Source organism: Exiguobacterium sp. ZOR0005 (genome assembly GCF_000798975.1).
GTDB lineage: Bacteria > Bacillota > Bacilli > Exiguobacteriales > Exiguobacteriaceae > Exiguobacterium > Exiguobacterium aurantiacum.
The window spans coordinates 1-41,972 of record NZ_JTLB01000016.1 but is presented as its reverse complement, the minus strand read 5'-3'; the positions used below and the strand labels follow the sequence as shown (position 1 = coordinate 41,972).

Genomic DNA, 41,972 nt, shown 5'->3' with positions numbered 1-41,972 from the left:
ACTATCAGAACGCCGACGGCGACATCGAGCTCACGGAAGGCGTGCGCTCGCTCGTCTCTGAGGCCGACCGCATCTATATCATCGCTTGCGGTACGAGTTACCACGCTGGTCTCGTCGGCAAACAGTTGATCGAGCGCGTCGCAGGTGTACCGACTGAAGTGCACGTCGCGTCAGAGTTCGGTTATAACATGCCACTTCTCACGGAGAAACCGTTGTTCCTCTTCATCTCACAATCAGGTGAGACAGCGGACAGCCGCGCCGTCCTCGTCGAAGTGAAGAAGCGCGGTTACAAAGCGCTCACACTCACGAACGTTGCCGGTTCGACGCTCTCGCGTGAGGCGAACGAGACGATGCTCCTTCACGCCGGCCCGGAGATCGCGGTCGCGTCGACGAAGGCGTACACGGCTCAAATCGCGGTGCTCGCGATTCTTGCCTACGACATCGCTCGTGCGAACGGGAAGAAAGTACCGTTTGACCTCATGACAGAACTCGCGCGCATCGCGACGATCATGGATTCGGTCATGGCACAAAAAGAAATCTTCGAGCAGTTGGCTGACAAGTTCTTGAAAGAATCACGCAACGCGTTCTTCCTCGGTCGCGGCATGGATTCATACGTCGGTCTTGAAGGGGCCCTCAAGCTCAAAGAGATCTCGTATATCCAAGCGGAAGGCTATCCAGGTGGAGAGCTCAAGCACGGACCGATCGCGTTGATTGAAGACGGCACACCGGTCATCACACTCGTCTCGCAACCGAACACGCACCTCAACATCCGCGGAAACATCAAGGAAGTTGTCGCTCGTGGCGCAGTTGCCTGCACGATTTCGATGGAAGGGATGGAACACGAGAGCGATTCATTCGTCTTGCCACGTGTCGAGCCACTCCTCACACCACTCGTGACGGTGTTACCGCTTCAACTCATCTCGTATTACGCGGCACTCGCGCGTGACTGTGATGTCGACAAGCCACGTAACTTGGCGAAATCAGTAACAGTTGAATAAATCATTGGACCAAGATCTTTCGGGATCTTGGTCTTTTTCATGGGATTGTTTCAAGAAACGTCTGATTCCGTTTCATGTAGGGTACAGTCTTATAAAGATAGAAAAGGAGCGATTTGATGAAACAAAAAAATGGGCGACGACACTTGGTGCCGTGCTACTTGCGACGTCACTTGCGGCATGCGGTGATACGGGTGATACGACAGAAGAAGACCAAACAATTGATGTGACCGAGGAACATAACGCAGAACAAGAAGATGCGCATGGCACGATGGACCACTCGGGTTCCGGTGAAGTGCCGGAAGATCTACAGGAAGCGTCGAACCCAACATACCCGGTCGATTCGACGGTCGTCATGACCGCTGACCATATGCTCGAGATGGAAGGTGCCGAGGCAAAAATCGTTGGCGCCTATGACACGACAGCGTATGCGGTGACGTACACCCCGACCGATGGCGGCGAACCGGTCGAGAATCACAAATGGGTGATTCATGAAGAACTCGACACGACCGAAGACGCGCCACTTGCCGATGGGACCGAAGTGACGCTTCGAGCCGACCATATGGAAGGCATGGACGGTGCGATCGCGACAATCGACTCGAGTGAAGAGACGACCGTCTATATGGTCAACTTCATGCTCCAGGACGGGGAAGAAGTGACGAACCATAAATGGGTGACGGAAAGTGAGTTGAAACCGAAGGAATGACCTTCTAGTGAAGGTCTTTTCTACTGAGACAGGGCGAGGGCCCTGTTTTTTGTTGAGTTTGAAACGTTTTACGTCCTGTAGCGTATAAGACGGGAAAGACGATCGAAATGGGGAAACGGGATGATCCAAACGTGGAATGAACGGGCGCACGCCGCATTGAAAGGAAAGACGGGAATGTTACTCGCTTGGTCATTTGCCTGTGCGCTCATAGTGGAAGTCGGGGCGGTCATAGATCCGACGCTTTACGGCACAGAAATGGGGACGAGCTTTGAGAAGGGGTTCGTGTTGCTCATTAGTGGCATTCTGTCATTCATGCTTTATCCAGTCATCATCGGATACTATTGGGTGCTTTTGGAGACGGTACGTGAGAAGGACATACAATTTACCGACCTCTTTTTGCCGATGCGCCGACGGTATGACAAACATGTAGCGGCCACAATCCTGTTGACGGTGTTGCAATTGCTGTGGACGCTTCTCTTCCTCGTTCCAGGTATCGTCAAATACTTCTCTTATGCGTTCACGTACTTTATCTTGCACGATGAGCCGGAGTTGTCTGTCCGAGCGGCCATCACGAAGTCGCGTGCTTTAACGCGCGGACTGAAATGGGACGCGTTCAAACTTATTTTACCGGTTGTGCCGGTATATTTGATTGGCTTGACCCTCTTCTTCCGCTTCGACTCCGTGCTGTTCGCTGCATTGTCCCTGTTAATTGCGACCGCACTCATCCGCCCGCTCGTCGTCAGCCGCTTCGCCGTCATGTATGAAGACGCGCGCCGCGAGTATGATGAGCAGTGGAAAAGCATACGTGAGCCCGACGTAGCTGCCGCTCACGTGATACAATCTTCGTGAAAGAGGGGGATGAACATGAAGATTGGGATTATCGGCGCCGGATTGAGCGGGATCGTCGCAGCTCGCGAACTCGCTTGCCACGGTCATACAGTGGAACTGATTGAGAAGGGCCGGAGCGTCGGGGGACGTTTGGCGACAAGACGAATCGGGGACGGGAAAGCCGATCACGGGGCGGTCTATTTCACCGTACGCGGGGAAGCGCTCAAACAAGATGTCGCCGACTGGCAGAGGAAAGGTTGGGTGAACGTCTGGTACGCCGACCCGTATCCACGCTACGTCGCCGCCGGTGGGATGAACGCGTTGGCTAAGCAGTTGGCCGAGGGGTTGACCGTCCATTTAAACGAGCGAGTCGAAGCAGTTGCGATGATGGACGAGGCAGTCATTGTACGGACAGATGTAACGATGCGGCAGTACGACCGTCTCCTCATCACGTCACCGCTCCCGCAGACGTTTGACGTGCTCGCGGATTTTCCGATTGACGCGGCGTTACGTGGATTGACTTACGCCCCGACGTTCGTCGGCTTGTTCGAATTCGGAAGCGAGGTCTCCATCGGTCCGGACGGGATTCTCGATACGGACTTGGCATCGGGTCTATTGAAAGTCATCAACAATCGCCAAAAAGGCATCTCGAAGTCGGAACTCGTCAGCGTCTATATGGATGAGGCATGGAGTGCGGCATGGTATGACCGTCCAGCTGAGGAGACGCTTCACGAAATCGAACGGCTGTTACAAACAGTGACCGAAGCGGCGGTGATTCAATCGAGACAATTGAAGCGATGGCGCTACGCGCAGGCGACCGACGTCTGGCATGAGCCGTTCTATAAACTTAAGCATTACCCGATCTATTTGGCCGGTGACGTCTTTTTAGAAGCGGACGACGCCTCGGGCCGGACACGGTTCGAGAGCGCGTACGTCTCTGGAATCCGCGTTGCGGAGGCGATGCGTTAAACCTTCTTCGGGAGGTTTTTTTCATGTCTATGCCGAATAGTCAGACATACGAATTGGAGAGGGGAATCAGACATGGGGATGGTTGGCGCATACATGCGTGTATCGGCCGAAGAGTTGACAGGGCTGCTTCACGAACCGGATGGCTTCGAGGAGCTCGTAGAGGACGAGGGACGGCAAACCGATATCGATAAGGCGTGGCACGGGCTTTATTTCTTGTTGACCGGGGAGACGGACTTGGACGACATTGACCGCCATTCGCTCGGGAAAGTGGTGTTTGGAGGCGACGTCTTGGACGAAGAGGCGGAAATCGCTTATTTGACGCCGGAAGAAGTGGCGGACTTGTCCGCACGGCTTCAGTACATCAAACTCGATGCGCTTGAAGCGCGCTATGCCGTCACGACGATGAACGAGCAGCAACTGTATCCGTTTGAGAGCGAATGGGGGCTGGAAGAGAAACAGTATTTATTCGAACAGTTCGATGAGTTGAAGCGTGTCTTCAAACAAGCGGCTGACGAGAACGGGGCGCTCGTCACATGGATCGGCTGAGCGTAAAGCCGTTATGCCGCCAGAACGAAGCCTGCTTGTACGCGTTCGAGTGTGAAAACCGTGCGTATTTTGAGCGTTCGGTCCCGAGCCGAGGCAACGCCTACTATGAGCCGGAGTCGTTTCGTCAGTCACTCGAGCGCCTTTTGGCCGAACAGGCGAACGGTGAGGGCTATTATTACTTGATTTGGAAGGATGACACAATCGTCGGACGCCTGAACGTTCATCACACTGATGCTGAGACCGGGGAAGTCGGCTATCGAATCGGGGCGGCTTATGTCGGACGCGGGTATGCCACGGAGGGTTTACGGCAATGGCTGACGTTTAAGTTACCACAGTTCAGGCGCTTCATTGCCGAGACGACGAACGACAATGTGGCCTCTCAGCACGTGTTAAGACGTGTCGGATTCATCCGTGAGGGCGCGGAAAAACAGATTGAATGGGCAGGACAACTGCTCACGTTCTATACATACGTATATACACTCGACCGATGAGCAACGACTGCATCGGTCGTTTTTATTGACTACTATTAGTTTAGGGCATAAACTAGATGAATATAGTTTAGGGGGTAAACCAACGATGAAAGAATTGATGCGGGAAGCCGTACAATTATTTGAAGAAGTCATGTTTCAAGGTGCCGAACACGTCATCGATGCTATGGAAGGCGACGTCTGGCGCGAGTACTCACGCGAACAGCTGCAGTTGTTGAAGTTGCTCGAACAGTTCGGGCCGATTCAAGCCGGACAGTTGGCAGAGAAGCAAGGGGTGCATAAAAGCGCCATTTCGAACCGCTTAAAAAAACTCGTCGACAAAGACCTTGTCGTCAGTCGACGCGGTCAAGACCAACGCGAGCGGTTGATTGAATTGACGGAGGCCGGTCGTCATATCGTCGAAGCGGCCGATGCCGCCGTGTACCGTTACGTCGAGTCGTTACTCGACGGAAACATCGACGAGGCAGAAATCGAACAGTTCGTCCGGACGTTCCGGAAAATCAAACAGCTGCTTCGGATTGGGGAGGAATAAGCATTGCGTATCATCATTCAATGGCGCTGGGGAATCTTGATTGGCCTCATCGTCTTAACGGCCGGCTTGTTCATCGCGGCACCGAACTTGACGAAACAGGCCGAACAGGCCGGAAGCTTCCAATTGTCAGAAGATATGGACTCGCAACGGGCCCAAGATATATTAAATGCAGCTGGGAAGAGCGACAAGACGATTTCACTCGTCTACGAGTTCGATTCGCTCGGAGAGGCCGAACGGACCGATATTTCCCGGGTCATCCGTGACATCGAAACGCGCGACGACGTCGTCAAGGACGTCCTCGACCCGTTCGAAAATGAAGAGACCGAAGCACAGCTCGTTTCAGAAGATGCGCGCATCGTGCTCGTCCCGATCACGGTCGAAGGGTCGAGCGAGGCCATCAACGCCTTCGCGGACGATGTACGGGCGAACGTCTTACCTGAAGACGAAACGGTGTACATCACTGGGGAAGAGATTATCAATAACGATGTGAACTTGAGTGCGCAGGAAGGGTTGAAGAAGACGGAAATCATCACTGTCGTCTTGATTTTCAGCTTGCTCCTACTCGTCTTCCGTTCGATTGTGACGCCGTTCATCCCGTTGATCGCGGTCGGCTTCACGTATCTTCTCAGCCAATCGTTCGTCGCCTTCTTCGTCGATTGGTTCGGCTTCCCCGTCTCGAATTACACGCAGATTTTCCTCGTGGCGATTCTGTTCGGAATCGGGACAGACTATTGTATCCTGCTCCTCAGTCGGTATAAAGAAGAGCTTGGGGCCGGTCACGCGATTGAAGACGCGATCGTCAACACGTATAAGACGGCCGGTCGAACGGTTCTCATCAGTGGGATCGCCGTGTTCGTCGGTTTCGCCTCGATCGGTTTTGCCGATTTCCCGATCTTTAAATCGGCCGTCGCCGTCGCCGTCGGGATTGCCGTCTTGCTCTTGATTTTGTTCACTGTCGTTCCGTTCTTTATGGCGACGCTCAAGCATCGTTTATTTTGGCCTTCAAAGAAAGCGGGCGAACATCACGACAGCCGCCTCTGGGCGGCGTTCAGCCGATTATCGGTCAATCGCCCGTTCGTCTCGATTCTCGTCGTCGCGGCAATCACCGTACCGGTATTGTTCACGTACGATGACGCCCGGTCGTTCAATACGGTCGATGAGATCGGAAATGACTATGACTCGGTCCGAGGGCTCAATTTGATCTCGGAAGGGTTCGGAAAAGGCGAGTCACTCCCGGTCCAAGTCATCTTGAAACGAGATGCGGCACTGACAGAAGACGACGTCGCCTACATCGAGAAGTTTTCAAATGAACTCGAGAACGTGGACGGTGTGAGCGGTGTCCGGTCGATCACGCGACCGACCGGTGACGTCATTGACGATTTTTATGTCGATACCCAACTCGCGGAAGTGAGCCGTGGGCTTGCTGAAGCCGAAAGCGGACTCGGGGACGTACAAGCAGGACTCGCCCAGGTCGAGTCAGGGCTTGACGCCGTCGTTGCTCAACTACCGACGGGATCCTCGAGCGCGGGGGCGCCACTCGCGGAAGCAGCGGCAGGACTTGGACAATTGAACGCCCAACTCGGTTTGATTGGACAAGGCTTGACGGCCACACAAAACATTCCAGCGACCGTAGCTGGTATCGGACAAGTGTCTGTCGGGCTCGGTCAAATCGAAGCAGGCATCAATGAAGCCGCTTCGGCTTTAACGGCACAAGGCGCGCAAATTGGGGAACTCGGAGCCGGACTGTCTCAGCTCGCCACCGGAGTTGGTGAAGCGAACGCTGGATTGTCACAGATTGAAGCCGGCTTAGGCGAGGCCGTGTCCTTCTTATCGGCACTTAGCGAAGCGGATGGTTTACGTGATACAGGCGTCTTTTTACCGGAAGGGACATTGACGTCGGACGCGTTCGCGCCAGCCGTTGACCGTTACGTGTTCGATGGCGGGACCGCCACGCAACTCGAGGTCGTCCTCGACATGGACCCGTACTCACCAGAAGCGATCGATACGGTCGAGGCGGTGAAAGAGACGATGGACCGCATCGTCACGAATACACCGTTTGAAGCGGCTACGATTGGTTATGCCGGCATTTCGAGCATCAATAGTGACTTGAATGCGACGTCTACGAACGACTTCAATCGGACGGTCGCCATCATGCTCGTGACGCTCTTTGTCGTCATGACGATTCTATTCCGTTCGATGATCATGCCGCTCTATATGATTGGCTCGCTCTTGTTGACGTACTACACATCGGCGGCCATCACGGAGCTCATCTTCGTGGAAGGACTCGGTTACGACGGCATCAGCTGGGCCGTACCGTTCTTCGGGTTCGTCATGTTGATTGCGCTCGGCATCGACTACTCGATTTTCCTCCTCGATCGATTCCGCGAAGAGTCGATTAACGGGATGACGGTACGTGACGCACTCGTCCACTCGATGACGAAGATGGGGACGGTCATCATGACCGCTGCCGTCATCCTCGCGGGCACGTTCGGGGCGATGATCCCATCAGGTGTGCTCAGTCTCGTCCAAATCGCGACGATCGTCATCACGGGGCTGTTACTATACGGGTTGATCGTGTTGCCGTTACTCATCCCGGCCATCACCGTCTCGTTCGGTGACGGGGTGTGGTGGCCGTTCAAACCTAAAAAGAAAGACGAGTGAACCGAGCGGACATCTCACGTGTGAGGTGTCCGCTTTGGCGTATACATTCAGCGCGATTCGGGAACGTGGTATAAGATGAGATTGCATTTCATAATGAGGAGGAAACAGCTATGGAAATCACAATCACCGCGATATTAAAGGCACATCCAGGGAAAGAAGAAGCGTTACAGCAAGCGCTCGATGCGGTCATCCCGCCGTCGAGACAAGAAGAAGGATGTCTCACGTATGTGCTCCATGAGTCAATCGATGAGCCCTGCACGTTCGTGTTTTACGAGAAGTACCGGGATGAGGCGGCACTTGACGCACATATCAACTCCGACCATTATCAGGCGTACCGAAAACAAGCCGAGACGCTGCTCGCCGTCCGTGACGTGTATCGACTTCGTGAAATCTGAAAGGAGCTTCTCTAATGATTACGCAACCGATCATCCCGTGCATTTGGTTCGAAGGCGATGTCGAGCGCATCGCCGAATGGTACGTGTCGGTATTTCCAGATTCGTTCGTCGACTATACGACGACACTTACCGATACGCCGTCAGGCAAGACGACGATTGTCACGCTGTCGCTGCCGGGCCAGTTTTTCCAACTGCTCGGCGCCGGCCCGCTGAAAGAGCGCAACCCGTCCATCTCCTACATGGTCACGTTCCCGACGTCAGAAGAAGTCGAGACGCTTTGGCACAAGCTCGTGGACGGCGCGGACGTACTCATGCCGCTCGACACGTATGACTTCAGCGAGCGTTACGGCTGGTTGAAAGACAAACACGGTGTGTCGTGGCAGATCATGCATAGCGGCGGGATGGACATCCAAACCGTGACGCCGTGTCTCTTGTTCGTCGGTGACGTGTTCGGTCAGGCCGAAGCGGCACTGAATGACTGGGTTTCCATCTTCCCGGATTCGTACGTGCTCGAAGACCATCTGATTCGTTACGGAGCGGCGGACGGCCCGGAAGTGGAAGGGAAGCTCAATTACGCCCGCTTCGTCTTGTCCGGCCGCGAATTTGTCGCCATGGATAGCGCGGCGGACCATCAGTTCGCGTTCAACGAGATGCAGTCGCTGATCGCGTTTTGTGAGACGCAAGACGAGATTGATGACTATTGGGAGAAGCTGTCGGCCGTCCCGGAAGCGGAACAGTGTGGCTGGCTTAAAGACCGATATGGCGTCTCGTGGCAAATCGTGCCGTGGGCGATGGAAGAGATGATGACGACCGGAACAAAAGAGCAATTGGCGCGCGTGACCGAAGCATTCTTGCCGATGAAAAAGATCGATGTGGCGACGCTCCGGAACGTCTACTAAAAACAAGCCGGCCCGATTAGTTCGGGGCGGCTTGCTTGTCGGTTTGTGTAAATTCGGATAAGGCGTCTTTTTCGACGATGGTGTCGGAAAGGCGTAACTGGTCGGCCGCTTCGTCAATATACGGCGCGCAGGCGTCGAACGGCAGCTCGTCTCCTGAATCGATCGCGTAACACGTGCCGGCCCCGAACGGTTTCGTCAAATCCGGGGCGAAGTAGACATCGTCGTAACGGAACGAGCCGTTTCGGAACACGGTCAAGTTGGGCTCATCGTCGAGGAGCGAACTTCCGAGCATATAGCCGGGTGTCATCCCGAGCAACTCGAGGATGGTCGGGGCGAAGTCGAGTTGACCGCCGCTCGCTTGCATCACTTCGCCACGTGCGAGCCCGGCCGGTTTGATATAGAGCGGTACCGCCCGGTCGAGCGTAAAGACCTCGGTGACGGACGTCACGCCCTCTTTTTCGGCCATCTCGTCGCCAGGGGCGGTCAACCCGTTGTCGTGGTCGCCGTAAAACACGACGAGCGTGTCATCCCACATGCCGTTCGCTTTCAACATGTCGACCATCAACCCGACGGCCGTATCGACATAGTGGACGGTGTGATAATAGTTTTGGAGGAGCGGGTCGTCATAGCCGGACAAGTCGAGCCGTTTCTCACGGTCTGGGATGTCATACGGCGTATGGCTCGTCAAGGCGACGACGAACGAATAGAATGGCTGCTCGAGCGTCTCCATGAAACGGACGGACTCCGTCAAGAAGTCTTTGTCGTTGAGCGCCATCCCGATCACCTCACCGTCTGGGTAGTCCTCTGCGGAGAAGAAGTGATTGAAGCCGATATTGTCGTAAAAGTTATCCCGATTCCAGAACATCTTATCAAACGCGTGCATCGCCGCCGTGTCGTAACCGACCGCTTTCAATCGTTCAGGCAAGGCGTCGAACGTGTGGTCGGCGTACTGGGTGTAGACGGATCCCGACTTGACCGGGTAGAGCGACGTGTTGACGGTGAACTCCGCATCCGACGTCCGGCCCTCATGTGTCTGGTGATAGACGTTCGGGAAATAAAGCATCTCGTCGCGGAGCGCGTTCAAATTCGGTGTCACGTCTTGACCGTTGATGACTTGGCCAATCACGGACGCCTGGAACGACTCGAGTTGGACGACGATGACGTTCGTGTCGGACGAGGCGCTCACGGTCGCCTGGGATAAGGCAGAGACGTTGGATTGGTCGACGTCAGTCAACGACTTCCCGAGTCCGGCTCCGTCACGGATGCCACGCGCCGCGTCTAAGCCGTGATAACCCCAAAATCCGTATTTATAGTACTCACGCATGTTCGAGATGGTCGTCCGGTCGTCCGGTGGATAATTGACGTAAAGTGGGACGCTATACAGCACGACTCCGGCCAAAAAGCCGATCCCGGCCATCCGCAGCCCTCTCGTCTCACGAATCGGGTGACGCTTTTGATACATCACGAGTGCCCCGAAAACGAGTAAGTCGGCGAAAAAGAGGAAATCGGTCGCCTGAATCAACGTCAAGAACCCACCGCCGACGTCACCCATCTGGCCGGCGTCCGACAAGAGCGCGACCGACAAGACGTTTCCGAAATAGCGGTAATACCAAGCGTCCGAGATGAGCAAGGTGCTATGTAAAAATAGCGAGGCGAGGAGGATCCATCGCCGGACGTTCGGTCGAACGAGTAACGCCCAGCTCGTCATCATGAGGATCATGCCGACGTTGACGAGGAAGAAGTGGAACGTGAATGCGCTCGTCGTCAGCACACTGAATAAATAGAGCTTGAGGAGCGAGAGAATCATGTAAGTCCAATAATCGAGATATTTCATGCGTTGCCTCCAAGAAAACCAGGTTGTTTGAATGTTCCTGTTTTCATGTGGCCAAAAACATCACAGTGTACAAAAAAAGCGAGGCGCGTCGCCTCACTTGATTAAAAACGAGTCCCGAAGTTCGATGATTGTGCCTTCCGGGGCTTTCAATTTACTTAAATATCCGTCGACGACGAAGTAGATGTTGCCGCCCTGTTTCGGTAAGAACGGGACCTCAAGCGCCTCGAGCCGTTGCACTTCTGCCTCGAGGTCGTCTACGTACAGAGCGAAATGGACAGGGCCGGCCACGTGTTTCGAATAGGGGGTCAACGTCTCGTCTTGTTTTGCCGTCTGGAGCTCGATGTAAAAGTCGCCGAGCTTGAGCCAGCTGTTGAACGCGCGGGTATGAAAGTCGGGTGACTCCTGGACGAGCTCGAAGCCGAGTGCTTCGTAGAATCGTTTGGATGCCTCATAGTCGGGCGTTTGGATGCAGAGATGGTGGATTTGTTTCATCGTGTCACTCCTTTCTTACATAGTATCGAATCATGACCGGGAACGGAACTTTTCTAGACAAGGAGCGTAAAGGACAGGGAGGAGGGATAAGATGCATATCCAATATGAATTGACAGAAGACGACTATATCCGGTTCAACTTGAGCCATATCCAACGGTCGAAAACAGGCAAGCGAATGCTGTTCCTGCAGCGAATCATCGGACCGATTGTCTTTCTAGGGGCTGCCTTCGTTTGGACGACATGGCTTCAAGAGACGGACTGGTGGCTGTATGGTGTACAAGGCATTGCGGGTATATTGTGGTTTCTATATTACCCGAAATACTTTGAACGGCACGTCCGGAAGCAAACACGTCGGCTCATCGATGAACGCAGTAACGAAGGGATGATTGGTCCGCATACGATGGAATTGGATGAGAACGGTCTGCGTGATCAAAACGAGTTCGGTGAGACAAGGGTGACTTGGGCCGGGATCAAGGAAATCGTCGAGGAAGACGATTATGTGTACTTATATAACGCTTCGGTCAGCGCCTATATTTTGCCGAAGCGTGGACAAGACATGGAAGAGGTGCGCCGATGGCTGCCGGCTCGCTGACGATACAGCTCATTGATGACACGAATCGGGAAGCCGTCATCGGCTTGACCGTCGCTACGGAGCAGTCCCGCTTTATTGAAACGAATGCGGAATCGCTACGCGAGATGGAAGTCGACGTCAAGTACGCCTGGACGTGCTATGCGCTTTGCCTCAACGAGCGACCGGTCGGCTTTATGATGATCGGGGCGGAGAACAAAGTCGACCGCTACGTGTGGCTCGACCGCTTTATGATAGATGCGCATGAGCAAGGACAGGGGCTTGGATCTCGCTTTCTACAGTTGGCGCTCGTCTGGATCCAGGACCGATTTGATGTAGATGATATCGTCCTTAGTCTCCATCCGACAAATGAACTAGCGAAGCGGTTTTATCAACGAGGTGGATTTGTCGATAGCGGTCGCATCGACGAATGGAACGGGGAAGAGATTTGGGTGTATCACGTCAAACAGGGACAACCGTCATAAGTCGGTCGTCCCTGTTTTCATGGTGGTCGCTTTGACCGAATTACCGGCCATGAAGAAGCAGATGATGGCGGTGAAACCGAAGAGCGGGATGAACCAGTTTTGCGCCAACAGATCCATGACGGTCGGCTCCTCGGGCCAGACGCCTGTGGCGACCAATGCGTGCCAACGCGTATAAGCCGCGATGCGTTCTAACGTGAACAAAAGGGCGGTGATGATGACGGCGGCAGCTCCGGTCACCCATAATTGTAGACGAGTCAAGGCGGTCACTCCTTCTAAATGAGATAACCTTATTTTACCATCTGTACACTCGAAAGGGAGAGGCCAAACGACTCAATTATTGTTTGAGAGCAGGACGCAGCTGTTTGACGCGAGCGAGTACGATCCAACCGAGCAAGGCGCCGGTCACGCTCGAGGCGAGGAAGGCCGGGAAAAAGAAGAGCGCGCCGAACTCAGACCCCATCAAGATTTTCGCGTAAGGTACGGCGATGAGTGAGGCAATCACGCCCGTACCGATGACTTCACCGAGTGCGGCGAAGGCGACGCGGTTCGTCCTCATATAAAAGATACCGGCCAGAAGCGCGCCGATCATGCCGCCAGGGAACGCGAGTAGCGAACCGGTGCCCGTCATGACGCGAACGAGTCCGGTCACGAAGGCGACGAGGACGGCACCGAGTGGGCCGACGGTGACGGCCGCGATGACGTTCACCATATGTTGAATCGGGAAAGCTCGGGCCACCCCGGTCGGAATTGAGATGAACAGTGAGCCGATGATGGCGATGGCGACGAGCATTGCCATCCAAGTGAGTTGTTGAATACGCATGGATCAGTCTCCTTTCAAAATGAAAACGCCACTTCTCCAAAAAGGAAAAGTGGCGTGGAACAGACGAATCCCATGCCACTTCCCTACGCTGGTATGAGCCAGATCAGGTTCAAAGGGTCCGGCGTTTGCCGTCTCAGCCCGAAGGCTCCCCTAGTGGTCGTTTATTCGTTTAAGTATAACATAGTGTCATCATAAGCGTTCGATGATTCATTTGTTCTTCTTGAGCAGATGTTTGTAATCCGTTTCGTTCCAGAACAGTGGCGCGATGGACTCGGGCCCTTTGAAGATTTCACCGTCTCGGTCGTAGACGATGGCATACCCGTTCTCGACCTCAAACACAATCAAATCCGCGGTCACTTCGGCCACGCCGTCCCCGGCGATGATGACGTTCTCGAGCGGCTCGCGAGCGACCGCTACACCCCATTCGTCGAGCTCGACGATGAGCGCGGACGTATAAGCGTGACGATCGTAAATCGATTGAAACGCATCTTGTGTCAACGTGACGTCTTCCGGTGGGGCGCTCGTCCCGTATTTCCGTTTCTCAATCTCCTCGACGAACTGCAGGAACGACGTTTCTTGCCAAAAGAGCGGCGCGGTTGCCTCCGACCCGTTCGCTATCAATCCGTCCTCGTCTTCATACACCGTGGCATATGTCCCATCATCGAGTTGGAACGGATACACGTCTGCATAAGTGTGGTGGATGCCGTTACCGGCGATGACGACCCGTTCAAACGTCTCACGATACGGCGTGAGTCCGTTCGCCTTGAGAGTTTCAAGTAATTCTTCGGCGACTTCATGTTGGTCGAAGACGTCCTTGAAGTCCTCCCGTGTCCATTCGGTCATGATTTCTGGCGCAGGTTCGTTCGAATCCGCTGGAATGACCGGCTTTCCGATTGGATCGGTACAGCCCGCGAGTAACATGAGGCCTAATCCGAATAAAAATAAACGTTTCATGATGCCCACCCTTTAATCATACAAATTTTACCTATTATGAAGAAGCGTAGCATGGATGGAAATAGATGAGAACCTATACACGTTTTCGGTGTGGTGTAGTAAGGCATGAGCCTGTCAGGTTCACTGAACAGAATCTGTACGACTAAACAGGGAACTGTCGGATTTTGGCGAACTGTTAAAGCAAACGAACTTATGAAGGAGCGAGTACGATGCCAAAACGAAAATTTGCTAATCGACGGGACTGGGAGCGGATTCTTGAACACCGCTATGTCCAGATGGACGTCCATGACGAACATTTCTCAGGGACGGTCGCCTTGTTTCAAATCGATGCGGTCCGGGCCCCGCAGTATAAGCAACATAACGGCGAGGAATTCATCGTGGCCGACGCCGGTTATGCATGGCTCCAATATTTTCCGGACAATGAACCGTTCGGGGTGACGGTCATGTTTGATGATTCGGGCCACATCGTCCAGTGGTACATCGATATCGTCGAGGCGATTGGCTATGAGGACGGAATTCCCTATATGGACGACTTGTTGCTCGACATCTTGGTCTTCCCGAACGGAGACGTCGTCCGAAAAGACGAAGATGAATTCGAGGACGCACGGTTGACGGGCGAATTGACACCAGAACTCGTCGTCACCGGCTGGCGTGACTTCGAACAGACGCTCGACCGTATCGAGCGCCGTGACTTCGTCTACTTTGATTTGGCGAGAGGGCATTACGACGAGCTGAAGCAAATGCTTTGAACGCATGGCTTCCTTTGATACAGTGAAAGAAAAGCGCAGGGAGATGAACCATGAAACAGATTGACATCGATACGTGGCCACGAAAGAAGCATTACGAGTTTTTCAAGGCGTTCGACGCCCCACATTTCAACGTGACGGCGACGCTCGACGTCACAAAATTACATACGCATGCGAAGACGACCGGACAATCGTTTTTCAAGCTGTTCTTATATGGTGCGGTCAAAACGGCGAATGCGATCCCGGAGCTTCGCTATCGGATGCGCGGCGACGCGGTCGTCGAGCATGACGTTGTCCACCCGTCGTTCACTGTCATGATGGACGACGATGTCTTCAATTTTTGCACGGTGTCTTATAAAGAGGCGTTCCCGGAATTCGTGGAGGACGTGACAGCGCGGATGGAAGAGGCGAAGCAAAACGTCTATGTCGGCGACGAGGAGTCTGACGACCTTCTTTACATCACGAGCGTGCCATGGGTCTCGTTCACGAGCATCAGTCATCCGACGCATGACCAACAACACGACAGTGTACCGCGTATCGCCTGGGGTAAGTTTATGCCAAGCGGTGAGCGCATAATGATGCCGCTCTCGGTTCAAGCCCATCACGCGCTCGTCGATGGGGTGCACGTCGGTCGTTACTATGAACGGCTTCAAGTGTGGCTTGACGATTTGGCTGATCTCCAAGTCCCGACGCGGGTAGAAGAGAAAGGGCTCGACGAGGCGATTCGCCTCCGTGAGAACGGTGAACTCGAGCGGGCCAAACAATTGTTCATCATGTTGCTCCGTCAAGATGAGAAAAACCCACGCCTTCACGCCCATTGCGCCTGGTGTTATGACGCGCTCGGGGAAGAGCGGCAAGCCGTCCCGCACTACGAGCGGGCGATTCGCCTCGGCCTTACCGGAGACGAACTTCGGGAGACGTATATCGGTCTCGGCAGCACGTATCGGGCGCTCGGCCGCTATGAGGACGCCGAGGAGTTGTTCACGAAAGCGATCGACCAATTCCCGGACATCGCGGCGCTCAAAGTGTTCCGGGCGATGACACACTATAACCTCGGACGCCATCAAGAGGCGACCGGCGCGCTCCTCGAGCTGCTCGCGAGCCCTGAAACGGATGACAGCATTAAACGATACCGTCGCGCCATCGCGTTTTATGCGCGCAATCTCGACGAGACGTACGATTAAGGAGAATCGAATGATCACACTGCAACCGATCACAGAACAAAACTGGTATGCGTGCTGTCAGCTCACGTTGAGTGACGAGCAGCAAGCCTACATGGAACCGAACGCGATCTCGCTGCTACAGGCGACGTATGAACCGACGCTACGGGCGCACGCGATTTACGAGGACGAGACGATGGTCGGTTTCCTCATGTATAACACGGTGCTCGAAGAGTTGGACGCGCGCTGGGTGTATCGCATTATGGTCGACCATGCGCATCAAGGGCAAGGGATCGGGCGCAAGGCGACCGAACTCATGCTTGAAGAGATGGTGCAGCTTGGAACGGAACCGATCGTCGTCGGCTATCATCCTGACAACACGGGAGCGCATCGATTATATGAACGCTTAGGCTTTGTCGACGAAGGCGATCGTTTCGGCCGTGAGATGGCGGTCATTCGCCGTACGTGAACAGATGACATTCCGTCGTCTGTTTTTTTGTAGGCAAATGGATTGACCGACTCATTTTTGCGTGTTATATTTATCTCGAATTAAAGATAATTAAATTTAAAGTATTGTTTTCTCTCATCAAAGGAGGGGAACACATGGAAGAACGGCAAGCATTAAAAGCGATCACCGTCTTGTTTCGGGCCTCGCAGTCGATTCAAGACGTCGTTAAACACGAAGTCGCCGCCTACGGGCTGAACCCGACCGAATTCTCAGTACTTGAGCTGCTGTACCATAAAGGCGACCAGCCGATTCAAACGATCGGCAAGAAAGTGTTGCTCTCGAGCGGGAGCATGACGTACATCGTCGACCGGCTCGAAACGAAAGGCTACTTGATGCGCAAAGCCTGTCCGAGCGACCGGCGCGTCACGTATGCGGCGCTGACGACGCAAGGAACCGAGCTGATGGAGCGGATCTTTCCGGTTCATGAACAGCGGATGAACGAACTTTTTGACGGAATTACGTTGAATGAAACGATTAACCATTTGAAGACGGTCGGCAAACGAGCCGAGGCGTCAAAAAAATTTAACTAATTATCTCGAAATCAAGACTTTTAAGGAGCGATTCGAATGAACCATGTAAAAGGAATTCACCACGTCACCGCCATCACGAGCAGTGCCGAGAAAAACTACGACTTCTTTACGAACGTCCTTGGGATGCGTCTCGTTAAAAAGACGGTCAACCAAGACGATATTCAGACGTATCACTTATTTTTCGCCGATGACAAAGGCAGCGCCGGGACGGACATGACGTTCTTCGACTTTCCGGGTATCCCGAAAGGCGTGCACGGGACGAACGAGATCGCCAAGACGTCGTTTCGCGTCCCGACCGATGAGGCGCTCACGTACTGGGTACGCCGCTTCGACCGTCTCGATGTGAAACATGAAGGTATCAAGGAACAGTTCGGCAAGAAGACGCTCTCGTTCGTCGATTTTGACGAGCAGGCGTACCAACTCATCTCGGACGAGTTCAACACAGGTGTCGCGTCGGGTGAGCCGTGGCAAAACGGACCGGTCCCGCTCGAGTACGCCATCACAGGACTCGGACCGATTTTCATCCGGATCGCGGACTTTACGTATTTCAAACAAGTGATGGAGCAAGTCATGTTGTTCGAAGAAATCGGGCAAGAAGGCGACGCGCATCTCTTTGAAGGAGGTGAGGGTGGAAACGGGGCGCAAGTCATCGTCATCCATGACGAGACGTCACCAGTCGCGCGCCAAGGGTTCGGCACGGTGCACCACGTCGCTTTCCGCGTCGATGACCGCAGCGTCCTCGATGAATGGACGGCACGACTTCAGCAGTTCGGGTTACCGACATCAGGCTATGTCGACCGCTTCTTCTTTGAATCGTCTTACGCACGGGTCGCGCCGCAAATCCTATTCGAATGGGCAACGGACGGACCAGGATTCATGGGCGATGAGCCATATGAGACGGTCGGGGAGAAATTGTCACTCCCGCCGTTTTTAGAACCAAAACGGGAACAGATCGAAGCGATGGTTCGACCGATCGATACGGTCAGAAGTACAAAAACGTTTGAGAAAGAATATGAGGGCATGAAATGAGCTTTTTGAATCGTTTGTTTGGAAAAGAAGAACCAGCCAACTTACAAGGAGGAACTACTATGTTGAAAATTGGAATCGTACTCGGATCGACTCGTGAAGGACGCGTCAGCCCGCAAGTCGGAGAATGGGTGAAAGAACTCGCAGACAAACGCGGTGACGCAAACTATGAAATCATCGATATCGCCGACTACAGCTTGCCGCTCCTCGGGGAGCCGGGCGGCGACGCGACAGGTGCCGCGGCATGGTCTGAAAAAATCGCGGAGATGGACGGTTTCGTCTTCATCGTCCAAGAGTACAACCACTCGATCACAGGCGCACTCAAAAACGCCCTCGATTACTTACGCAACGAATGGCACAACAAAGCGGCCGGTATCGTCTCGTACGGTTCGGTCGGCGGTGCCCGTGCGACGGAACACTTACGCGGTGTGTTGAGCGAGCTGTTGATCGCCCACGTCCGAGTCCATCCGGCGCTCTCGCTCTTCACAGACTTCGAGAACGGCACACATTTCGCGCCGAAAGACGTCCAAGTCCAGTCGGTGAACGATATGCTCGACCAGCTCGTCCCATGGACAGAAGCAATGCAGACGGTCCGCACGAAAGCGGCAGAAGCAACAGAAGCTGCGAACAACTAAGCAGTCGGCCAGCCTTGAAACAGGCTGGCTTTTTTGTGCGCTTTTTGGATGGGTCGTGTAAAGTTGAAAGGGTTGGAAGGGTAGGCCATAAGGGCTCGCAGCCTGCATATCGGATGCGGGCTCATGTTGGTGTGCTCCTGTCGGTCGTCTGATTCAAAATGTCGTGCATCATCTGGACGGATGAAAGTTGGCAGGATAGGGAAGAAGAAAAGGACATGTTCATAGAGTTGAAGGAGGAATCGTGATGAAATGGATGATTTATGGGGCGAACGGCTATACGGGCGAACTGATTGCCCGCCAAGCAGTGAAGGAAGGGATGGCACCGGTACTCGCAGGACGGAGCGCGGAAGCGATTGAACGGCTCGGGGAAGAGCTCGAGTGTGAGACACGTGTGTTCAGTCTGTCGTTCGACCAAGCGAAACAAGAACTGGCCGATATCGATCTCGTGCTACATTGCGCCGGACCGTTCGCTGACACGAGTCAGACGATGGTCGAGGCATGCCTCGCCTCGAAAACGCATTACCTCGATATTACCGGGGAAATCGAGGTGTTCGAATACATCCACTCGAAGAAACGGGTCAAACTCGCGCAAGAAGCCGGCGTGTTATTGTGCTCGGGTGTCGGGTTCGATGTCATCCCGACCGATTGTGTGGCGCGAAAGCTGAAAGAACTCATGCCGGATGCGACGACCCTGGCTCTCGGGTTCTCGGCTGCTGCGGGCATTTCGCGCGGGACGATGAAAACGGCGATCCGTGGACTTGGTTCGAGCAGTGCCGAGCGAAAAGACGGGAAACTGTCGCCATTCCCACTCGGGGCGAAACGACGACGGATCGACTTTGGGCGCGGGAAGAAAACGGCGATCGCGATTCCGTGGGGCGACGTCTCGACCGCGTACTACACGACAGGTGTTCCGAACATCACGACGTGGGTCCCCGTGCCGCCCGTGTATGCTTATGGGGCGCGCCTGTTGTCGTGGTTCGGCCCGATCCTCGGCAGTGACGCGGTGCAAGGCAAACTGTTGCGTTACGTCGATGAACACGTCAGTGGACCGGATGAGTCCAAGCGCGGGCGTTCCTCGACGTACGTTTGGGGCGAGGCCACAAACGAAGAGGGGCGTAAAGTCATTGTCCGCATCAAGACGGCGAGCACGTATGCCTTCACCGTTTATGGTGCGCTCGAGGTCGTGAAGCGGCTCATCAGCGCGAAGCCGGTCATTCCAGGCAGTTTCACACCGGCGATGTTGTTCGGCTCGCACTTTATCGAAGAGATCGAAGGCTCGTCGTCGTTCGTCGTGGACGAGGTGCGGCTGTAACAGGCGTTGTAACGGAATCACAACATGTTCACGAGCGAAGTGTGCTAAACTCAGAGGAGAGTAGAGGGAGGGAATGAGATGAAACGCTTAGAATTAGCCAGACGAATCGAACGCATCAAAGCGGAAGGGACGTCTGCTTATATTCGGCATCGAAAACAGACCCCTCCCTATGAAGGTTCGGAGTTGATTGTCGAAAACAAAGGACACGTCTTCCGGATGGGCAATATGAGTTTCGCGGTCGGCTTCGGATTGAATCGTCCCACGAGTTTTTACGACTTGCACCAGATGGAGAAATGGGTCCGTGGAAAAAACGTATCCCGTCTCCATGTCGAGGTCTGTCCGCTCGCCGATATGTCACTCATCCGGCTCCTGCAGGAACGGAATTACACGCTCGACCACTTTCTAGACGTCTGGTTGCTCGATGTCACGCAGTTCGAGACGACGCTGCCGGCCCCGCATCAAGTCGAGCCAGTCGACGCGGATAACGTGAATGAATGGGCCCGGGCCATCGCGGCCGGTTTTGCCGAGGCGGGCTCGGTTCTTCAAGAAACGGTCGACACGGCGAAAGGCTTTTATGCACTCCCTGAAAACAAGGCGTTTCTCGTCCGTGATGGCGAAAAGGCGGTCGCTGGTGGTATTCTCGCCGTCCAAGACGGAATGGGGGAGTTGTTTTTGACGAGCACGATCCCGGCTTATCGAGGGAGAGGCTATCAAACCCAACTTATTCTCGAGCGCATCGCCCATGCGAAAGCGTCCGGATGCGAGTACGTGACGGTCACGACGAAAGTGGATACCGCTTCAGGACGGAACATGGAACGGTTAGGGTTCCAGCCGTTTTATCAGAAAGCTGTGATGAAAAGTCCGATCCTCAAGTAAACAGGTCGCCCCGCGGGGCGACCTGTTGGCGTTAAAGTAAAGATTCGGCACCGTCCACGTACACTTCGGAACCGGTGACGTGGCTCGACATGTTGCTGGCGAAGAACAAGACGACGTCTGCGACTTGCTTGGCCGATCCAGATTTTCCGGCGAGCGGTTGGTTGCCTTCCGGATACTCGATCGGGATGACGATCTCTTCTAGCAAGGCGTCGTCACGGTTCGTCGAGTCGTCGATGTTCGTATCGATCGCGCCGGGACAAATCGAATTGACACGAATACCGAACTGGGCGAGCTCGGCGGCGGCCATTTTCGCGAATCCGGTCTGTCCGGCTTTCGTCGTCGCATAGCCGCTGAACCCAAAGTTTTTAAAATAACGATTTCCGTTGATCGACGATGTGATGATGATGCTTCCGCCTTGTTCTTTTAAGTGAGGGATGGCGTGTTTCACGGTGACGAACGTGCCTGTCAAATTCGTCTCGACGACGCCGTTCCAGTCTTCGAGCGATAGATGCTCGATCGGTGTGATCGTCCCGTTCCTTCCGGCGTTCGCGAAGACGATGTCGACGCGGCCGAACCGTTCGACTGTCTGTTCGTACGCTCGTTTCATCTCTTCTTCATTGGCGACATCGGCACTGATCCCGACGGCGCGTTCCTCACCGATCAAACGCGCCAGTTGTTCGGCATCTTCTAGTTTCAAGTCGACGATGGCGACTTTTGCGCCCGCCTGGACGAACCGGATGACCGCCGCCCGTCCGATTCCTGATGCCGCGCCAGTGACGAACGCGACCTTCCCCGACAACAATGTATTTGAAATCATACCATTCGCTCCTTTCAGCTTCCTGTTCTCATATTCCACCGTTCCGTGAAAACTATGCTCGTTTTATGAAAAAACGTGCGATTCAATCGGATTGCACATGAATGGAGACCGCGACGTTCAAATTACCGTCCGGGACGAGTTCGACGGTCACACGTTGACCGGTGCGAAGTTGTTGGACGTCACGCACATCTCCCGTCACTTTCGTCTCTGCATTGATGAGCACTGTCCGCAACTTCATCTCACTCCCTGTGTCTTCCGTTGTGATCATCAGTTGGGGAATGTTGATTTGTTCGATCGTCCCTTCAATCTGATGGTCGTTCCACGTGCTGATCCAATACACGGCCGCCAAACAAAGTCCGATAAACGTGAGGGCAAAGATGATTCGAGTTCTCATGAGGCGCCTCCTCTACGAAAGCCCGGTCCACTGGTGTCTACTACTTATTTACCCTCAATCAGGTAATCTATCGAACCGTTTTGACAGGAATTTGTCATTGGTCCGCGGAATGTAATGAAGACAACTTGGAGAGCGGAGGCGCTGACGATGATTCTAATCGGGATGGTCGGATTGATCGGTGTGGCATTGGTTGCGTTCGGATGGTGGACGATTGGATTTCCACGACGACGGATGTGGGGTGGTTTATTCTTGTTGGCGACCACATTCTTTCTCTCGCCTTGGCTGCTCGTCATGAGCGGAGAACGTTACGGATTTGACGGCATCGTCGCAGGCTTGGTCGGCCTGTCGCTCGTCATCGGGGGCGGCTTCTTCTTCACGACGCTCGGTTGGACGGGCCGGGTGCGGAAGATCCGCAAAGTTCGGACGCTTTCAGAAGACCCTGATTTGTTCTAGGTGTGGGATAGGAGGAAGGACATGATTGAATTCATTACTGTCGTCGACGAACGGCGAAAGAAAATCGGACTGAAACCACGGGCTGACGTCCATCGCGATGGAGACTGGCACGAGACGTTCCACTGTTGGCTCGTGGAAGGGGGACGCCTCTTTTTGCAACGTCGCAGTGACACGAAGCAAGACTTTCCGGGACTGTACGATATTACTGCGGCCGGCCATTTGGCGGCCGGGGAGACAGTCAGGGACGGGGTGCGAGAAATTCGGGAAGAGATCGGGCTTGAGGTGACGCTTGACCAATTGACCGCCTTAGGGGTGTTTGAAGACGTGATTGAGACGGAGACGTTTATCGACCGCGAATTCGCCCATACATACGTCTATTCGTATGCAGGTGAACCGTTCACACTCGATGCGGCCGAGGTCGCTGATCTCGTCACGATCGACCGTGAACGTTTTGCGGCTTTGGTCACCGGGGATGTTGAGGCGGTGGAGGCGACGTCAGTGTTGACCGAAGAGACGTCTAATGTGACATGCGCCTCCCTCGTACCGCATCCGACGTCATATTGGAACGACGTCATGACAGGAATCAAGGCGTTTGCGGATGAGCGTCATGATTGATTTTATTTGGCAACTGCTGAACGTCTTGCTCGTTCTGATGATCGGTGGGCTTTTAGTCTGGTGTTTCCGAAAATGAAGAACGTTCAGAGCGCGAGCGACATGATTCGTTGTTCTCCGACCGGTCCTGTGATGCGTCTTCCGGTATCTGAGAAACCGACTTTCTCATAGAGCGCGAAGGCGGCATCATTTTTCAAGTTCACAGATAAGACGACTTCTTGCGTCTTCGGAAACTGCTGGCGAACGTAAGCCGGTAATTGTCGGAGCGCTGCTTTCGCATAGCCGTTTCCTTGGAAAGGGTGATTGATGGAAAAGATCGAGAGCAGCAGTGCGTGTGCGGACTCCGTATAAGTTTGGACTCTTTCCGTATCGTGTAACAGAAAGAAGCCGACCGGACCTTCGGCGACGATGACGATCGGATGAACACCTTCAGGAAGCGGGGAGTCGATATCGCGAGGAAGGGTCGTATATTTTTCTTGTTCGAGCGGTAACGTGAACGCCTCAAGGGCGGGCCAATGGTCATCTTGAAGCGTTTCTAACGTGACGTGGGACATGGTCATTCCTCCTGCTTTAGCCGTTTGTCTTATTATACTGAACGATATAAGGAGAGAAAAAGAGATATGCTGAAACAAGAGGTGTCTTATCAACAGAATCCGCCGGTAGCCGATTTGTATCGGGCCTTTATGGACGGTTTTTCTGATTACATGATTCGTTTTGACATGGACGAGGCCGCATTTGAGGCGATTTTCTTCGTCCGAGATCAAAATCAGCCATCTCGCTCGATCGTGGCGTACGTCGACGGGAGACCGGTCGGTGTCATGTTGAGCGGGATCGCCCATCTAGACGCGGGGTGGGTCACTCGTTGCGGCGGATTGGCCGTGGCACCCGGCTATCGCCGACTCGGGATCGCCCGAGAGTTGATGCGCCGCTTCGATGAGCAAGCAGAAGGGATGCGGCTACTCGAGGTCATTCAAGGAAACGAGCAGGCGTACGACCTGTACGCTAGGCTCGGCTATGACGTCGTGCGTGAGATTGTGTATTATCAATCCGTGCCGACCGAGACGGCGGCGACGCTTGACGTTGTCCCGATCACCGAGCTGTTCGAGCGGGAATATCCGAAAGCCGTGCACCATCCGATTTGGCAACGAGACGTGCGCACGACCCAACAACAGGCGACGCTCGTTCGTGTGACCGAGGAAGGGCGTGAAGGGTCGTTATTGTTCCGGGACAACGTGCTCCTTGATGTGTTCGGTCGCGACGAAGATTCCGTCTGGTTGTTACGGGCCGCGGGTTGTAAGCACCCTGTCCATCTGACGTTCACGTCCGACCGTCCGGCCTTCATCGAGGCGGCCGAAGCGCTCGGATTCGAGAAGGACACGGTCGCCCAGTTCGAGATGGTGAGAAAGGGGGAGACGTGATGGCGAGATTTTTACCGGCGTTGATGGTCGTGTTGATTGTCGGCAATTTATTGACGATTCTCGGTCTGACGACGAACTTGGCACCGGTCATCGCGCGGCTATTTTTAATCGGTGGCCCGACGTTGACCGTCCTCGCCGCGGTCAGCATCGTCGTGATCGTATTAAAAACGAAACGAGGCTGAACAGGAGAAATTTTGATGGGCATTATGAGATGGACAGGAATCATCGTGATGAAATCGACATACAAATGAAATGTTTCATATATTGAACTTTTCGGATGTGGGTGCTATATTCGCACATGTAGCTTTTTATTGAGCTAGCGAATGATCCCATTTGGAGGTTTACTATATATATGTTGAAACAATTCATCCTTACAGCAGGCGCAGGTGTGTTCATCTTTAGTGGTGCGCAGTCGGCGTCGGCAAATGAAATCACCCCGGAAAAACTCCTCGAGACGACAAAAACAATAGAACAAACGACAAACCAACTGTCCGAGTCAAAAAAAGTTGTGGCGAAAGCCGAACAACAAATTGAAAAAGTCGAGACAGAAGCAGCGGCCGTTCAAGCGGACATTGATGAAGTGACCGAGCAGATTGAGGCGTATCAGGCTGCGATCGCGCCGGAAGCGGACTCGTTGTTCAAACAAGTACTGTCGACCGTCTTGCCGAGTGCGAAAGCCGAGGCGGCCGAATCTGAAAAGAAGCAACAAGACATCTTAGACCAAAAGGCGACGGCGAAACAGAAGCTCGACGAATTGGCAGCTAAGCAAGCAGAGGTCGAGGCTGCAAAAGAAAAGACGCAGTCGTCTTACGCGGCCGCCTCTGAACAGATGAAGGCGCAGTCGACGAAGTTGAGCGACTTGAAAAAGCAACATGCGGCGATGGCGCCGGACAAGTTCATGATGCCGGCGAACGGTCGGTTGTCACAAGGCTTCGGCCCGGCGAGCGGGCAATTCGGTTATACGTTCCATAACGGCATCGATATCGCCGCGAAAGTCGGCACGCCGGTCTACGCGGCCGCCGATGGGAAAGTGATTGAAGTGAGCGGACGTGGTCCATACGGCAAGCACGTCAAAGTTGAGCACAACATCGATGGTCAGAAATGGACGACCGTTTATGCGCACTTGCATAAGATCGACGTGAAAAAAGGACAGACGGTCCGCCAAGCCGAAGGCATCGGCCAAATCGGTAACACTGGCAACTCGTCTGGTCCGCATTTGCATTTTGAAGTGCACAAAGGCGCCTACTCGTTCTCGCCAAGTTCGGCGGGGAACACGGTTGATCCGATGAAGGTCGCACAACTACTTGGCGGTGCTTCAGCCGTCAAAGCCACTTACTGACGCAACGAATGTTGCGTCTTTTTTTACGCAAAAAAAGCCGCGCGGGGCGGCTTTACCTCATTCTCTTGTCGGATCATGGTTTCCTTCGCTGTCAGCGATCGTATCGGAGCTCCCGAAGTCCTCGACTTGGCTGAACGCATCCGTGCTTTGGTTAATATCGTCACTGCCATCGAGTTGTTTTCGACGTGCCGTTTCCGATGGGTCGAGGACGTCCTCCTCGACCGGACGTTCCTGATCGGTTTTGTGTTCTTCCGCTTCTTGTTCGCGGGCGTGCTCGATACAAAGCGTCGTTTCCGGGATGATTTCGAGACGGTCGATCTCAATCTCTTCACCACACACTTCACATTTTCCGTACGTGCCGTTCTCGATGGCGAGGAGTGCTTTATCGACGTCGGTCAAGAACTCCTCATCGAGTTCGGTCAACGCCTGGTCGCGCTCACGGAGGAACAACTCTTCCCCAGAGTCGGCCGGATGGTTGTCGTAATGTGACAGTTCCCCTTCATCGTACACTTCTTCCCGGTTTTCCATGTATCCTTCTGTCTTCGCTTTTTCTTTTAACAACCGTTCTTTGAACGTTTTGATTTGGTCTTGTGTCAACATAGTTTCACACTCCAGTTCTGATTTCATTAGTAATAGCATTTCCCATTTTATGATGCGACAAACCATCTCATCCGGCTTCCGGCTGTAAACAGAAGCAAGAACGGGTATGATAATGAAAGAAGAAGTCGCGGCAAATCACAAAAGGAGGGACATCATGAGACGAGTAGAAGTTGTACCGTACGACCCGACGTGGGTAGCTCGATTCGAAGAAGAGGCAGGTCGATTGAGCCGGCTTTTTGAAGGGACGGTGCTGGCGATTCATCATATCGGCAGCACGTCGGTGCCAGGTCTCGAGGCGAAGCCGATCATCGACATCATGCCCGTCGTTCGAGCGATTGAGCAAGTCGATGAACTGTCTGGGCATATGGAGGCGCTCGGCTACCGGAGCTTCGGTGAACACGGCATCCCAAGACGACGCTTTTTTGCGAAAGGTGACGACGTGCGGACGTTTCACGTCCACGTTTTCGAGGCGGGCGATGATGGTGTGACCCGTCATTTGGCGTTTCGTGAATATTTAAAAGCGTTCCCGGACGTGCGTGCCGAATATGGTGACTTGAAGCGAACGCTCGCTGAGCAGCACCCGACCGATATCGAGAGCTACATTCAAGGGAAGCAGGAGTGGGTGTCGGAGACGGAACGTGTCGCCACGATTTGGTATATGGCCGAACAAACAAAGTGAAACGTTTTGCATCGATTCAACGTATAAGAAAGTAACAACGAAAGGAAGTGAATCGATGAAACGATTTCTTGGGAAATGCATCGAGTATGCGTGCGTAGGCGTGTTGTTTGTCGGCTTTTATTTTGGGATCAGCTTTTTGATCGATACGTTTGAGTTAGGGAATAAACAGGCGCTCGTCTTTCTCGGAATGGCGTTCATCGCATTCCCGCTCTCCTTGCTCGGCGGCTATATGCTCGCCCGTCCAATCCAGCATCGTCTTCATGGGAAACCGGGCGGGTCAAAACGGCACGAGCTACGCGGCAACGAGAAGCCGCACGGGGTGACGGAAGACCGCAACTCTCCATATGGAGGCAATGGGGGATGATGCGATTTCTACCAACGAGAGACGCGGATTTGATTGCGACGTTGAATCGCCCCATTCATGAACACCACCTTCAGCTGATGCCGAGCTTTTTTGCTCCTTACGATCATTCGCGAATTCGTGACACGATTGCTGATACGATGAAGCAAAGCGGACATCATTTTATCATCGGCAAATTTGAGGAGGAACCAATCGGATATGTTTGGTTTGAAGAGATAGTGAGTAAAGGTACTGCGTTTCGTCAACAAATACGCACGCTATATGTCAGACAAATCAGCATCTTGCCAACTCACAAGCGGAACGGATTCGGCCGACAAATGATGGAATATGTGGAACAGTGGGCACATGCTCATGATTTTGCCTCCATCGAGCTAGATTATTGGGTCGCGAATAAAGAGGCGTCTAGATTTTACGACCAAATGGGGTTTCAGCCGAAACGTCAAATTGTCGCGAAACACTTGCGAGATCATTAGAAGTTGTCGCTATGACGAGCAGTTTAGAAAACAGCGAAGGTAGGGGTTTGATGGAAACGGTTATTTTAGTGATTGGGGTCATCGGAACAATTTCATTGATGTTCTTCATGTCGAACCAGTGGATGGGTTATGAGAAAGGCAATATCGTCATGACGCTCGATGAGCATTATACGAACTTGAATGAATACGTCCCGGCGATTTTGACGAAGTTATACGAGGACGGCAAGTCCGCGCACTATCTTGGGGACCGGAAATTTGAAGTGGACGGGAAACGATACGTCCTTTTCGAGCGGACCGTGCCAATCGGACGCATTCCGACACAGCAGACGGTATTGAAGCCGGACAAACAATGAGCCACGCATCGCGCGTGGCTCATTTTATTTCACTGCGGGCGGTCCGAAGACACCGGCGTGGTAGTCGCGGAACGCTTGGCGGATCTCGTCCTCCGTGTTCATGACGAACGGACCGTGGGCGATATAGTCTTCACGGAGCGGTACTCCTGAATAGACGAGGAGCTTCGTCCGGGACGTTGCTTTGATTGAGAGGCCGCTCTCACCCTCTATCGTCTCATCGAACGTCAATGTCGCGACATCCGTCTTCTCGAGCGGTGTCGCGCGTGAGCCGATCTCGACAGAGCCGGCAAGCACGTAGACGAAGGCGTTATGGTTCGCCGGCAAGACGTGTTCATATGTTGCCCCGTCACGCAATTGGATCTCGCTCATCGTAATCGGGACGAGGCTGTCTAGCGGCCCTTTCACACCGGCGATGTCACCGGAGTAGACGCGGACGTGCCCGCCATCGACCGGGACGACCGGGGCATCTTCGACGTAGACGTTTTGATAAGACGTTGTCGTCGTCTTCAGCGACTTCGGCAAGTTGAGCCACAACTGCAACGTGTGGATCAAATCGTCCGCAACCGCCTCCTCGGCATGGCGGGCAGCCCAACCGGCGTTCATATACTGCACATCCCCGGCATCGAGAATCGAATGACCGCCATGGTTGTCGATATGTTCGAGTCGGCCATCGATCACGTACGTGATCGTCTGGAAGCCGCGGTGCGGATGGTCAGAAAAGGTGCCGCGTTTGAACCAGTCCTCGGCCATCAAAATGAACGGGTCGAACTCGTCTTTACGCTCAGGCGGCAACACCCAGCCTTGTTGGACGTGCGGATAGCCGTTTTGTTTATAGGAGACGCGCCAACTGTCGGCGACGTCGCGTTCGAATCGTGTTGTCATCGAATCCACTCCTTCGTGTCATTTGTTTCATTGTCGCACAGTCTCGGTTTGTGATTGGACGATGTTGCTTACAGAACATGCAAAAGACAGACGGGAAGACCGTCTGTCAGTAAGGGGCGAGCGACAGCCACGAGGCGCTGTCCTCAGAGTTCAGTTTGTAATGTTTGCCTTCGGTCGTGAGGAAGACGTCCGTTTTTTTCGAGCGCTTATGGAGCGTCACCTCGAACGTCTGGGATGTCACGCCCTCGATTAACGTGAACAACGGATAGTCGGCCGGTTCGCCGCTCCGTTTGATCGGTTCGGCCCGCGCCACCATCTGTTTCAACATTGCACCGTCCGTCGTCAACGTCTGGACCGCATCTAAGGCGTGCAGCTCGGTCTTCCCGGACAGCGGTGTCTTGTGGAAATAACCGATGGTGACTTCCTCATCGGCCGTCATCGTTGCGGCATTAACCTCGGTTTGCGTCATCGTGACGGGTGGCTCATAGCGAAGTGAGACGGTCTGCTCGACGATTTCTCCTTCGACATCATAGGAAAGTTGCCAGAGCGGGTACGTCTTCCCGAACTCGAGCGTCTCGGGTAACAGATACGTGTCTGACAGTGTCGGGACACCGCCGTCAGGCACAGGGTCGAGCAGCCACTGCGATGTGTTCGCCTCAGAAGACTCAAAGAGCGCCGGTTGGACGAACCCATTCATCTCAACGATATGAAGCGAGAGCGTCACATGTTGCAAGCTCAAGCTTGGCTCGTAAGGACGAGAGAATGTCATCGATGCGTCCTGCGTGTTTACCTCAATCGAAAGCGTCGTGAACAGGGGCGCCTGTAACGCGACAAACGGCGCGTTGAACGGTTTGAACTCGAAATATGGAGTGTCGTCCTCGAGTTGTTCAAGAAGCGCCTGCTGTGTATCGGCGGACACACGGGCTACACGCGGTCGAAGCGGCTCAGGATCTGCTTCACGATAGGCAATTGGCATGAGTTCCGGGTCGATCTGTTTCACATACCGGCTGTGGCCGGTCTCACAGTAGGCGTATGTCGCTTCGTCGTCATGGAAGACGGTGAGGCCTGTCAGGGGCGAGATCGTCTCGGGTGAGAACCGTGTGAAGCTACGATATGACGCATCGAAGACGAACGGGCGGTCCGGCAGCGACGTGACGTCCGTCTCGTCGCAAATCGTATGGACGGCCGTATGCTCCGCCTCGTCCATCTGTGTCAACGTCTTTCCGATCTCGAGGCGATAGCCGTCAAACAAGAGGGGGCGAACGTTGAGATCGAGCGCCGTCTCTTCTTGCGTGCAGCCGCTTAACACTAAAACGAAAAGTAGGGACGCGGCGAGACTGATTCTGGGCACAAGATTCCTCCTTTAGTGGTCAAAGCGGTCGTGCCATTTGTTCGCATCATCACGCAGTAGTTTAAAGTGGGACCCGGTCTTTGTATTCGTCAACACGACGTCGTCACCTCGATAACTGACATCAAACGTTTGGGCGCAGATTCCTTCGAATACGGTCAAATACGGAATCGGAGCCGGTTCTCCAGTCTCGGTCGTCGCTTTAGACCGCTCGATCGCCTTGAAGACGAAACGTGTCTGATCGGCTGTCAAATGCGTCAAAAATGAGGCGTCTCTCGATTCAGTACCGATGAGGGCGAGTTCATGAAAGACGGCATGCTGACGATTTGAAAATTCGGCGCGCATCTCACGTTTCAACGCTTCTCCCCGCAAAAGGACAGGTTGTTTGTACGTGAGCGAGACGACTTCTTTGTGCGGGACGTTGTCACGCATATACGAAAAGCTGAACAACGGATAGCGTTTGCCCGGGATGAGCGTCGACGGGAGGTCGTCGATTTGACGGGCCCCGAGGAGTCGTTCGTACGAGGCGTCTTTTGGCCGGATGACATCTTGGTACAACTCTTGGTTTACTGAAGTATGGATTCCGTATTGGCGTGTGTCTTCGGCTGCTTCAATCCCGAATCCGAGCGACAAGAACGGTTGGCGTGACGCCGCATCGATCGGGACGGTGACCGTCTCGATGCCCGCTGAGGACTCGAACGTTAATTCGAACGATCCGTTGAACGGCATCGTCACGTGAACGAGCGTCTGTTCGAGCGCCGTTCGTTTCGGGTAAGGCTCATTTCCAACAGGTTTGTTCATTTCCTTTAAGTATTGCAATCGTTCATGCGGTTGGGCGTTTCGTAGCTTGGCGACGGAAGGGTACGTGACCGCTTGTCCACGGTATGGGACGAGACTATCCGGAACCGCTTCGATTTGCTTCACATAAGAAATCGTGTCGACACGACATTCCACGTACGTTTGATTTTCCACTTCAAAAAAAGTGGCCGTCGGGAACGCCTGGGTCGACGCTTTAGTCGTCAACGGTTGGGACAACGTGACCGTGCCGACCCAACGGCGATCGCCGTCGGGTGTGAGGGCGAGGGCTTCGTCCGGATAACAGGCGTCTAAGACGCTCGTTCGATCCGCTTCAGTCATCTCGATTTGTTGCCCAGACGGCAACGTCGCCCGTCCTTGATAGTACTCTGGTGCTGTATGTAAGCGAAACGCTTGTTCTTCTTCGCATCCGAACAAAAACGTTAAAATGGCAAGTGTACAGAAAATCAGGTACTTTTTCACATCGATGCTCTCCTTCAATGAATAACTTTCATCATTTTAGCACCAATTTTTTGTGACTTTAGGCTTAGGAAAATTAAAGTGTTTTTTTTTAAAAAAGACGAAAAACCCGCTCGACTTGAACTGAGCGGGCTTTGTTTACACTTATGGATATGAAATGGTATTTCAAGTTTTTTGAGGTGTCGATTTTTGACGAAAAATCGAGGTTTATCAATCGTCCCGTTAAAACGATAATAATCTCTATAATTTTCATATGGTACGTAAAAGGATTAAACTGTTTATTTTTACCTTCAATCGACGTCGCGGCCACGAGCGGCCTTCAAAATTTCGAACCATTCTTCTCGTGTGAGCTCGATTTTAAGCGCTTCGACGCCGCTTTGGACTCGTTCTATTTTCCCAGAACCGATGATTGGCAAGATGCGGGCCGGATGTGCGAGCAACCAGGCGTACACGACCGTATCGATTCCGCTCACGTCATGGCGTGCGGCAATCGTGTGGAGCGTGTCACGGAGTGGAGCGTAGTCCTCTTCTGAGAACAAACGGCCGCCGGCGAGCGGGCTCCAGGCCATGAGCGGCATCCGTTCTTCATGGCACAGGTCGACCGCCCCGTCCTCGAAATGCTTCAGTTGCATCGGAGACAGTTCGAGCTGATTCGTGACGAGCTTGAACGGCAAACGAGACTGAAGGAGACGCTGTTGTGACGGCAAGTGATTCGACACTCCGAACGTTCGGACTTTTCCGCTCTCGTGTAATGCGGTGAACGCCTCGGCGACTTCGTCCGGGTCCATCAGAGGGTCGGGACGATGGATCAACAACGTGTCGATCTGGTCGATGGCAAGCTCTTGTAACGACCGCTCGGCTTGGCGGATAATATGTGCTTTCGTCGTGTCGTAATGATTGAGCGTCTGGCCTGGGTTGAAGTCGCCCGTCAATTTGATGCCCGTCTTCGTCACGATTTCGATTTGGTCGCGAAGTTCTGGCTTCAAACGAAGCGCTTCTCCAAATAAGCCTTCACACGTGTACCCGCCGTAAATGTCGGCGTGATCGAACGTCGTGATCCCAAGCTCGATACACTGCTCGATGAATGTGACGCGTTCTTGCGTGGACATGTCCCATTCAGCGAGACGCCACATGCCGTGGACGATGCGTGAAAACGATAAATCTTCCGTTAGTGCGATTCGTTGCATAATCGATTCCTCCTAATTGTCTGTCGCTTACATTATACGGATAAACAGACCGAGCGTCACTTCGTCGGTTCAAGGAGCGAGTCAAATGTTTGAAATTCCGGTATGATAAGGACACAACGAGAAAGAGGAGTCCTTCATGAACCGTTATGATTTACTGGCTGACGTGTCGTTTGACCAGTCCGGCGAGGAGACGCGTGTAATGCATATGCACGAAAGCCTCGAGTTGCATGGCATCGGGCGCAGCGCCGCTGTGTTTCGAATTAACGGTACCCGTCTCGTCATCAAAGTGTTTTTCCCTGGCTTCACCCATATCGCGGCCGAGGAAGCGGTCGTTTATGAGACGCTAGAACCTCTTCCGCAGTTCCCACGCTTATACGAGGTCGGACCGAACTACATCGTCATCGATTATATCGAAGGAAAGACGCTGTTCGAATGTCTGACCGAAGGGATTTGGATTGACGCGGCGTATGTTGACGATGTCGACGCGGCGCTCAGCGCGGCGCGGAGGCGCGGTCTCACCCCGTCAGATGTTCATCTGCGGAATATCATCTTGAGCTCGGACGGTCGTATCTTTTTAATCGATTTGGCCAGATTTCGCCAAGGTCAACAAATTGATCACCAATGGGAAGACTTGAAGCGGATGTATCGAATTTATCGGCTTCGTTTCGTGCCAAAGCGCTATTCCGAACGGTTGTTGAACGCGGTCGCTTCCTGGTATCGAACGGTCGTTTTTCTTTTGCGGATTAGGGAACAACAATAACGTGTCGTTGTTGTCGTTTCATTTAGCAAAAGGAGGATGTACGTATGCATCGGATTTATGCGAACGAACTGGAGACGTTACATGACTGTGTCGAGACGTGCAATTACTGTTTAGAATCGTGTTTAGAAGAGAAAGACGTGAAGATGATGGTCGATTGCATCCGGCTCGACCGGGAGTGTGCGGCGATGTGTGCATTTCTCGCCGAGGCGATGACGCGTGATTCCGCGTTCGTACCGGAACTTGCCCGGGCGTGTGCCGTCGTCTGTAAGGCGTGCGCCCAAGAGTGTGAGAAACATAAACATGAGCATTGCCAAGAGTGCGCCCGGGTCTGCTTCGAGTGCGCCTCGATGTGTGACCGTTTGGCGGCGTGAACAAAGGATGGTCAGTCGACGCGGCTGGCCTTTTTTTGTAAGCGCGCGTCGACGCGTGTGTTTTTCGAGTTGGATACGTATAATGAAGAAAAACTTATGAGAGTGGTGGATGTATGATTCGCAATTGCCGACGTGACGACCTTCAAGCCGTCTTACATATTTATAACGATGCCATCGTCAACAGTACTGCCGTGTACCATTACGAACCGGTCACGTTCCAAAACCGGGTCGCCTGGTATGAAGACAAGAAAGCGCAAGGGTTTCCGATGATCGTCTGGGAAGAAGGGGACGTCGTCATGGGATTTGCCACGTTCGGTCCGTTCCGTCCATGGCCGGCTTATAAGTATACGGTCGAACATTCCGTTTACGTCCACCCAGGGTATCGTGGGAAAGGGATTGGCAACAAGTTGCTCCGTGAGATCATCCGTCTCGCCGAGGCTCGGGAGTATAAGACGGTCATCGGAGGCATCGATGCGTCGAACGTGACGAGCATTCGGGCCCATGAGAAAGTTGGGTTCGTTCATTCAGGCACGATCAAACAGGCCGGCTATAAGTTTGGGAAGTGGCTCGACTTGTCATTTTATCAACTCGAATTAAAAGGTCCCGAGACGCCGGAAGAGGGCTGACCGGTAGCTGTCGAACGTCCCGAAATACGATATACTGGCTACAGTGAATCGAATGGAGGAATCAGCATGACAGAATTACCGAATTGTCCGAAATGCCAATCATCATACGTCTACGAGGACGGGAGCTTGCTCATCTGCCCGGAATGCGCCTACGAGTGGTCGCCGACCGAGGCGGCTGAAGCGGAAGCGAACGCGCAAATCAAAGACGCGAACGGGAACGTGCTCCAAGACGGGGACACGGTCACGGTCATCAAAGATTTGAAAGTGAAAGGGACGTCGCTCGTCGTCAAACAAGGCACGAAAGTGAAAGGGATCCGCCTCGTCGACGGCGACCATGACATCGACTGCAAGATCGATGGGTTCGGGGCGATGAAACTGAAGTCTGAGTTCGTGAAGAAAATCTAATAAAAGCGTGTTGGTCCATGGACGGATCAACACGCTTTTTGCTGATTATGAGAAGAATGGTTTGTATTCCCGGCGTTCATGCATGACGGATACCCATTGGAGCGTCGTGAACTCCTCGAGCACCCATTCGCCGTTGAAACGGCCGAGACCCGAGTCTTTCTCGCCGCCAAACGGCAAGTGCGGCTCATCGTTCACCGATTGGTCGTTGACGTGAATCATTCCCGTCTCGACTTGACGGGCGAACTCGGTCGCGCGATACACCGAACCGTGGACGGCACCGCTCAGTCCATACGGGAGTTCGTTCGAGAGTTTCAGCGCCTCGGCGTCGTCTTTGAACGACAGAATGACGGCGACCGGTCCGAAAATCTCGTTTTTAGCGAGCGGCATGTCATTCGTGACGCCGCTTAACACGGTCGGCTCGAGGACGTTCCCGTCCGCTTTGCCGCCGACGTGGAGCGTCGCCCCAGCGTCGACCGTCTTGTCAATTTGATCGAGGATCCGCTCGACTTGGTCGTGGTCGATGAGCGGTCCGACTTGCGTGTCCGATTCGTTCGGGTTGCCGAACTTCAAGGCACGGACTCGTTCAACGAATTTCTCGAGGAACGCATCGTGAATCGATTCGGCGACGAGGATCCGGTTCGTCGACATACAGATTTGACCTTGGTGGAAGAACTTGCTGTACACGGCCGATTCGACGGCGCGGTCGATGTCGGCGTCGTCTAACACGACGAAGACGTTGTTGCCGCCGAGTTCGAGCGCGGTCTTTTTCAACGAGCGGCCCGCCTTCTCGGCGATACCTTTCCCGACTTCGGTCGAGCCGGTGAATGAGATGAGTTTAGGGATCGGGTGCTCGACGATGGCGTCGCCGATTTCCGAGCCACGACCGACGATCACGTTCAAGACGCCTTTTGGAAGGCCGGCCTCTTCAAATAATGAAGCGAAGAGGAGACCGCCCGTGACCGGTGTCGCCGTCGCCGGTTTGACGACGACCGTATTGCCCGTCGCGAGGGCCGAGACGATCGAGCGGACCGCGAGATGGAACGGGAAGTTCCAAGGACTGATGACGCCGATGACACCGAGCGGTTTCCGATAGACCCGGTTCTCTTTGTTCGGGACGATGGACGGTTTGATGAGCCCGTCCATCCGGAACGGGAACGTCGCCGCTTCTTTGATGATGGCGATCGAGGCGGCAAACTCACCTTCGGCCTTGATGCGGGTACTGCCCGACTCTTTGACGAGCCAGTCGATAATCTCATCCTTATGCTCGAGCGTCAGTTCCGCGAAACGTTCGATCAAGGCACGTCGGTCCTGCGGGAGCATCGTCGCCCACTCGGCTTGTGCTGCTTTCGCTACGCTGTAGGCGTTGTCTAAATCACTTTCGTCGGCCGATCGAATTGAGAACAATGTCTCGTCCGTGAACGGGTTCACGTTGTCGATCGACTTGTCGCTCGAGCCTTCGACCCACTGGCCGTTCATGTACATCTTCGTAAAATCGGTATGCATAACAACACTCCTTTTTCTTTTTGCTTCACCTTAAGAAGTATTCACCTGTTTTGAAAAAATAAACCTCTCGATGCGTAACTAACTTGTTTTACAAAGTAGTTGCGATTGGTAGTCCCTTCCATTACTATTATGTATAACAAGTTAGTTTGATGAAAGTGAGGTCGCGCCATGGCGATGAGTCAAATGTTGAAAGGGTTGCTCGAGGGTTGCCTGTTGGCCATCATCGATAAAGGAGAGACGTACGGCTATGAGATGTCGGAGAAACTACAGGCGTACGGCTTCACGATGGTGAGCGAGGGCAGTATCTATCCGGTATTGTTACGGATGAAGAAAGACGGCTGGGTCGAAACGATTCAAAAAACACTGCCATCCGGAGGCCCGAAACGAAAATATTATATTTTGACGGATGCGGGACGGCAAGAATTGCTAGCCTTCAAACAACGTTGGGCGGAAGTGTCAAGCGGCGTCGACCGTGTACTCAGAGAGGGGAATGAAGATGGAACTTTCAAAAAAGAGTCGTAATTTTTTGGATGATTTAGCAGTCTATCTTATGTCGAGCGGAAAATCGGAAGAGGAAGTGCAAGACGTTGTCGCCGAGTTGAAAGATCATCTCGAGGAAGCGGAACGGGCAGGAAAAAGTGTGGACGATGTCGTCGGCCAAAGTCCGAAAGCCTACATGCAACATCTCGGGCATGAAATGGCGTTTGATGGAAAAGGCTTTTTCAAAATCATCGCGATGTTGGTTCCGAACGTGTTTGCTTACATTATCATCGGAAATTTCATTCAAGGCGAGATGACGTTCTCGACGGCCCAGTTGGTTGGGTTCCCGCTCGTCGCCGTTCTGTTCTTGCTGGCCGCCGCACAAGCGTTCCGCAACATGTCGGTCCGCTCGACAGAAAGCAAAATTAAAACCGGGGCGACGTACATCGCGCTCGCCGCGTTGCCGATGACATTGTTCCTTGGACTGATGATACTCGACATCTTCGTCGAGACGCCGACGATCGTGTTCGGTCCAACCGCTCAACTCGTATTGTTCGGTCTGGCCGTCATCACGTTGCTCCTCGTCTCGATTTGGACGAAGACGTGGATCAATCTGATTATCCCGCTTCTCTTATTCGGGCCGCAGTACGCGCTCGCTCAGACGAAGCTGCCGCTCGAGCAACAACTGATATTCTCGATGTTGATTTTGGTCGTCGGGATGGGAATCTTCTTGTTCGTCTGGTGGAAAAAGAATCAACAGGGGCAAGCCTGATGCTAGGGCGAATCATCTTCGTCGTCCTCCTGTGTCTGCCGTGGGGTTTCTTCGTGACAGCATCAGACTTTCTTTTTGGGAATGCGTTCGGGTATGTCGTGATTCCGGCCGTTATATGGTGGGGCGCGTGGCGATTTGGCCGGCGTGACTGGTTTGGATGGATTGCTTTAGGGCTACTCGTCTCGTATCTTCTGTCCACGGCCATAATTGGGCACATCGATGGGGCATGGGATTACTTCTTCAAGCCGTTAAATCAATCCATTGTGATGAACATTTGGATGGTTTTGTTCGCGAGTGGGGTCGTTGTGGCATTTCTGTACCGTTGGGCCTTTGAAAAAACACGCGAGTCTGCTTAACGTCGGACGCGGCTGGGAATAGGCAACTGAAAGCCAATAGAGAAAGAAGGGATTCCCATTGCCAGTCAATCCGACGATTCAATTTTATTTGAACCAGTTTCAAAATCAGCTCCCGACCACATATGACCAATTGGATCCGCTCGAATTGAGACGACAAGAAGATGCGATGATGACCCGGTTTCAACATAGAGAGCACGTGCACGAGGTTGAGGACCGTCTCATTCCATTACCGGGACGGACGATTCCGATTCGTATCTATCGGACGGGTCGTGGGATTGCGCCGGCCCTCGTCTATTATCACGGAGGCGGCTACGTCACGGGGAGTCTCGACACGCACGATGCGATTTGCCGGACTATCGCGAATGAGGCCGACTGTACCGTCATCTCGGTCAGTTACCGACTCGCACCAGAACATAAATTTCCGACGGCCGTTTACGATAGCTTTGATGCGCTCGCCTGGGTCGCCGAACATGCGGCAACACTCCGGGTGGACGCCTCTCGTCTCGCCGTCGGAGGCGACAGCGCCGGCGGGACGCTTGCCACGGTGAGTGCCTTGATTGCGCTCGAGCGGGGTGGCCCGTCTATCGTGCATCAGCTCTTGTTCTACCCGGTCACGGGGACCGAGGAAAATTTACCGTTGTCTTTGATCGAATATGCCAACGGCTACTTGCTCGACGAAGGATTGATTCGCTGGTTCCAGCAGCAATATTTTAATGATGAGACGGAATTGGCACATCCGTATGCGTCGCCGATCTTGTCCCCATACTTGGCGGAATTGCCACCGACGACCCTTCTCACGGCGGAGTACGATCCGCTTCGGGACCTCGGGCGGGCGTATGCGAACAAGCTCGTCAGCCTCGGTGTCCCCGTTGACTATAAGAACTATGCCGGATTGATTCACGGATTTGCGAACTATTACTTTTACGTGCCAGAAGCGAAACGCGCTGTGAGAGAGGCGGCCCGATCGTTACGAGATACGTTCGCACATGAAAAAACTCGCCCGTGAGGCGAGTTTTTTCATGCTTGCGACAAATAAGGGAAGCGACAACCTTCAGGGAAAAACTTCCCTTCGTTCATGCGAATCATCCATGGACCGTCGCTGGACGGACGTTGCTCCACACTATCCAGGTCGGCCGTAAATTTAAAGACAATTTCCGTGATGCCTTCAAAAGAGAGGCGTGCCACGACGTCACGCATATCGACAGGACGCGGCGACAGCACGGCGTACAGAATTAAACGCGAGCGCTCGATTATATAAATGACATGGACGTCATCGAAACGATACACGTCCTCGTTCATCCCTTGATAGTAATGGAACATCCAAATGTGCATATCGTCTGTCGCATAGAGGCGCGGTGAAAACGGGAGTGACTCCAGTTTGAAACGCCGCCACTGTTCGGCATCGACGTCGACATGTTCGAGTGGGGAGGCCGATCCCGAGACTGAAACGAATAGCTCCGGTTCGGGTTGGACGGAGAACCCCTGTTGCTCGTAAAACGGTGCAAGCCTTTCGTTACAAGCCAAAAAATAAGGCAACCCATCCGTGTCATGCTGCTTGAACAAGTGCTTAAAGATGCGGGTGGCGAGCCCTTCTCCTTGTCGGATTTCGTCCGTCATGACCGTTCCGATTTGATACGCTTCGCGCGCGGTTCCGTCCATCATCACTGTCATCCGGCTCATCCCGACGCTCGAGATGACATTCCGATAGAACGTCAATGAATAGCAGCGATAACGGTCAGTCCATTCTCCAGCTTTGTACCACTCGCGAAAATCGATGCCGAATGTCTCGTCGGCTAAGTAAAAAAACGATTCGAGTTCTTTTTCCGAATACTCGAGGTTGGTGATTGGCTGTTTCGGCATATGGTTTGCTCCTTTTTTGAACTTCGATGTCTGTTCCTGTACATTAGAGGCAGAGAGGGGTAATACAGATATGAAACGATACGATGCGATTTTATTTGACGTCGATGACACGTTGCTCGACTTTAAACAGAGCGAGCACGTCGCTTTGGAGCAACTGCTCGCTGCGCACAACGTTCGGATGACCGATGAATTAAAACAACAGTATGTGGCAATCAATAGTGGATTATGGCGCGCGTTCGAACGCGGCGAGGTCGGACGAGAGGATGTCTTGATGGGCCGTCACACGCAACTGTTCGACACGCTCGGCATTACAATCAATGCACACGAAGTCGAACAGCGTTATCGCGACCACTTGCACGCCGGTGTGCACGTCATTGACGGCGCGCTCGAACTCGTCCAGACGCTCAGCGAACAGTATCCGCTCTACATCGTCACGAACGGCGTGACCGAGACCCAATTCAAGCGTCTCGAGGCGTCAGGTTTGTTGCCGTACTTCCAAGACGTGTTCGTCTCGGATGCAACAGGGTCGCAAAAGCCGATGAAGCCGTTCTTTGACTATGTGTTCGAGCGTGTCTCAGATGTCACGCCGGAACGCGGACTCATCGTCGGCGATTCATTGACGGCCGATATCGCCGGCGGACGGATGTACGGGCTCGATACGTGTTGGTATAATCCGCACGAAGTGGCAGCGACGGTCGAGACGACGTATGAGATTCGCGACTTGAACGAGTTGAAAACGATCCTCTAAGGGGTGAGTCCGCATGGACGTGTTCACGTATTTCCGGTTCGTCTTTTGGTTTTTACTGTGCCTAAGCGTCATCGCGTTCGCGGTGACGGCGTTCCAACGGACAGAGCGGTTGAACACGTTCGGTCTCGGTTTTCTCATTTTCACAATCATCGGAACGTGCGTCATCTTGCTCGGTACGGAGGGGTTCGTCATCGACGCGTATGCGCTTGACGGTGACGCGGTGACGACTTACCTATGTTTAGCGACGTGCGGGGTCTCGAGCCTTGCGTTCGTCACACACATCTGGCGTGGCGTCAGGCGTGAGAAACGGCAAAATCCAAGACGTGGTTACTGACTCAGCGATCAATAAAATGTGGTGGCAACGATTGAGGCAACGCGTAGAGCGTCTCCGGAAACAGTTTCAAGTCACGAAGTTCGCGAAGCGGCTGCCAACGATAAATCAAGTGATCTCCTTCCGGTCCGTGGAAGTCTCCGGTATGTAGCGGGAGGTCACCCGATACATAAAAGTACATGCCGATCTCATGGACTGTCCGTTCAAGATACGTGAAAAAGTTCTCGGAGACGAACGCGAACGTCGTCCCGGTCACCGAGGCGTCGAGCTCTTCCTGTAGCTCCCGCGTCAAGGCGAGCTCGGCTTCTTCACCGATGCCGACCCGGCCGCCAGGTAACGCCCAAAAGTCATCGTTCACATTTCGGTGTACGAGCAAATGCCCGTCTTGCACCCAAATGCCGGCAACCCGGTAATTGAACGTGCCGTGCTCGGTCGGAAATACGATATCCATTCTGATCACTCCCATTCTTTAACTGATTTAGGCGAGAATTCTCCCACCTCTAAGCGGCTCAGGGCATGGCCCGGCGTAGGTGGGAGATGAATCGCCGGTCCCCGACGCCTTTGGCCACCGCTGTGACAGAAAAGCGAACAAAAGTTCGTGATT

The 41,972-nt window shown here is 53.6% G+C and carries 55 protein-coding genes and 1 riboswitch; of the genes, 39 read left to right on the top strand and 16 right to left on the bottom strand.

Translation table 11 applies throughout. The features are described 5' to 3' along the window. From L971_RS07190 to L971_RS07145, 10 genes are all read left to right on the top strand, one after another. On the top strand, positions 1–998 hold a 998-nt coding region (locus L971_RS07190), incomplete at its 5' end, for an isomerizing glutamine--fructose-6-phosphate transaminase (protein WP_047375213.1). A 151-nt stretch (positions 999–1,149) separates the two neighbouring features. After that, positions 1,150–1,701 (top strand): YdhK family protein, encoded by a 552-nt coding sequence (locus L971_RS07185; protein ID WP_231557576.1) that lies wholly within the window; start codon positions 1,150–1,152, stop codon positions 1,699–1,701. Positions 1,702–1,821: 120 nt separating this feature from the next. Further along, on the top strand, positions 1,822–2,550 hold the full coding sequence (locus L971_RS07180) for a DUF975 family protein (protein WP_052200327.1): 729 nt from the start codon (positions 1,822–1,824) through the stop codon (positions 2,548–2,550). 15 nt (positions 2,551–2,565) lie between these two features. Next, the gene (locus L971_RS07175; RefSeq protein WP_047375211.1) at positions 2,566–3,498 is read left to right on the top strand and encodes an NAD(P)/FAD-dependent oxidoreductase; all 933 of its coding nucleotides are present in this window, start codon (positions 2,566–2,568) and stop codon (positions 3,496–3,498) included. 72 nt (positions 3,499–3,570) lie between these two features. After that, positions 3,571–4,044 carry a YfbM family protein gene (locus L971_RS07170; RefSeq protein WP_047375209.1) on the top strand — a complete coding sequence of 158 codons (474 nt, stop codon included), beginning with the start codon at positions 3,571–3,573 and terminating at the stop codon, positions 4,042–4,044. Beyond that, on the top strand, positions 4,032–4,535 hold the full coding sequence (locus L971_RS07165) for a GNAT family N-acetyltransferase (protein ID WP_047375207.1): 504 nt from the start codon (positions 4,032–4,034) through the stop codon (positions 4,533–4,535). Before L971_RS07170 ends, L971_RS07165 begins: the two co-directional genes overlap by 13 nt. Positions 4,536–4,620: 85 nt before the next feature. Next, complete coding sequence (locus L971_RS07160; RefSeq protein WP_047375205.1) at positions 4,621–5,064, top strand: MarR family winged helix-turn-helix transcriptional regulator; 444 nt, start codon at positions 4,621–4,623, stop codon at positions 5,062–5,064. A 3-nt stretch (positions 5,065–5,067) separates the two neighbouring features. Next, the gene (locus L971_RS07155) at positions 5,068–7,725 is read left to right on the top strand and encodes an MMPL family transporter (RefSeq protein WP_047375203.1); all 2,658 of its coding nucleotides are present in this window, start codon (positions 5,068–5,070) and stop codon (positions 7,723–7,725) included. 110 nt (positions 7,726–7,835) lie between these two features. Further along, positions 7,836–8,120 carry a putative quinol monooxygenase gene (locus L971_RS07150; protein WP_047375202.1) on the top strand — a complete coding sequence of 95 codons (285 nt, stop codon included), beginning with the start codon at positions 7,836–7,838 and terminating at the stop codon, positions 8,118–8,120. A gap of 14 nt (positions 8,121–8,134) precedes the next feature. Further along, positions 8,135–9,019: a VOC family protein gene (locus L971_RS07145; RefSeq protein ID WP_047375200.1), complete on the top strand. Its 885-nt coding sequence runs from the start codon at positions 8,135–8,137 to the stop codon at positions 9,017–9,019. A 16-nt stretch (positions 9,020–9,035) separates the two neighbouring features. Here the strand turns inward: L971_RS07145 and L971_RS07140 are convergent, their stop codons facing one another. Beyond that, entirely contained in the window at positions 9,036–10,853 is a 1,818-nt protein-coding gene (locus L971_RS07140; protein ID WP_047375198.1) for an LTA synthase family protein, read from the bottom strand. Positions 10,854–10,946: 93 nt separating this feature from the next. Continuing rightward, positions 10,947–11,345, bottom strand: coding sequence for a VOC family protein (locus L971_RS07135; RefSeq protein ID WP_047375196.1), 399 nt, complete (start codon positions 11,343–11,345; stop codon positions 10,947–10,949). 91 nt (positions 11,346–11,436) lie between these two features. Here L971_RS07135 and L971_RS07130 point away from each other — a divergent pair, with 91 nt between their 5' ends. Both L971_RS07130 and L971_RS07125 read left to right on the top strand, forming a co-directional pair. Continuing rightward, positions 11,437–11,937 (top strand): YcxB family protein, encoded by a 501-nt coding sequence (locus tag L971_RS07130; RefSeq protein WP_024372435.1) that lies wholly within the window; start codon positions 11,437–11,439, stop codon positions 11,935–11,937. Next, complete coding sequence (locus tag L971_RS07125) at positions 11,919–12,398, top strand: N-acetyltransferase (protein ID WP_029693905.1); 480 nt, start codon at positions 11,919–11,921, stop codon at positions 12,396–12,398. Before L971_RS07130 ends, L971_RS07125 begins: the two co-directional genes overlap by 19 nt. On the opposite strand, the gene L971_RS07120 is transcribed toward L971_RS07125, so the two are convergent. The 3 genes from L971_RS07120 to L971_RS07110 form a co-directional block, all read right to left on the bottom strand. Further along, a complete protein-coding gene (locus L971_RS07120) occupies positions 12,393–12,656 on the bottom strand; it encodes a hypothetical protein (protein ID WP_024372433.1) in 264 nt (87 codons plus the stop codon). The two genes, L971_RS07125 and L971_RS07120, sit on opposite strands and share 6 nt — an antisense overlap. A 76-nt stretch (positions 12,657–12,732) precedes the next feature. Further along, the gene (gene thiW, locus L971_RS07115) at positions 12,733–13,218 is read right to left on the bottom strand and encodes an energy coupling factor transporter S component ThiW (protein WP_024372432.1); all 486 of its coding nucleotides are present in this window, start codon (positions 13,216–13,218) and stop codon (positions 12,733–12,735) included. A 63-nt stretch (positions 13,219–13,281) separates the two neighbouring features. After that, positions 13,282–13,380, bottom strand: a riboswitch (TPP riboswitch). Positions 13,381–13,425: 45 nt separating this feature from the next. After that, complete coding sequence (locus tag L971_RS07110) at positions 13,426–14,172, bottom strand: hypothetical protein (protein ID WP_047375192.1); 747 nt, start codon at positions 14,170–14,172, stop codon at positions 13,426–13,428. Positions 14,173–14,381: 209 nt separating this feature from the next. Here L971_RS07110 and L971_RS07105 point away from each other — a divergent pair, with 209 nt between their 5' ends. From L971_RS07105 to L971_RS07070, 8 genes are all read left to right on the top strand, one after another. Continuing rightward, positions 14,382–14,921, top strand: a complete 540-nt coding sequence (locus L971_RS07105) for a DUF402 domain-containing protein (RefSeq protein WP_047375189.1) — start codon at positions 14,382–14,384, stop codon at positions 14,919–14,921. Between the two features lie 50 nt (positions 14,922–14,971). Beyond that, complete coding sequence (locus L971_RS07100) at positions 14,972–16,102, top strand: tetratricopeptide repeat protein (RefSeq protein WP_047375187.1); 1,131 nt, start codon at positions 14,972–14,974, stop codon at positions 16,100–16,102. A 10-nt stretch (positions 16,103–16,112) separates the two neighbouring features. Beyond that, positions 16,113–16,547, top strand: a complete 435-nt coding sequence (locus tag L971_RS07095) for a GNAT family N-acetyltransferase (protein ID WP_047375185.1) — start codon at positions 16,113–16,115, stop codon at positions 16,545–16,547. 134 nt (positions 16,548–16,681) lie between these two features. After that, positions 16,682–17,116: a MarR family winged helix-turn-helix transcriptional regulator gene (locus L971_RS07090; protein WP_047375183.1), complete on the top strand. Its 435-nt coding sequence runs from the start codon at positions 16,682–16,684 to the stop codon at positions 17,114–17,116. Positions 17,117–17,152: 36 nt separating this feature from the next. Next, positions 17,153–18,145, top strand: a complete 993-nt coding sequence (locus L971_RS07085; protein WP_047375180.1) for a ring-cleaving dioxygenase — start codon at positions 17,153–17,155, stop codon at positions 18,143–18,145. Beyond that, positions 18,142–18,777: an NADPH-dependent FMN reductase gene (locus tag L971_RS07080; protein ID WP_024372425.1), complete on the top strand. Its 636-nt coding sequence runs from the start codon at positions 18,142–18,144 to the stop codon at positions 18,775–18,777. The genes L971_RS07085 and L971_RS07080 overlap by 4 nt, the downstream gene beginning before the upstream one ends. A 244-nt stretch (positions 18,778–19,021) precedes the next feature. After that, a complete protein-coding gene (locus L971_RS07075; protein WP_047375177.1) occupies positions 19,022–20,089 on the top strand; it encodes a trans-acting enoyl reductase family protein in 1,068 nt (355 codons plus the stop codon). 78 nt (positions 20,090–20,167) lie between these two features. Continuing rightward, positions 20,168–20,965: a GNAT family N-acetyltransferase gene (locus tag L971_RS07070; protein WP_047375175.1), complete on the top strand. Its 798-nt coding sequence runs from the start codon at positions 20,168–20,170 to the stop codon at positions 20,963–20,965. 31 nt (positions 20,966–20,996) lie between these two features. Here the strand turns inward: L971_RS07070 and L971_RS07065 are convergent, their stop codons facing one another. Both L971_RS07065 and L971_RS07060 read right to left on the bottom strand, forming a co-directional pair. Next, positions 20,997–21,782: an SDR family NAD(P)-dependent oxidoreductase gene (locus L971_RS07065; RefSeq protein ID WP_047375174.1), complete on the bottom strand. Its 786-nt coding sequence runs from the start codon at positions 21,780–21,782 to the stop codon at positions 20,997–20,999. Positions 21,783–21,864: 82 nt separating this feature from the next. Then, positions 21,865–22,176: a hypothetical protein gene (locus tag L971_RS07060; protein WP_047375173.1), complete on the bottom strand. Its 312-nt coding sequence runs from the start codon at positions 22,174–22,176 to the stop codon at positions 21,865–21,867. Positions 22,177–22,323: 147 nt separating this feature from the next. Between L971_RS07060 and L971_RS07055 the strand changes: the two genes are divergently transcribed. Together L971_RS07055 and L971_RS07050 are read left to right on the top strand one after the other, a co-directional pair. Next, positions 22,324–22,629, top strand: coding sequence for a hypothetical protein (locus L971_RS07055; protein ID WP_047375171.1), 306 nt, complete (start codon positions 22,324–22,326; stop codon positions 22,627–22,629). A 21-nt stretch (positions 22,630–22,650) separates the two neighbouring features. Continuing rightward, positions 22,651–23,244 carry an NUDIX domain-containing protein gene (locus L971_RS07050; protein WP_047375169.1) on the top strand — a complete coding sequence of 198 codons (594 nt, stop codon included), beginning with the start codon at positions 22,651–22,653 and terminating at the stop codon, positions 23,242–23,244. Positions 23,245–23,327: 83 nt separating this feature from the next. Here L971_RS07050 and L971_RS07045 read toward each other — a convergent pair whose 3' ends face one another. Continuing rightward, positions 23,328–23,795, bottom strand: a complete 468-nt coding sequence (locus L971_RS07045) for a GNAT family N-acetyltransferase (RefSeq protein ID WP_047375167.1) — start codon at positions 23,793–23,795, stop codon at positions 23,328–23,330. 66 nt (positions 23,796–23,861) lie between these two features. On the opposite strand from L971_RS07045, the gene L971_RS07040 reads away from it, so the two are divergent. From L971_RS07040 to L971_RS07030, 3 genes are all read left to right on the top strand, one after another. Next, complete coding sequence (locus L971_RS07040; protein ID WP_231557575.1) at positions 23,862–24,659, top strand: GNAT family N-acetyltransferase; 798 nt, start codon at positions 23,862–23,864, stop codon at positions 24,657–24,659. Next, positions 24,659–24,841, top strand: a complete 183-nt coding sequence (locus L971_RS07035) for a hypothetical protein (protein WP_024372416.1) — start codon at positions 24,659–24,661, stop codon at positions 24,839–24,841. Before L971_RS07040 ends, L971_RS07035 begins: the two co-directional genes overlap by 1 nt. Before the next feature lie 170 nt (positions 24,842–25,011). Then, the gene (locus L971_RS07030) at positions 25,012–25,998 is read left to right on the top strand and encodes a M23 family metallopeptidase (RefSeq protein WP_047375165.1); all 987 of its coding nucleotides are present in this window, start codon (positions 25,012–25,014) and stop codon (positions 25,996–25,998) included. A gap of 57 nt (positions 25,999–26,055) precedes the next feature. Here the strand turns inward: L971_RS07030 and L971_RS07025 are convergent, their stop codons facing one another. Then, the gene (locus tag L971_RS07025) at positions 26,056–26,598 is read right to left on the bottom strand and encodes a TraR/DksA C4-type zinc finger protein (protein ID WP_024369735.1); all 543 of its coding nucleotides are present in this window, start codon (positions 26,596–26,598) and stop codon (positions 26,056–26,058) included. Positions 26,599–26,752: 154 nt separating this feature from the next. Between L971_RS07025 and L971_RS07020 the strand changes: the two genes are divergently transcribed. The 4 genes from L971_RS07020 to L971_RS07005 are packed head-to-tail and all read left to right on the top strand — an operon-like array spanning position 26,753 to position 28,464. Next, positions 26,753–27,277, top strand: a complete 525-nt coding sequence (locus L971_RS07020) for a GrpB family protein (protein WP_024369736.1) — start codon at positions 26,753–26,755, stop codon at positions 27,275–27,277. A gap of 55 nt (positions 27,278–27,332) precedes the next feature. Next, the gene (locus tag L971_RS07015; RefSeq protein ID WP_029334083.1) at positions 27,333–27,641 is read left to right on the top strand and encodes a hypothetical protein; all 309 of its coding nucleotides are present in this window, start codon (positions 27,333–27,335) and stop codon (positions 27,639–27,641) included. Next, complete coding sequence (locus L971_RS07010; protein WP_047375162.1) at positions 27,638–28,111, top strand: GNAT family N-acetyltransferase; 474 nt, start codon at positions 27,638–27,640, stop codon at positions 28,109–28,111. Before L971_RS07015 ends, L971_RS07010 begins: the two co-directional genes overlap by 4 nt. 50 nt (positions 28,112–28,161) lie before the next feature. Then, positions 28,162–28,464 carry a hypothetical protein gene (locus tag L971_RS07005; protein ID WP_047375160.1) on the top strand — a complete coding sequence of 101 codons (303 nt, stop codon included), beginning with the start codon at positions 28,162–28,164 and terminating at the stop codon, positions 28,462–28,464. A 24-nt stretch (positions 28,465–28,488) separates the two neighbouring features. On the opposite strand, the gene L971_RS07000 is transcribed toward L971_RS07005, so the two are convergent. From L971_RS07000 to L971_RS06985, 4 genes are all read right to left on the bottom strand, one after another. After that, positions 28,489–29,346, bottom strand: coding sequence for a pirin family protein (locus tag L971_RS07000; protein WP_047375158.1), 858 nt, complete (start codon positions 29,344–29,346; stop codon positions 28,489–28,491). 106 nt (positions 29,347–29,452) lie between these two features. Further along, a complete protein-coding gene (locus L971_RS06995) occupies positions 29,453–30,697 on the bottom strand; it encodes a hypothetical protein (RefSeq protein WP_047375156.1) in 1,245 nt (414 codons plus the stop codon). Between the two features lie 12 nt (positions 30,698–30,709). Beyond that, positions 30,710–31,972: a hypothetical protein gene (locus L971_RS06990; protein ID WP_231557574.1), complete on the bottom strand. Its 1,263-nt coding sequence runs from the start codon at positions 31,970–31,972 to the stop codon at positions 30,710–30,712. A gap of 287 nt (positions 31,973–32,259) precedes the next feature. Then, entirely contained in the window at positions 32,260–33,156 is an 897-nt protein-coding gene (locus tag L971_RS06985) for an aldo/keto reductase family oxidoreductase (protein WP_024369743.1), read from the bottom strand. Positions 33,157–33,292: 136 nt separating this feature from the next. Between L971_RS06985 and L971_RS06980 the strand changes: the two genes are divergently transcribed. The 4 genes from L971_RS06980 to L971_RS06965 all read left to right on the top strand — a co-directional run bounded on the left by L971_RS06980 (position 33,293) and on the right by L971_RS06965 (position 35,318). Beyond that, the gene (locus L971_RS06980; RefSeq protein WP_024369744.1) at positions 33,293–33,916 is read left to right on the top strand and encodes a serine/threonine protein kinase; all 624 of its coding nucleotides are present in this window, start codon (positions 33,293–33,295) and stop codon (positions 33,914–33,916) included. Positions 33,917–33,960: 44 nt separating this feature from the next. After that, positions 33,961–34,287 (top strand): four-helix bundle copper-binding protein, encoded by a 327-nt coding sequence (locus tag L971_RS06975; RefSeq protein ID WP_024369745.1) that lies wholly within the window; start codon positions 33,961–33,963, stop codon positions 34,285–34,287. Positions 34,288–34,400: 113 nt separating this feature from the next. Next, positions 34,401–34,913: a GNAT family N-acetyltransferase gene (locus L971_RS06970; protein WP_029334090.1), complete on the top strand. Its 513-nt coding sequence runs from the start codon at positions 34,401–34,403 to the stop codon at positions 34,911–34,913. Between the two features lie 66 nt (positions 34,914–34,979). Continuing rightward, positions 34,980–35,318, top strand: coding sequence for a zinc ribbon domain-containing protein YjdM (locus tag L971_RS06965; protein ID WP_024369747.1), 339 nt, complete (start codon positions 34,980–34,982; stop codon positions 35,316–35,318). Between the two features lie 45 nt (positions 35,319–35,363). Here L971_RS06965 and L971_RS06960 read toward each other — a convergent pair whose 3' ends face one another. Further along, positions 35,364–36,821 (bottom strand): aldehyde dehydrogenase family protein, encoded by a 1,458-nt coding sequence (locus L971_RS06960; protein WP_024369748.1) that lies wholly within the window; start codon positions 36,819–36,821, stop codon positions 35,364–35,366. Positions 36,822–36,989: 168 nt separating this feature from the next. Between L971_RS06960 and L971_RS06955 the strand changes: the two genes are divergently transcribed. The 4 genes from L971_RS06955 to L971_RS06940 are packed head-to-tail and all read left to right on the top strand — an operon-like array spanning position 36,990 to position 39,435. Next, positions 36,990–37,343 carry a PadR family transcriptional regulator gene (locus L971_RS06955; RefSeq protein ID WP_029334093.1) on the top strand — a complete coding sequence of 118 codons (354 nt, stop codon included), beginning with the start codon at positions 36,990–36,992 and terminating at the stop codon, positions 37,341–37,343. Positions 37,344–37,347: 4 nt separating this feature from the next. Then, positions 37,348–38,073, top strand: coding sequence for a hypothetical protein (locus L971_RS14830; RefSeq protein ID WP_156111508.1), 726 nt, complete (start codon positions 37,348–37,350; stop codon positions 38,071–38,073). Next, positions 38,073–38,429 carry a hypothetical protein gene (locus L971_RS06945; RefSeq protein ID WP_047375153.1) on the top strand — a complete coding sequence of 119 codons (357 nt, stop codon included), beginning with the start codon at positions 38,073–38,075 and terminating at the stop codon, positions 38,427–38,429. The genes L971_RS14830 and L971_RS06945 overlap by 1 nt, the downstream gene beginning before the upstream one ends. A gap of 58 nt (positions 38,430–38,487) precedes the next feature. After that, positions 38,488–39,435 (top strand): alpha/beta hydrolase, encoded by a 948-nt coding sequence (locus L971_RS06940; protein ID WP_047375151.1) that lies wholly within the window; start codon positions 38,488–38,490, stop codon positions 39,433–39,435. Positions 39,436–39,446: 11 nt separating this feature from the next. On the opposite strand, the gene L971_RS06935 is transcribed toward L971_RS06940, so the two are convergent. After that, positions 39,447–40,289 carry a GNAT family N-acetyltransferase gene (locus L971_RS06935; protein WP_047375149.1) on the bottom strand — a complete coding sequence of 281 codons (843 nt, stop codon included), beginning with the start codon at positions 40,287–40,289 and terminating at the stop codon, positions 39,447–39,449. 70 nt (positions 40,290–40,359) lie between these two features. On the opposite strand from L971_RS06935, the gene L971_RS06930 reads away from it, so the two are divergent. Together L971_RS06930 and L971_RS06925 are read left to right on the top strand one after the other, a co-directional pair. Further along, complete coding sequence (locus tag L971_RS06930; protein WP_024369754.1) at positions 40,360–41,037, top strand: YjjG family noncanonical pyrimidine nucleotidase; 678 nt, start codon at positions 40,360–40,362, stop codon at positions 41,035–41,037. Positions 41,038–41,050: 13 nt separating this feature from the next. Next, entirely contained in the window at positions 41,051–41,371 is a 321-nt protein-coding gene (locus L971_RS06925; protein WP_024369755.1) for a hypothetical protein, read from the top strand. A 1-nt stretch (position 41,372) separates the two neighbouring features. On the opposite strand, the gene L971_RS06920 is transcribed toward L971_RS06925, so the two are convergent. Beyond that, the gene (locus tag L971_RS06920; RefSeq protein WP_029334099.1) at positions 41,373–41,819 is read right to left on the bottom strand and encodes an NUDIX hydrolase; all 447 of its coding nucleotides are present in this window, start codon (positions 41,817–41,819) and stop codon (positions 41,373–41,375) included. Between the last annotated feature and the right edge of the window lie 153 nt (positions 41,820–41,972).

Coding starts and splice junctions, on each gene's coding strand:
- L971_RS07135 (WP_047375196.1), bottom strand. CDS start 11,345: ATGAAACAAATCCACCATCTCTGCATCCAAACGCCCGACTATGAGGCA.
- L971_RS07025 (WP_024369735.1), bottom strand. CDS start 26,598: ATGTTGACACAAGACCAAATCAAAACGTTCAAAGAACGGTTGTTAAAA.
- L971_RS07060 (WP_047375173.1), bottom strand. CDS start 22,176: ATGAGAACTCGAATCATCTTTGCCCTCACGTTTATCGGACTTTGTTTG.
- L971_RS07140 (WP_047375198.1), bottom strand. CDS start 10,853: ATGAAATATCTCGATTATTGGACTTACATGATTCTCTCGCTCCTCAAG.
- L971_RS07075 (WP_047375177.1), top strand. CDS start 19,022: ATGAAATGGATGATTTATGGGGCGAACGGCTATACGGGCGAACTGATT.
- L971_RS06930 (WP_024369754.1), top strand. CDS start 40,360: ATGAAACGATACGATGCGATTTTATTTGACGTCGATGACACGTTGCTC.
- L971_RS07110 (WP_047375192.1), bottom strand. CDS start 14,172: ATGAAACGTTTATTTTTATTCGGATTAGGCCTCATGTTACTCGCGGGC.
- L971_RS07040 (WP_231557575.1), top strand. CDS start 23,862: ATGCTGAAACAAGAGGTGTCTTATCAACAGAATCCGCCGGTAGCCGAT.
- L971_RS07145 (WP_047375200.1), top strand. CDS start 8,135: ATGATTACGCAACCGATCATCCCGTGCATTTGGTTCGAAGGCGATGTC.
- L971_RS07105 (WP_047375189.1), top strand. CDS start 14,382: ATGCCAAAACGAAAATTTGCTAATCGACGGGACTGGGAGCGGATTCTT.
- L971_RS06985 (WP_024369743.1), bottom strand. CDS start 33,156: ATGCAACGAATCGCACTAACGGAAGATTTATCGTTTTCACGCATCGTC.
- L971_RS07065 (WP_047375174.1), bottom strand. CDS start 21,782: ATGATTTCAAATACATTGTTGTCGGGGAAGGTCGCGTTCGTCACTGGC.
- L971_RS07035 (WP_024372416.1), top strand. CDS start 24,659: ATGGCGAGATTTTTACCGGCGTTGATGGTCGTGTTGATTGTCGGCAAT.
- L971_RS07125 (WP_029693905.1), top strand. CDS start 11,919: ATGGCTGCCGGCTCGCTGACGATACAGCTCATTGATGACACGAATCGG.
- L971_RS07070 (WP_047375175.1), top strand. CDS start 20,168: ATGAAACGCTTAGAATTAGCCAGACGAATCGAACGCATCAAAGCGGAA.
- L971_RS07000 (WP_047375158.1), bottom strand. CDS start 29,346: ATGACAACACGATTCGAACGCGACGTCGCCGACAGTTGGCGCGTCTCC.
- L971_RS06960 (WP_024369748.1), bottom strand. CDS start 36,821: ATGCATACCGATTTTACGAAGATGTACATGAACGGCCAGTGGGTCGAA.
- L971_RS07050 (WP_047375169.1), top strand. CDS start 22,651: ATGATTGAATTCATTACTGTCGTCGACGAACGGCGAAAGAAAATCGGA.
- L971_RS07160 (WP_047375205.1), top strand. CDS start 4,621: ATGAAAGAATTGATGCGGGAAGCCGTACAATTATTTGAAGAAGTCATG.
- L971_RS06925 (WP_024369755.1), top strand. CDS start 41,051: ATGGACGTGTTCACGTATTTCCGGTTCGTCTTTTGGTTTTTACTGTGC.
- L971_RS06920 (WP_029334099.1), bottom strand. CDS start 41,819: ATGGATATCGTATTTCCGACCGAGCACGGCACGTTCAATTACCGGGTT.
- L971_RS06955 (WP_029334093.1), top strand. CDS start 36,990: ATGGCGATGAGTCAAATGTTGAAAGGGTTGCTCGAGGGTTGCCTGTTG.
- L971_RS06970 (WP_029334090.1), top strand. CDS start 34,401: ATGATTCGCAATTGCCGACGTGACGACCTTCAAGCCGTCTTACATATT.
- L971_RS07150 (WP_047375202.1), top strand. CDS start 7,836: ATGGAAATCACAATCACCGCGATATTAAAGGCACATCCAGGGAAAGAA.
- L971_RS07055 (WP_047375171.1), top strand. CDS start 22,324: ATGATTCTAATCGGGATGGTCGGATTGATCGGTGTGGCATTGGTTGCG.
- L971_RS07175 (WP_047375211.1), top strand. CDS start 2,566: ATGAAGATTGGGATTATCGGCGCCGGATTGAGCGGGATCGTCGCAGCT.
- L971_RS07045 (WP_047375167.1), bottom strand. CDS start 23,795: ATGTCCCACGTCACGTTAGAAACGCTTCAAGATGACCATTGGCCCGCC.
- L971_RS06935 (WP_047375149.1), bottom strand. CDS start 40,289: ATGCCGAAACAGCCAATCACCAACCTCGAGTATTCGGAAAAAGAACTC.
- L971_RS07130 (WP_024372435.1), top strand. CDS start 11,437: ATGCATATCCAATATGAATTGACAGAAGACGACTATATCCGGTTCAAC.
- L971_RS07015 (WP_029334083.1), top strand. CDS start 27,333: ATGAAACGATTTCTTGGGAAATGCATCGAGTATGCGTGCGTAGGCGTG.
- L971_RS07020 (WP_024369736.1), top strand. CDS start 26,753: ATGAGACGAGTAGAAGTTGTACCGTACGACCCGACGTGGGTAGCTCGA.
- L971_RS07080 (WP_024372425.1), top strand. CDS start 18,142: ATGAGCTTTTTGAATCGTTTGTTTGGAAAAGAAGAACCAGCCAACTTA.
- L971_RS07085 (WP_047375180.1), top strand. CDS start 17,153: ATGAACCATGTAAAAGGAATTCACCACGTCACCGCCATCACGAGCAGT.
- L971_RS07100 (WP_047375187.1), top strand. CDS start 14,972: ATGAAACAGATTGACATCGATACGTGGCCACGAAAGAAGCATTACGAG.
- L971_RS06980 (WP_024369744.1), top strand. CDS start 33,293: ATGAACCGTTATGATTTACTGGCTGACGTGTCGTTTGACCAGTCCGGC.
- L971_RS07030 (WP_047375165.1), top strand. CDS start 25,012: ATGTTGAAACAATTCATCCTTACAGCAGGCGCAGGTGTGTTCATCTTT.
- L971_RS07090 (WP_047375183.1), top strand. CDS start 16,682: ATGGAAGAACGGCAAGCATTAAAAGCGATCACCGTCTTGTTTCGGGCC.
- L971_RS07095 (WP_047375185.1), top strand. CDS start 16,113: ATGATCACACTGCAACCGATCACAGAACAAAACTGGTATGCGTGCTGT.
- L971_RS06945 (WP_047375153.1), top strand. CDS start 38,073: ATGCTAGGGCGAATCATCTTCGTCGTCCTCCTGTGTCTGCCGTGGGGT.
- L971_RS07005 (WP_047375160.1), top strand. CDS start 28,162: ATGGAAACGGTTATTTTAGTGATTGGGGTCATCGGAACAATTTCATTG.
- L971_RS07170 (WP_047375209.1), top strand. CDS start 3,571: ATGGGGATGGTTGGCGCATACATGCGTGTATCGGCCGAAGAGTTGACA.
- L971_RS07010 (WP_047375162.1), top strand. CDS start 27,638: ATGATGCGATTTCTACCAACGAGAGACGCGGATTTGATTGCGACGTTG.
- L971_RS06965 (WP_024369747.1), top strand. CDS start 34,980: ATGACAGAATTACCGAATTGTCCGAAATGCCAATCATCATACGTCTAC.
- L971_RS07165 (WP_047375207.1), top strand. CDS start 4,032: ATGGATCGGCTGAGCGTAAAGCCGTTATGCCGCCAGAACGAAGCCTGC.
- L971_RS06975 (WP_024369745.1), top strand. CDS start 33,961: ATGCATCGGATTTATGCGAACGAACTGGAGACGTTACATGACTGTGTC.
- L971_RS07180 (WP_052200327.1), top strand. CDS start 1,822: ATGATCCAAACGTGGAATGAACGGGCGCACGCCGCATTGAAAGGAAAG.
- thiW (WP_024372432.1), bottom strand. CDS start 13,218: ATGCGTATTCAACAACTCACTTGGATGGCAATGCTCGTCGCCATCGCC.